At 64.8% G+C, this 46,771-nt stretch carries 43 protein-coding genes and 2 tRNA genes; 10 read left to right on the top strand and 35 right to left on the bottom strand.

Translation table 11 applies throughout. The annotated features are described in order from the left end of the window. The 3 genes from D580_RS0110890 to D580_RS0110880 form a co-directional block, all read right to left on the bottom strand. The coding region (locus D580_RS0110890) for an aminotransferase class V-fold PLP-dependent enzyme (RefSeq protein WP_018954417.1) at positions 1-644 on the bottom strand (644 nt) is incomplete at its 3' end. Between the two features lie 13 nt (positions 645-657). Then, positions 658-1,134, bottom strand: a complete 477-nt coding sequence (gene iscR / locus D580_RS0110885) for a Fe-S cluster assembly transcriptional regulator IscR (protein WP_018954416.1) — start codon at positions 1,132-1,134, stop codon at positions 658-660. 165 nt (positions 1,135-1,299) lie between these two features. Then, complete coding sequence (locus D580_RS0110880) at positions 1,300-1,800, bottom strand: DUF1249 domain-containing protein (protein ID WP_018954415.1); 501 nt, start codon at positions 1,798-1,800, stop codon at positions 1,300-1,302. A gap of 83 nt (positions 1,801-1,883) precedes the next feature. On the opposite strand from D580_RS0110880, the gene D580_RS0110875 reads away from it, so the two are divergent. Next, complete coding sequence (locus D580_RS0110875) at positions 1,884-3,518, top strand: alpha-D-glucose phosphate-specific phosphoglucomutase (protein ID WP_018954414.1); 1,635 nt, start codon at positions 1,884-1,886, stop codon at positions 3,516-3,518. Between the two features lie 117 nt (positions 3,519-3,635). Here the strand turns inward: D580_RS0110875 and D580_RS0110870 are convergent, their stop codons facing one another. Genes D580_RS0110870 through D580_RS0110860 form a run of 3 tightly spaced genes read right to left on the bottom strand, consistent with a single transcriptional unit; the run spans position 3,636 to position 5,489 of the window. After that, on the bottom strand, positions 3,636-4,553 hold the full coding sequence (locus D580_RS0110870; protein ID WP_331270971.1) for a NifU family protein: 918 nt from the start codon (positions 4,551-4,553) through the stop codon (positions 3,636-3,638). Then, positions 4,510-4,791 (bottom strand): succinate dehydrogenase assembly factor 2, encoded by a 282-nt coding sequence (locus tag D580_RS0110865; protein ID WP_018954412.1) that lies wholly within the window; start codon positions 4,789-4,791, stop codon positions 4,510-4,512. Before D580_RS0110865 ends, D580_RS0110870 begins: the two co-directional genes overlap by 44 nt. Continuing rightward, the gene (locus tag D580_RS0110860) at positions 4,788-5,489 is read right to left on the bottom strand and encodes a succinate dehydrogenase iron-sulfur subunit (RefSeq protein WP_018954411.1); all 702 of its coding nucleotides are present in this window, start codon (positions 5,487-5,489) and stop codon (positions 4,788-4,790) included. The genes D580_RS0110865 and D580_RS0110860 overlap by 4 nt, the downstream gene beginning before the upstream one ends. A gap of 337 nt (positions 5,490-5,826) precedes the next feature. On the opposite strand from D580_RS0110860, the gene D580_RS0110855 reads away from it, so the two are divergent. The 4 genes from D580_RS0110855 to D580_RS0110840 all read left to right on the top strand — a co-directional run bounded on the left by D580_RS0110855 (position 5,827) and on the right by D580_RS0110840 (position 10,885). Then, positions 5,827-6,441: a YhcB family protein gene (locus D580_RS0110855; RefSeq protein WP_018954410.1), complete on the top strand. Its 615-nt coding sequence runs from the start codon at positions 5,827-5,829 to the stop codon at positions 6,439-6,441. A 26-nt stretch (positions 6,442-6,467) separates the two neighbouring features. After that, a complete protein-coding gene (locus D580_RS0110850; protein WP_018954409.1) occupies positions 6,468-7,190 on the top strand; it encodes an ABC transporter ATP-binding protein in 723 nt (240 codons plus the stop codon). Beyond that, positions 7,187-9,550, top strand: coding sequence for an ABC transporter permease (locus D580_RS0110845; RefSeq protein WP_018954408.1), 2,364 nt, complete (start codon positions 7,187-7,189; stop codon positions 9,548-9,550). Before D580_RS0110850 ends, D580_RS0110845 begins: the two co-directional genes overlap by 4 nt. Before the next feature lie 144 nt (positions 9,551-9,694). Then, complete coding sequence (locus D580_RS0110840) at positions 9,695-10,885, top strand: efflux RND transporter periplasmic adaptor subunit (protein WP_026289915.1); 1,191 nt, start codon at positions 9,695-9,697, stop codon at positions 10,883-10,885. Positions 10,886-11,047: 162 nt separating this feature from the next. On the opposite strand, the gene D580_RS0110830 is transcribed toward D580_RS0110840, so the two are convergent. The 11 genes from D580_RS0110830 to sdhC form a co-directional block, all read right to left on the bottom strand. Next, positions 11,048-11,950, bottom strand: coding sequence for an Hpt domain-containing protein (locus D580_RS0110830; RefSeq protein ID WP_018954405.1), 903 nt, complete (start codon positions 11,948-11,950; stop codon positions 11,048-11,050). Positions 11,951-12,026: 76 nt separating this feature from the next. Continuing rightward, positions 12,027-12,422, bottom strand: a complete 396-nt coding sequence (locus tag D580_RS0110825; protein WP_231363542.1) for a VOC family protein — start codon at positions 12,420-12,422, stop codon at positions 12,027-12,029. A gap of 5 nt (positions 12,423-12,427) precedes the next feature. Then, positions 12,428-12,841, bottom strand: a complete 414-nt coding sequence (locus D580_RS15455) for a carboxymuconolactone decarboxylase family protein (RefSeq protein ID WP_018954403.1) — start codon at positions 12,839-12,841, stop codon at positions 12,428-12,430. 25 nt (positions 12,842-12,866) lie between these two features. Then, positions 12,867-13,829, bottom strand: a complete 963-nt coding sequence (locus D580_RS0110815; RefSeq protein ID WP_018954402.1) for a D-2-hydroxyacid dehydrogenase family protein — start codon at positions 13,827-13,829, stop codon at positions 12,867-12,869. Positions 13,830-13,832: 3 nt separating this feature from the next. Then, positions 13,833-16,142: a TRAP transporter permease gene (locus tag D580_RS0110810; protein WP_026289913.1), complete on the bottom strand. Its 2,310-nt coding sequence runs from the start codon at positions 16,140-16,142 to the stop codon at positions 13,833-13,835. An 87-nt stretch (positions 16,143-16,229) separates the two neighbouring features. Continuing rightward, positions 16,230-17,270 carry a TAXI family TRAP transporter solute-binding subunit gene (locus D580_RS0110805; RefSeq protein WP_018954400.1) on the bottom strand — a complete coding sequence of 347 codons (1,041 nt, stop codon included), beginning with the start codon at positions 17,268-17,270 and terminating at the stop codon, positions 16,230-16,232. A gap of 217 nt (positions 17,271-17,487) precedes the next feature. After that, positions 17,488-18,621, bottom strand: coding sequence for an MFS transporter (locus D580_RS0110800; RefSeq protein ID WP_026289912.1), 1,134 nt, complete (start codon positions 18,619-18,621; stop codon positions 17,488-17,490). A gap of 288 nt (positions 18,622-18,909) precedes the next feature. Then, on the bottom strand, positions 18,910-19,593 hold the full coding sequence (locus D580_RS0110795; RefSeq protein ID WP_018954397.1) for an OmpA family protein: 684 nt from the start codon (positions 19,591-19,593) through the stop codon (positions 18,910-18,912). A gap of 281 nt (positions 19,594-19,874) precedes the next feature. Continuing rightward, entirely contained in the window at positions 19,875-21,638 is a 1,764-nt protein-coding gene (gene sdhA / locus D580_RS0110790) for a succinate dehydrogenase flavoprotein subunit (protein ID WP_012638034.1), read from the bottom strand. Then, positions 21,629-21,964: a succinate dehydrogenase, hydrophobic membrane anchor protein gene (gene sdhD, locus D580_RS0110785; protein ID WP_231363540.1), complete on the bottom strand. Its 336-nt coding sequence runs from the start codon at positions 21,962-21,964 to the stop codon at positions 21,629-21,631. Before sdhD ends, sdhA begins: the two co-directional genes overlap by 10 nt. A gap of 8 nt (positions 21,965-21,972) precedes the next feature. Continuing rightward, the gene (sdhC, locus tag D580_RS0110780; RefSeq protein ID WP_018954395.1) at positions 21,973-22,353 is read right to left on the bottom strand and encodes a succinate dehydrogenase, cytochrome b556 subunit; all 381 of its coding nucleotides are present in this window, start codon (positions 22,351-22,353) and stop codon (positions 21,973-21,975) included. Between the two features lie 189 nt (positions 22,354-22,542). Between sdhC and D580_RS0110775 the strand changes: the two genes are divergently transcribed. After that, positions 22,543-23,607: a YgfZ/GcvT domain-containing protein gene (locus D580_RS0110775; protein ID WP_018954394.1), complete on the top strand. Its 1,065-nt coding sequence runs from the start codon at positions 22,543-22,545 to the stop codon at positions 23,605-23,607. Then, positions 23,607-23,762, top strand: coding sequence for a hypothetical protein (locus tag D580_RS16715; RefSeq protein WP_012638030.1), 156 nt, complete (start codon positions 23,607-23,609; stop codon positions 23,760-23,762). The genes D580_RS0110775 and D580_RS16715 overlap by 1 nt, the downstream gene beginning before the upstream one ends. Before the next feature lie 210 nt (positions 23,763-23,972). On the opposite strand, the gene lysS is transcribed toward D580_RS16715, so the two are convergent. The 16 genes from lysS to D580_RS0110690 all read right to left on the bottom strand — a co-directional run bounded on the left by lysS (position 23,973) and on the right by D580_RS0110690 (position 39,270). After that, complete coding sequence (gene lysS, locus D580_RS0110765; RefSeq protein ID WP_018954393.1) at positions 23,973-25,472, bottom strand: lysine--tRNA ligase; 1,500 nt, start codon at positions 25,470-25,472, stop codon at positions 23,973-23,975. 58 nt (positions 25,473-25,530) lie between these two features. Next, a protein-coding gene (gene prfB / locus D580_RS0110760; protein WP_155999820.1) for a peptide chain release factor 2 occupies positions 25,531-26,626 on the bottom strand; the annotation gives its coding sequence in 2 pieces (ribosomal slippage) (positions 25,531-26,553 and positions 26,555-26,626; 1,095 coding nt in all). 155 nt (positions 26,627-26,781) lie between these two features. Next, positions 26,782-28,506 carry a single-stranded-DNA-specific exonuclease RecJ gene (gene recJ / locus D580_RS0110755; protein ID WP_018954391.1) on the bottom strand — a complete coding sequence of 575 codons (1,725 nt, stop codon included), beginning with the start codon at positions 28,504-28,506 and terminating at the stop codon, positions 26,782-26,784. Positions 28,507-28,730: 224 nt separating this feature from the next. Then, a complete protein-coding gene (locus tag D580_RS0110750; protein WP_018954390.1) occupies positions 28,731-29,786 on the bottom strand; it encodes a hypothetical protein in 1,056 nt (351 codons plus the stop codon). A 17-nt stretch (positions 29,787-29,803) separates the two neighbouring features. After that, positions 29,804-30,244 carry a phosphate-starvation-inducible protein PsiE gene (locus tag D580_RS0110745; protein ID WP_231363541.1) on the bottom strand — a complete coding sequence of 147 codons (441 nt, stop codon included), beginning with the start codon at positions 30,242-30,244 and terminating at the stop codon, positions 29,804-29,806. 150 nt (positions 30,245-30,394) lie between these two features. Next, positions 30,395-30,471 (bottom strand) — tRNA-Pro (locus D580_RS0110740). Between the two features lie 116 nt (positions 30,472-30,587). After that, positions 30,588-30,944 (bottom strand): MerR family transcriptional regulator, encoded by a 357-nt coding sequence (locus D580_RS0110735; RefSeq protein ID WP_012638024.1) that lies wholly within the window; start codon positions 30,942-30,944, stop codon positions 30,588-30,590. Continuing rightward, positions 30,925-31,224: an integration host factor subunit alpha gene (ihfA, locus tag D580_RS0110730; RefSeq protein ID WP_012638023.1), complete on the bottom strand. Its 300-nt coding sequence runs from the start codon at positions 31,222-31,224 to the stop codon at positions 30,925-30,927. Before ihfA ends, D580_RS0110735 begins: the two co-directional genes overlap by 20 nt. Before the next feature lie 4 nt (positions 31,225-31,228). Further along, the gene (gene pheT / locus D580_RS0110725) at positions 31,229-33,598 is read right to left on the bottom strand and encodes a phenylalanine--tRNA ligase subunit beta (RefSeq protein WP_018954387.1); all 2,370 of its coding nucleotides are present in this window, start codon (positions 33,596-33,598) and stop codon (positions 31,229-31,231) included. Between the two features lie 140 nt (positions 33,599-33,738). Further along, entirely contained in the window at positions 33,739-34,758 is a 1,020-nt protein-coding gene (gene pheS, locus D580_RS0110720) for a phenylalanine--tRNA ligase subunit alpha (RefSeq protein WP_018954386.1), read from the bottom strand. Positions 34,759-34,869: 111 nt separating this feature from the next. Beyond that, the gene (gene rplT, locus D580_RS0110715) at positions 34,870-35,229 is read right to left on the bottom strand and encodes a 50S ribosomal protein L20 (protein ID WP_018954385.1); all 360 of its coding nucleotides are present in this window, start codon (positions 35,227-35,229) and stop codon (positions 34,870-34,872) included. Positions 35,230-35,241: 12 nt separating this feature from the next. Further along, entirely contained in the window at positions 35,242-35,439 is a 198-nt protein-coding gene (rpmI, locus tag D580_RS0110710; RefSeq protein WP_018954384.1) for a 50S ribosomal protein L35, read from the bottom strand. Positions 35,440-35,551: 112 nt separating this feature from the next. Further along, a complete protein-coding gene (gene infC / locus D580_RS0110705; protein ID WP_081434259.1) occupies positions 35,552-36,067 on the bottom strand; it encodes a translation initiation factor IF-3 in 516 nt (171 codons plus the stop codon). 3 nt (positions 36,068-36,070) lie between these two features. After that, positions 36,071-38,002 (bottom strand): threonine--tRNA ligase, encoded by a 1,932-nt coding sequence (gene thrS, locus D580_RS0110700; RefSeq protein WP_018954382.1) that lies wholly within the window; start codon positions 38,000-38,002, stop codon positions 36,071-36,073. 121 nt (positions 38,003-38,123) lie between these two features. Then, positions 38,124-38,200, bottom strand: a tRNA-Val gene (locus D580_RS0110695). Positions 38,201-38,358: 158 nt separating this feature from the next. Next, positions 38,359-39,270 (bottom strand): alpha/beta hydrolase, encoded by a 912-nt coding sequence (locus tag D580_RS0110690; protein ID WP_018954381.1) that lies wholly within the window; start codon positions 39,268-39,270, stop codon positions 38,359-38,361. A gap of 148 nt (positions 39,271-39,418) precedes the next feature. Here D580_RS0110690 and ettA point away from each other — a divergent pair, with 148 nt between their 5' ends. Both ettA and D580_RS0110680 read left to right on the top strand, forming a co-directional pair. Then, complete coding sequence (ettA, locus tag D580_RS0110685) at positions 39,419-41,086, top strand: energy-dependent translational throttle protein EttA (RefSeq protein WP_026289907.1); 1,668 nt, start codon at positions 39,419-39,421, stop codon at positions 41,084-41,086. A 40-nt stretch (positions 41,087-41,126) separates the two neighbouring features. After that, positions 41,127-41,558 (top strand): Rrf2 family transcriptional regulator, encoded by a 432-nt coding sequence (locus D580_RS0110680; protein WP_018954379.1) that lies wholly within the window; start codon positions 41,127-41,129, stop codon positions 41,556-41,558. Positions 41,559-41,660: 102 nt separating this feature from the next. Here the strand turns inward: D580_RS0110680 and D580_RS0110675 are convergent, their stop codons facing one another. Continuing rightward, positions 41,661-42,119, bottom strand: coding sequence for a bacteriohemerythrin (locus tag D580_RS0110675; protein WP_231363539.1), 459 nt, complete (start codon positions 42,117-42,119; stop codon positions 41,661-41,663). A gap of 170 nt (positions 42,120-42,289) precedes the next feature. Between D580_RS0110675 and D580_RS0110670 the strand changes: the two genes are divergently transcribed. Continuing rightward, positions 42,290-43,399 (top strand): sensor domain-containing diguanylate cyclase, encoded by a 1,110-nt coding sequence (locus D580_RS0110670; protein ID WP_018954377.1) that lies wholly within the window; start codon positions 42,290-42,292, stop codon positions 43,397-43,399. Positions 43,400-43,430: 31 nt separating this feature from the next. Here the strand turns inward: D580_RS0110670 and D580_RS15450 are convergent, their stop codons facing one another. Further along, the gene (locus D580_RS15450; RefSeq protein WP_018954376.1) at positions 43,431-46,316 is read right to left on the bottom strand and encodes a hypothetical protein; all 2,886 of its coding nucleotides are present in this window, start codon (positions 46,314-46,316) and stop codon (positions 43,431-43,433) included. Positions 46,317-46,771 lie beyond the last annotated feature (455 nt).

The following is a 46,771-nucleotide window of genomic DNA, read 5'->3' as shown; positions in this document are numbered from 1 at the left end:
ATGCCCTTGGGACCATAGGTCTTGTGGGCCGAGAAGCTCATCAGGTCCACCGGCAGCCTCGACAGGTCGATGGCCACCTTGCCGGTGGACTGCGCCGCGTCCACGTGCAGCAGCACACCCCGCTCCCGGGTCAGGTTGCCGATCGCCTCGATGTCCTGGATCACGCCGATCTCGTTGTTCACGTGCATCACCGACACCAGCACCGTGTCCTCGCGCAGGGCCGCTTTCAGCACCTCCAGGTCCACCAGGCCATTGGCCTGCACGTCCAGGTAGGTGACCTCGAAACCCTCGCGCTCCAGCTGCCGGCAGGTGTCCAGCACCGCCTTGTGCTCGGTCTTGACGGTGATCAGGTGCCGGCCCTTCTTCTGGTAGAAGTGCGCCGCGCCCTTGATGGCCAGGTTGTTGGCCTCGGTGGCGCCGCTGGTCCAGACGATCTCCCGGGGGTCGGCGCCCACCAGCTCGGCCACCTGCTCACGGGCTCGCTCCACCGCCTTCTCCGCGTCCCAGCCGAATACGTGGGAACGCGACGCCGGGTTGCCGAAGATACCGCCGCGGGTCAGGTACTTGGCCATCTCCTCGGCCACGCGCTCGTCCACCGGCGTGGTCGCGGAATAGTCCAGGTAGATGGGGGTCTTGTTAGCCATCACAGCGACCTCCTTATGCGGCGGTGCGACTGAAGATGAAGTGGTGACGGTTGATCTCGCGGTCCTGACGGCGGGCCACGGCCTGGACTTCGGGACGGTTGGCGAACTGGGCCAGGGTGATGCCGTCCAGGAAGCTGTAGAGCTGCTGGCTCAGATCCTTCCACAGCTCGTGGGTCAGGCAGCGATCCCCCTGCTGGCAGTCTTCATTGCCCTGGCAGCGGGTCACGTCCACGTTCTCGTCCACGGCGGTGATGATATTGGCCACGGTGATGCGGTCTGCGGGCTTGGCGAGGCGGTAACCACCACCGGGGCCACGCACGCCTTCCACCAGGCCGTGCTTGCGCAGCTTGGCGAACAGCTGCTCCAGGTAGGACAGGGAGATGCCCTGGCACTGGGAGATGTCGGCGAGGGTCACCGGACCGATCCTGTCGTGGATGGCCAGATCCATCATGGCGGTGACGGCGTAGCGACCTTTGGTTGAGAGCTTCATAGATCCACCCCTTTCAGGTTGGGTTGGCAGAATGTGAATTTCCGACCTGGATGGTCAGGAATTGGTGTATTGATACAATAGTTGACCGACACAGTCAACAATACGACCACAAAAAATCCGAGTGGTTCTGTCGGTAATAGGGGATTTCAGGCGGGAGAGGCCCCCTCAGGGGGCGATTTCCAAAGGCAGACCGGTGGCGGGGGTATCGGTCTCGGGCAGATGGAAGCGGTGGCCCTGGCGCAGGCTGTAGCCCAGCCACTTGAACAGGAAGCGGTTTAGGCGCCACTTGCAGGCCAGGGAGCGCTGCCGGGGCAGGTCTTCCACGGTGATGTTCACATCCAGGGGCCGGCAGTGGCGACCGAGCACCTCCACCTGGCGGGCATCGTGGAACATGCGCACCAGCAGATCGGGGCTGCGGCGGGTGCCCTCCGGCTCCGCGAACAGATAGGTCAGGCGGGCGGTGCTGGTGTAGGGGGTGTGTTCCAGGACCTCCAGATGCAGGTCCATGGCCCCGGCGACCCGGGACACGTACTCACCCTGCAGATCACCCAGTTCCGGACACAGTTGGCGCAGCCTGATGTAGTTGGCCTCATAGAGATCCATCAGCGCCGCGAAGCTCTGCGGCACCGGTTCGAGATAAGCGGGTTTGATGTCCTGGATCAACATGAGAGGCATGGTAGCACAGCGACATCGGGCGCCGTCTTTGCTAACGTTTGCCTATTCACCCTGCTCAGGAAAACCGCATCCCCATGAAGATCGCCATTGTCGAGACCCGTCCCTTCAAGGATCAGAAACCGGGTACCTCGGGCCTGCGCAAGCGGGTCCGGGTATTCCGTCAGCCCCACTACCTGGAAAACTTCGTCCAGGCCATCTTCGACACCCAGAAAGACCTGCACGGCGGCACCCTGGTGCTGGGCGGCGACGGTCGCTACCACAACCGCGAGGCCATCCAGGTGATCCTGCGCATGGCCGCCGCCAATGGCATTGCCCGGGTCATGGTGGGCGCAGGCGGGATCCTCTCTACCCCCGCCGCCTCCTGCGTGATCCGCAAGCACCGGGCCCAGGGGGGCATCGTGCTCTCGGCGAGCCACAACCCCGGCGGCCCGGACGCGGACTTCGGCATCAAGTACAACATCGCCAACGGCGGCCCGGCCCCGGAATCGGTCACCGGCGCCATCCACCAGGCCACCCTGAGCCTTTCGCGCTACCACATCGCCGAGGCCCCCCACGTGGACATCGACCACCTGGGCGAGACAAGGCTCGGCGAGATGACCGTCGAAGTGATCGACCCGGTGGCCGACTACGAGACCCTGATGGAGTCCCTGTTCGACTTCGACCGCATCCACGCCCTGTTCAACTCGGGGCATTTCCACATGCGCTTCGATGCCATGCACGCGGTCACCGGACCCTATGCCGTGCGCATCCTGGAAAACCGGCTGGGCGCGGAACCCGGCACGGTGATGCGCGCCGAACCCCTGGCCGACTTCGGCGGCGGACACCCGGATCCGAACCTGGCCCATGCCCACGACCTGGTGCAGCAGCTCTTCGGCCGTGAGGCGCCGGATTTCGGCGCGGCCTCCGACGGCGACGGCGACCGCAACATGATCCTGGGGCGGCGCTTTTTCGTCACCCCCAGCGACAGCCTGGCGGTGCTCGCCGCCAATGCCCACCACGTGCCCGGCTACCGCCAGGGGATCCGCGGCATCGCCCGCTCCATGCCCACCAGCCAGGCCGCCGACCGGGTGGCGGCGCGTCTCGGGGTGGAATGCTTCGAGACCCCCACCGGCTGGAAGTTCTTCGGCAACCTCCTGGATGCAGGCCGGGTGACCCTGTGCGGCGAGGAAAGCTTCGGCACCAGTTCAGACCACGTGCGCGAGAAGGACGGCCTGTGGGCGGTGCTGTTCTGGCTGAACCTGCTGGCGGTCAAGCGCCAGTCCGTGGAGCAGATCGTGCGCGAACACTGGCGCCTCTACGGGCGCAACTACTACACCCGCCACGATTACGAGGCGGTGGACTCGGAACGGGCCGAGGCGCTCATGAAGGGTCTTGGAGACAAACTGGCAGCGCTCAAGGGCCAGCGCTTCGGCGAGTACCTGGTGGAGCAGGCCGACGACTTCGCCTACACCGACCCGGTGGACGGCTCGCGCAGTGAGCATCAGGGACTGCGGGTGCTGTTCGAGGGCGGATCCCGCGTGGTGTTCCGGCTCTCCGGCACCGGCACGGAAGGTGCCACCCTGCGACTCTACGTAGAGCGTTTCGAACCCGACCCCGAGCGCCACGATCTGGACACCCAGGAGGCCCTGGCCGAACTCATCGCCATCGCCGAGCAGATCGCCGGCATCCGGGAACACACGGGACGGGACAAGCCGGACGTGGTCACATAATGGTGAATTCAAAATTTAAGATTCAAGATTCAAAGGGGAAATGCTCCCGTCAAATCAAGATGCATCAGATCGAGGCATGCACCTTTGAATCTTGAATCTTGAATTTTGAATTGCACCTTAAAATTCATTCACCACCCTAGCCACCCCCGGCGCCCTGGATCGCACCAGGCGCTCCACCACGTTTCGGAGATCGAGGGTGGAACGGGGGCAGCCCACGCAGGCGCCCTTGAGGCGCACGCGCACGGTGCGGTCCTCGATGGCGACGAACTCGATGTCGCCGCCGTCCTGCATGAGGATCTTGCGCGCCTCTTCTACCGCCTCCCGTACCACGGCCTCGTCGATGGGACCCTCGGCCACCACGTTTCCGCCCTGGCGACGGGCCTGGGTCTGCACGCGGTCGATGCGCAGGGCCATCTCGGGATCGATGGCCTCGATGGCGTCCAGTTCCTCGTCGCTGTAGACGTGGTCCGGATCGTCACTGAGCAGGGCTTCCAGCCGCTCCTGATCGGTGGGCATGGGCAGTGTCTCCACAGGGTGTTTGCCGCGCAGTATACCAAGGCGCACCAGGCCGGCCCGAATACCCCGGGCGTGCTCAGGCGAATTCGCGCGCAGGGCCAGCAGGCCCATACGCAGCCGCCGCAGCTGATCCGCTGGTAGGCTGTCCGGCGCCAGGCTGAGGCTCTGCCAGCGCCCCTCCACCCGCAGCTGCAGCACGCACAGCCACGGGGCGCAGAAACTGCCGGGCAGGATGACCGCCGGGCGCCAGCGCCCGTCGGCGGTTTGCACGCGACACCGGCCATCCACCTCCAGGCGCAGGCCCTGGATCACGGGACGCCCGGCGAGGAATCCCAGGCGCATCAGATGAAGCCTCAAGGAAAACAGCAGAACACCGACGCCGACGGCAGCGACCAGGGGCATCGCGGCAGCGATCAGCCCTGCCCCGGCCAGGCCGTGCACGAGCACCAGCCATGCGGCCAGGTAGCGGGATGGCTCAGGATGGATGACGAGCGGTCTGGCGGATGAATTCGACCACATGGGCGACGTCCCTGTCGCTGGACTGCATCTGCCCCATGAGCAGTTGCAGCAGGGTGGTATCGGGATAGTCCAGCAGACGCTCGAAGGTCTCGCGACCCCGGGCGTCCAGTTTCACAAAACCGTGCTTGAGGAAGGCCTCCAGCAGCAGGTCCAGTTCCAGCATGCCGCGCCGGCAACTCCAGCGCAGGCGGCGCAGGGCCTCCACGTCGCTGCTGGCGAGTTGTTCGTCCGTGGTCACAGGGAGCGCTTGAGCATCTGCTTCTTGATCTCGCCGATGGCCTTGGTGGGGTTGAGGCCCTTCGGGCAGACCTGCACGCAGTTCATGATGGTGTGGCAACGGTAGAGCTTGTAGGCATCGTCCAGCTGCTCCAGTCGTTCGCTGGTGGCCTGGTCCCGGGAATCCAGGATGAACCGGGCCGACTGCAGCAACGCGGCCGGACCCAGGAACTTGTCCGGGTTCCACCAGTAGGAGGGACAGGAGGCGGAACAGCAGCCGCACAGGATGCATTCGTACAGGCCGTCCAGCTTCTCGCGATCCTGCGGAGACTGCTTGCGCTCCACCTCCGGCACCGGATCATTGATCACCAGGTAGGGCTTGGCCTTTCGGTACTGGTTGTAAAAGTTACCCATGTCCACGATCAGGTCGCGGATCACCGGCATGCCCGGGAAGGGTCGCAGGGTGATGGGTTGCTTGAGGCTTGCCAAGGGGGTGACGCAGGCCAGTCCGTTGGTGCCGTTGATGTTCATGCCATCGGAGCCGCACACCCCCTCGCCGCAGGAGCGTCGGAAACTCAGGGTCTCGTCCTGGCGTTTGAGCCGAAGCAGCGCCTCCAGCAGCATCATGCCCGGTTCCACCTGGGAGTCCGGAAGTTCGAAATCCTGCATGTAGGGTTCGGTGTCGGTTTCCGGGTTGAAGCGGTAGATGGAGAAACGCATCGGACGACTCCTCGGCGCTGGTGGGGTTATTGTTCTTGACCCGCAGTCTCTCAGGTCATCTATATGACTGGCATTATGCACCTTAGAGCAAACAGAATACAGTCAGGTTCACTGCACCTGACTCCGACCCGTGACACGAACGCACCGTGGTCCATAAGCATGCCACCTCGGTCCGGCCACGGCCCCCGCACCCAGCCAGCATGATCAGCCTCGGCCGTCTGCATGGGATTTGATATCTGTCAGTTTAGTCGCACGCCGCGCAACATATGCGCTTGAGTCGGGTCGAAGGGGTGGTTCAAACTGATTAAACGATCTAATGAAATCATCCGGAGCCCCCATGACTGCCACCACCACCTGGATCCTCATCCTCCTGGGCCTGATCGCAGCCGCTGTCGCGGGCTTCCTCCTCGGCCGTCAGACCTCCCATGGACGCCAGGAAGCGCAGGCCCTCAAGGCCGAGCTGGAAAAACAGCGCCAGGAGATGGCCGACTACCGTCAGTCGGTGAACCAGCACTTCGAGAAGACCGCCAGCCTGTTCACTTCCATGGCCGGTTCCTACCGGGATCTCTACGACCACCTCTCCGAGAGCTACAGCCGCCTGGCCGATGCCCCGGCGCAACGCCTTCTGCCGGATCACCCCGGCGCCCTGCTGGAAGGACGCTCCCGCCCGGTGCCCCCGGAAGCCGCCAGCGGCGCCTCCGAGGAGAAGGATAAGCAGCAGGAAACCACCGCAGGCACCAAGCGCGTGCTCGACGACGACGAGCACATGATGGGCGATGCCCCCCACATCCCCGAGCATGTGGAGCTGGAGGAGACACCTGAGCGTCCGGTGACCGCCCGGCGCGACGAGCACGGCGCCACCGCAACCGAAGACGCCGACCGGCCCACCGAGGGGAGATCTGAACCCGATACCGGCGAGTCCAAAGAGGACAAGGTTCAGGCACGTGGCTGAAGCACCGGGACCATGATCACGGGGCCATGAAGGAAGACTCGGACAAGGAGGTGGTATTCCGCGCCCGGGGCCTGACCAAGGTCTACCGCATGGGCGAGGTCGAGGTCCATGCCCTGCGAGGGGTGGACCTGGATCTCTACAAAGGAGAATTCGTCGTCCTCCTCGGCCCTTCGGGCAGCGGCAAGTCGACCCTGCTCAACATCCTCGGCGGCCTGGACAGCCCGAGCGGCGGCGAGGTCATCTGCCAGGGGCGGAACCTGGTCAAGGCCGGCGACCGGGAGCTGACCGAGTTCCGGCGCCACTTCGTGGGTTTCGTGTTCCAGTTCTACAACCTCATCCCCAGCCTCACGGCCCGTGAAAACGTGGCCATCGTCACCGAGATCGCCCGAAACCCCATGTCACCGGAAGAGGCCCTGGAGATGGTGGGCCTCGGTGAACGCATGGACCATTTTCCCGCGCAACTCTCCGGCGGCGAGCAGCAGCGGGTGGCCATCGCCCGGGCGGTGGCCAAGCGCCCGGCGGTGCTGCTCTGCGACGAGCCCACCGGCGCCCTGGACTCCAAGACCGGCATCGTGGTGCTCGAGGTCCTCGAGCGCATCAATCGGGAACTGGGCACCACCACCGCGGTGATCACCCACAATGCCGGCATCGCCGACATGGCCGACCGGGTGATCCATTTCATGGACGGCCACATCGAGCGCATCGACAGGCCCGCACAGCGCAAGGCACCCCGGGATCTGAGCTGGTGAGCGCCCTGTATCGCAAGCTGCTGCGGGAGCTCTGGCACATGCGCGGCCAGGTGCTCGCCATTGCCGTGGTGATCGCTGGCGGCATGGCCACCCTGGTCATGTCGCTCACCTCCCTGGATGCCCTGTCCCTCACCCGGGACGCCTACTACCGGGACTACCGATTCGCGGACATCTTCGTCACGGTGAAACGAGCCCCCGAATCCCTGCGTGAGGCGGTGGAGAACATCCCCGGGGTTCAGCAGGTGGAGACGCGGGTGGTCTCCGGAGCGAACCTGGACATCCCCGGTTTCGTCGATCCTGCCACCGGCATCCTCATCTCCCTGCCCGACGGCCGCAACTCGGAACTCAATCGCCTGTTCCTGCGCACGGGCCGGCTGCCGGAGGCAGGACGCTCGGGCGAGGCGGTGGTCAACGAGGCCTTTGCCCAGGCCCATGGCTTCGTGCCCGGTGACCGCATCGGCGCGATCATCAACGGCCGCCTGCAGCACATCGAGATCGTGGGCATCGTGCTCTCGCCGGAATACATCTACCACGTGGCCCCCGGCGAACTGTTCCCGGATTTCGCCCGTTTAGGCATCCTGTGGATGAACCGCAGCCAGCTGGCCGCCGCCTTCGACATGGACGGCGCCTTCAACGACCTGGTGCTCACCCTGACCCGGGACGCACGCAGCGGCGATGTGATCGACCGACTGGATGCCCTGCTCGCCCCCTACGGCGGCCAGGGTGCCGTGGGCCGCGAGGATCAGCTCTCCCACCGCTATCTGGACGTGGAGCTGGGGCAGCTGCGAACCATGGCCACGGTGTTCCCCGCCATCTTCCTGGCGGTGGCGGCCTTTCTGCTCAACGTGGTGCTGACGCGGCTGATCAATACCCAGCGTGACCAGCTGGGCATCCTCAAGGCCTTCGGCTACAGCAATCTCCACGTGGGCCTGCACTACGCCCAGATGGTGCTGGTGATCCTGGTCATCGGCCTGATGCTGGGCACGGCGGTGGGGCTGTGGCTCGGCTCGATGATGGCGGCCCTGTACCAGGACTTCTTCCGCTTCCCCTACCTGGAACTGCAGCTGCAGGCCCGCAGCGTGGCCCTGGGCACCCTGGTCACCCTGGCCGCGGGCCTGCTGGGCACCGCGATGGCCCTGGTGCGGGCGGTGCGCATCCCGCCGGCCGAGGCCATGCGCCCGGAACCCGCGCCTGTGTTTCGCGCAACGCTCGTGGAACGCCTGGGCCTGCAGCGCCTGTTCTCCCAGCCCAGCCGCATGATCCTGCGCAACATCGAGCGCCGCCCGTTCAAGGCCCTGCTGTCCGTCACCGGCATCGCCTTCGCCTGCGGCATCCTGGTGCTGGGCGGCTACCAGGAAGGCGCCATCACCTATCTCATCAAGGTCCAGTACGGGCAGGCCCAGCGGGACGACCTGACCGTGGTGTTCACGGAACCCACCTCCCGGCGCGCCATGTACGAACTCGCCGCCCTGTCCGGCGTGGATCACGTGGAACCGTTTCGAAGCGCCGCCGTGCGCTTGAGCAAGGGACAGGCCATCTACCGCACCGCCATCCACGGGGTAGAGCCGGACAGCCGCCTGCACCGCATTCTGGATGACCGGCTTCAGGTGGTCACTCTTCCCCCGGAAGGCTTGGTGCTGAACGATTTCCTGGCCGATCACCTGGATGCCCGGCCAGGAGACACGGTGTGGGTAGAATTCCTGGAGGGGCGTCGTGAACAGCTGCCGGTACCGGTCACCGGCGTGATCCGGGAATTCACCGGCGCCTCCGCCTACATGGACCTGGACGCCCTGAACCGGATCATGCGCGAAGGCACGGCCATCTCCGGGGTCTGGCTCGCGGTGGATCATGAGCACCGCGATGTGATTATCGACGTCCTCAAGGATGTTCCCCGGGTGGCCGGTGTCACCGACCGGCTCAAGGCCATCCAGAACTTTATGGACTCCATGGCCGAGATCGTGCTGACCTTCGCGTTCTTCAGCACCCTGCTGGCCGGCAGCATCGCCTTCGGCGTCGTCTACAACAGCGCGCGCATCGCGCTCACGGAACGTGCCCGCGAACTGGCCAGCCTGCGGGTGCTGGGACTCACCCGGGGCGAGATCAGCTATATCCTGCTGGGCGAACTGTTTCTCATCGCCCTCGCGGCCATCCTGCCGGGTTTCCTGATCGGCAAGGCCCTGGTCTACCTGCTGGTGGGCACCATGGATTCCGATCTCTACCGGGTACCCCTGATCATCACCCCCGATGCCTACGCCTTCGCCGCCGCAGTGATCCTGGTCGCCACTGTGCTGTCGGCACTGGTGGTGCTGCGCCGCCTGAACCGGCTGGATCTGGTGGAAGTGCTCAAGAGCAGGGAGTAGAAGTGGCAAGTGGCAAGTGGCAAGTGGCAAGTGGCAAGTGGCAAGTGGCAAGTGGCAAGTGGCAAGTCAGTGTGAATTGCTGATAGGGATGCGCAAGGGGCTTTTCTTGTATCGTTGCGTTTTGAACTGGACCTGGATCGTTGGATGATCAAGAAGATTCTCATCGTTGTTGTGGCGCTGATCATTGCCGGGCTCATCGTGCTGGGCTTCAGGCCGACGCCGGTGCTGGTGGACGTGGAGCCCGTGACCCGGGGGCATCTCGCCATCACCGTCGAGGAGGAAGGCCGCACCCGGGTGATCGACCGCTACGAGGTCTCGGCCCCGCTGACTGCCCAGGCCCGGCGCATCCACCTGCAGGTGGGTGACGCGGTGCGACTGGACGATGTACTGGTCACCCTGGACGCCCCGGCCTCGCCCGCGCTCGATGCACGCAGCCTGCAGGAGGCCCGTGCGCGCCTGGCCGCGGCAGAGGCCGCCCTGGAAACCGCCCGAGCGGAAGTGCGCGCCCTGGCGGCCCAGGCCCTGTTCGCCCGGGAGGAATATGAACGGCTCAAGGGCCTGGCCGAACAGCAGCTCATCTCCCGCAGCACCCTGGACCGGGCCGCCACAGAACTGGACCAGGCCGAGGCCCTGACCCGCTCCGCGCGCTTTCGCGTGCAGACCGCCATCGCCCAGCGGGACGCCGCACAGGCTGCCCTCGCCCATACCGATGGTCAGGACCCCGATGCCTTCGCCGTCCTGGAACTGAGATCCCCGGTGAGCGGACTCGTGCTGCGCCGACATTTCGAGAGCGCCCGGGTGGTGCAACCCGGCGAGCCAATCCTGGAGATCGGTGACCCCGGTCGCCTTGAGGTGGCCGTGGACGTGCTCTCCGCTGATGCGGTGCGCATCGAGCCGGGCATGCGGGTGATCTTCGAGCGCTGGGGCGAGACCCGGGAACTGGAGGGCCGCGTGCGTCGTGTCGAGCCCACCGGGTTTACCAAGATCTCCGCCCTGGGGGTGGAGGAACAACGGGTCTGGGTCATCGCCGACATCACCTCGGCGCACGAGGACTGGGCGCGGCTGGGCGACGGCTACCGGGTCAATGCCCGCTTCGTGCTCTGGGAGTCTGACGATGTCCTGCGCGTGCCCACCAGCGCGCTGTTCCGCCATCAGGGAGACTGGGCCGTGTTCGTCCTGGAGGATGGCCGGGCCAGACTGCGCACGGTCGGTATCGGGCGCCGTGGCGCCCTCCACAGCGAGGCCAGCACCGGTCTCGAGGCGGGCGAACGGGTGGTGGTGCACCCGGACCGCGACATCAGCGACGGCGTACGGCTGCGCCTGAGGGTTGAATGATGCGCTGGAAGACTTTCCGGACTTCGTGCAGGTGGCGGAATCCGCCCCGGCACGCATCAACGATTTCCGCGCCCTGGGTTGCTAGCCCGCATATCTCACCACCCTTCTACTGCGTCCGCCGGGTGCCGGGCGCGAACAGGAGCTGGATCCTCTGGAGTTCGATCAGCCGGCACCAGAGACCCGCTGAGCGCGGGCATCCTCGATGATCTGCTGCAGGACCGTCTGGGTGTCTTCCCAGGCCCTGCGGATGCGCGCAAGATGTTCCAGGCACAGACCTGCCTGCAGGGCCTGCTGGCACAGGGCTTCACCCTCGATGCACAGCTTCGTAAGCGCCGCGGCACCGGCACTGAGCGCCGCCCCCTTCAGGGCGTGCAGACCACTGCGCCAGAGGGCGTAGTCCTGGCGTTTCAGGGCACGGTCCATGACCCAGAGGTGTTCTCGCACGTCATCGCGCAGATCCCTGAAGACTTCCTTCAGGAAACCGCCGCCCTCGTCCATGGACAGCAGGCGCTCCACGGTGGCGTCATCCAGTAAGGATGGGGCTGGCTCGCTGCTCTGCGGCAGGCGGTATCCCATGGGCAGGCGCGAATGGGCAATGAAATCCACGGCACGACTCAGCAGGCCATCGCGCAGGCCGTCCGTGAGGTAGAAGTCGGCGCCGGCATCCCGGCAGGCGGCACGCGCGTCGGGGCTCGGATTATTACCCAGCACGATCAGCGGCGGGCAGGCCTCACCCATCCGGGCCTTGCAGGCGCGCAGCTCATCGAGCTCGCCCGCCAGGGGGTCACGCAGGTCGAGGATGGCCATGACGAAGCGCCCGGGATGACGCTGGATCATCTCGAAGGCCTGATGAGGCCCCATGCTCAGGCAGGGATCATAACCACGGCGGGAAAGCAGGCTGACCAGCAGGCGCTGACTGATGCGGTTGTGCTGGGCAACCAGCACCACCGGCTGCGTGGATGCAGGCACCGCACGCAGACGCGGCCTGGCCGCATCTGCCGGGCGGGAAGATCCCAGCGCAGGGACCTGCTCCGGGTTCACGAAGGGGTGGGATGGGACTTCCATGACGTCTTCCTTGTGTCCTGATGACACGCATCGCTTGACTGTGCCGCCGGGCGCATGCCCGCAACGGTTTTTTATCTTACTCCCTGGGGAGATCGCGCTCCAGTGGGTTCGAGATCTCGATCAGGTTGCTGTCCGGGTCACGGAAATACACCGACAGGATGGGACCCGTGGCGCCGGTGCGCTGCACCGGGCCCTCGAGGACGTTCACGCCACAGCGTTCCAGATGACGGATGGCTGACTCCAGCGGGGTGTCGATGAGCAGGCACAGATCGGCGGACCCCGGCGTGGGCCGATGCGCCTTGGGCTCGAACTCCTGCCCCGCCTGGTGAAGGTTGATCTTCTGAGTGCCGAAACTCAATGCCTTGCGACCTTCGCCGAAGCTCACCACTTCCATGCCCAGGACCCGCCGGTAGAAATCACAGGTGGTCTCGATGTCCGCCACCGTCAGCACCAGATGATCCAGGGAACACACGCGGATCAAGCGTCGCCCTCCCCTGCGTCGGGAATCAGCCCCGAGGCACGCGCCTCCGCCAGGGCCTCCCGGGCCACACGGAAGGCATCCACGCCCGCCGGCACCCCGCAGTAGACGGCCCCCTGGAGCAGCACCTCGCGGATCTCCTCCTGGGTGCAGCCGTTGCGCAGGGCACCGATGATGTGGGCCTTGAGCTCATGGGGCTTGTTCAGGGCCATGAGCATGGACAGGTTGATCAGACTGCGGGTCTTGCGCGGCAGGCCCGGGCGATTCCAGATCGCATCCCAGCAGAACCCTGTGACCAGTTCCTGCAGGGGCCAGGAAAAGGCATCGGCATTCTCCAGTGCCCGGTCCACGTAGGCATCACCCAGCACTTCACGGCGCGTGGCGAGGCCCTTCTCGTTCAGTGGTTTCTTCATGTGTGACTCGACAGGGATGCAGGTCTCAGGCCTGCATCACTTCCGGATTGGACAGATTGCGCGGTGAACCCTCGGCGAAGGCCAGCACGTTGTCGAAGGCTGCCCCGAAGTAGAGTTCATAGCCGTCCCGCTCCACGTAGCCCAGGTGGGGGGTGCAGAGGGCGTTGTCCAGATGCAGCAGCGGGTGATCGCGCACTGGTTCGTCCTCGTAGACATCCACGGCGGCCATGCCGGGTCGTCCCGCCCTGAGCGCGTTCACCAGGGCATCGGGCTCGATCAACTCGGCGCGCGCGGTATTCACCAGCAGCGCCGTGGGTTTCATGAGGGCCAGATGCTTTGCCCTGACGATGCCCCGGGTGCCCGGATTGAGCCCCAGGTGTAGACACAGCACATCGGCGCGGGCGAACAGGTCCTCCTGGCTCTCGGCGGTGTCGATACCCGCCGCCGCCGCCCGTTCCAGGCTGCCTTCCCGGCCCCAGACCAGCAGGTGCATACCAAAGGCGCGCCCGTAGCTGGCCACCAGGCTGCCGACCTTGCCGTAGCCGAAGACACCCAGGGTGCGACCGCGCAGGCCAGTGCCGAGCCGGGTCTGCCAGCGGCCCGACCGCATGGCGGCCACCTGGTCGGGGATGTGACGCATGGCGGCGAGCACCAGGCCCCAAGTCAGTTCGGCCGCCGCGTACGGGGCACCGATGCCGGTGGCCACGGCCACGCCGCGTCGGGTACAGGCGTCCAGGTCCACGTGCGCGATGCCCTTGCCGGTCTGGCTGATGAGCCGAAGCTTTGGTAGACGCTCCAGCAGGGCCTCGGTGATGGGCGTACGCTCCCGGATCAGCACCAGGGCCTCGGCGTCACTGAAGCGCTCCACCAGGGTGTCCAGGTCGCGCACCGTGTCGTTGTACACGGTGACCCGGTGGCCCTTGAGCCGCTGGAAGCAGGCAAGCTCGCGCACGCAGTCCTGGTAATCGTCAGGGATCACGATATGCATGGGCTATTTCCCCGTGGCGGTGCTGGCGGCAGGAACCTCCGGCGGCGCCGCCAGCGTGCGGTGCCGAATCACACCAAGGATGATCAGCGGCACCACGATGACGGCGGCCACGGTGGCCACACCATCATGCGGGTAGAACACCACCACCAGGGACAGGGCCAGCATGAAAATGCGCATGCCCCAGTTGTTGAGTCGACCGACGAAGAAGCGGCCGAAGGTGGCAAAGGTCACGCCCGCCGTACCCGCCGCCACCAGCAGGGTATCCGTGATCTGGGCCCAGCCCGGGTTCACGACCATGTCGGAGCGCACGAAGATGGCGAAGGACATGATGGTGATGGGCAGACAGATCTTGAGCGCCTCCCACATGGTCTTCATGAACGAGGCCTCGGCGATCTTGGCCGCCACCGCTGCAGTCAGTGACGTGGGCGGCGAGAGCTCGCCCCAGATGGCCAGCAGGAAGGCGAAGAAATGTGCCACCCAGGGATCGACGCCCATCTGGCGCAGGGGCGGCACGATGATCACCGCGACGATGATGTAGGTGGCCGTGGGCGGCAGACCGGTGCCCACCAGCCAGCCGAAGATCCAGGCCATCAGGATCATGGCGACGATGTGGAAGTCACCCAGCTGCAGCAGCAGGGAGCCCATGCGGGTGATGAAACCGGTGACCGTGAACAGCCCGATCATGATGCCGAGGGTGGCCATGAGCAGGGTCAGGTAGGCGGTCATCTCCGCGTGGGTCTCGATCACCGTGCGCAGGTTGCCGAGCAGCGTCTCTTCCTGGAGCTTGGGGTCCTTGAGCACGTACTTGAAGTACAGCCAGGTGAGCAGCAGCATCGCCAGGATCGCACCCGCCGTGTACAGCGCGGCGCGCAGGGCGCCATAGCCAAAGGTGCTCATCAGCAGGATCAGGAAGATGATCCCCGAGAAGAAGATGGTGGTGCGCATCCAGTCATACAGCGGCACCGTCGGTACCTGGATCGGCGTGCTGGGCAGAAGCCTCACACTGAGCAGGTAGACCGCCAGGATCAGGGACACGAAGTACACGAAGGCCACGGCGAAGCCGCGCACCACCACGTCCCAGTAGGGCACGCCCAGGAACTCGGCCATGAGGAAGCCGGCCACCGCCATCAACGGCGGCATGATGAGACCGCCCATGGAGGCGGCCGTCTCTACCGCCCCGGCGAAGGTGCCGGGTACGCCATAACGTTTCATCAGCGGGATGGTGAAACTGCCGGTCACCGCCGTGTTGGCGGAGCCGGAACCGCTCACCATGCCCACGGACACCGAGGCCAGCACCGCGGTCTGGGGAATGGTATGGCGCGAGCGACCGGCGAGCCTTCGCATCACGTCCACCAGGGCGCGCTGTGCGCCGAACCCGCTGGCCACCGCCGCCAGCAGCAGGAACGCGGCGATCAGGGTGAGCGACAGCTGCGAATAGCGCCCGTAGACGCCGGTGGAGAATTCCACCGTGCTGGAGGTGATGATGCGATCCAGGTTGACGCTGGGATGCCAGAAGAAATCGATGGGGCTGAGATGGCCCCAGAGGGCGTAGAACACCAGCACCACGTTCACCCAGAACAGCACCGGGTGGATGATGCGCGAGAGCTCCATCACCACCAGGAAGATCAGCACACCGACCACGAAGTCATGGGTGGTGTAGGCCGCCTGGCGCCAGATGGCGATGTCTTCGAAATTGGCCGTCAGGTAGTAGGTCGTATACAGGCAGATGCCGATATAGACGATCACCGCCGTGTGATTGATCACTGCGGGCAGACGGGAGTAGAGGTACTGATTCTGATACAGGTACAGAATCTGGATGATCATCGCCAGGGGCACCAGGCGCACCGCGAGGTAGCGCTGCCCGCCGGCACCGGTCAGGAAATAATGCATCAGCGAGACGAACAGCACGGCGCCCAGGATGAAGGTGACGTTGCGCAGTGTGAGCACGCCGCCCTGGCGCAGCATCTCCGCAGCCAGCAAAAGCATCGCCAGGCCGACATACAAGGTCACATCGGTGTGGGCGATCTGGCGCCAGGTGCCGATGTCATGCATGCCCGGCCATAGGTAATAGAGGGCGTAAATACAGAGGCCCAGGTAGACCAGCGCGAGTACCTGCCGCGCGGCGGCTGAAAACCCGGGATAGAAGCGCCCCTGCAGTTGCAGATGCAGGATCTGCAGCGCGAGTGCCGGCGCTACCAGCCAGAGGTAGGCCGTCTCACCGCTGAACAGGTATTGATACAGGGCGACGAGAAAAGCCGCGCCCATGAGGACATACGCCACTTCCGAGGTGAGCGTCTTCTTGAGTAAGGACACAGTCTGCCCCCGCTTTCCAGTGTCACAACAAAACAGGGCGGGAACGTTGCTTGCGTTACCCGCCCTGTGGTTTGGTTAGCTGAGAGCTTACTGGCCCGCGATGGTCCAGCTGTCATTCCAGGCGCCGTGTTCCTTCAGGAACGCGGCCAGGCCGGGATGCACCGGGATATCGGGGTTGGCGGCCACGCCGGCGGCCTGGGTACCCACGAAGTCGTCAGCCAGAGGACCGAAGCCTGCGTCACCTTCCACCAGCTTGTCCTTGTTCTTGTACAGGATGTCCAGGATGTTCTTGATCAGGTCAGCATCCATGTCCGCGCGCACGTTGTAGGCGAAGTAGATGGGCACTGCGTAGATCGTGTCCACACCCAGTTCCTGGCTGAAGGCCTTGGAGGGATCCACCTGCACCGGGTTCAGGCCGGCAGCACGCAGCTTCGCCATCTCCTCTTCGGAGGGATTCACCGCGGCCAGGTTGGCGCGCAGCTCGGCCTCGCGCCAGTAGGTGGGCAGGGAGACACCGGCGGTGGTATAGCCCGCGGAACCGGCGATGGTGTTGGCCTCGAAGGCATCCGCCACGGTGGTGTTGTCGATCTCCACGTGGTTGAACTCATAGCCCAGGGCGGCGAACACGCGGCGCATGTTGAGCCAGTTCATGAAGCCGGCGGGGGTGTAGTAGCCGGGCTTGCCGTCGAAGTCCTTGTAGGAGTTGAACTCACCCTTGCGGCGGTCGGCCACCAGCATGAAGGTCTCCATGGGATACACGTACAGGGTGTGCACCAGCATGCCGCGGCGGGGGGTGTAGTTGTCGTAGGGGCGCTCGCCGTCGTACAGGCTGCGCATGCCCACGTCGGCGGTATAGCCGAACTCGCCGTCGCCATCCATAACCGAGCGCATGGCGCCGGAGGTGGAGGGATAGGGTTGCACCACCACGGCATAACCGCGGCCCAGGTTCTGCTGCAGGATCTCGGAGATCACGTTACCCACGGCATAGCCGTAGGAGCCGACGTTGGATGTGGCGAAACGGATGGTCTGACGCTGGGCCTCGGCGGGCTGGATGGCCGCCAGTGACAGGGCAAAGGTGGCACCGATGGCCACCAGGGTACTGAGGAAACGGGTCTTGGAGAAAATCATGATACCCCTCCGCTATCTTATTTTATGGATCAGTTTGAATAATCACCGATCCGGACCGGGGCACCCTGCGAGGCATCTTGGTCCGGCTGGCGGCGTGAACGACTTGCGTCCCTTACTTGTGCAACTCCCTGACCAGAATGAATGACACGACTGCTGGCCGATGGTTCGGCGTCACAGATATGTCATCTAGATAAGTATACACAGGAAATCGGGATTGTTACCGCCTGAGCCCCCAAAGCAGGCTACCCGCCAGGCCCACCACCAGGGCCAGGGACCCCAGATACACATACCAGCCGAAACCGTGGTACAGGAAACCCGGCAGGAAGGAGCCGATTGCGCCACCGGCGTAGTAGAAGGCGATGTACAGGCCGTTCACCACCCCCCGGTGTTCTCCGGACTGCTGGTTCAGCACCCCGGGGGCCAGGGAATGGATCATGAACATGCCTGAACACAGCACGAACATGCCCAGGAACATCACCCACACCGGGCTCGCAGCGAAGAACAGCAGGGCCGTGACCAGGATCAGGGTGCCCACCAGCATGGCATTCACCGTGCCCCCGATCCTTGAGGCCAGGCGCAGGGAAACGAGCGAGACCACCACCCCCATGAGGTAGCCGGAGTACATCAGGCCGATGCCGCTCTCGCTCATGCCCGTGCCCAGCTCCACCAGGCGGAAAGGCAGGAAGTTGAGCAGGGACGCGAAGGCCCCGAAGGCGCAGAACACAACCCCATAGATCCTGAGGAAACTGGGTTGACGCAGGATCTCGATCACGGCGGACAGGCGCAGTCGCTGGAAGCTCACCGGCGGATCGGACTTCAGGCGGGTGAGCAACAGGGCTGCGAGCACCGTGGCCAGGCCCAGCAGCAGGAAGGACCAGCGCCAGCCGAAGTTGGCCGCGATCACCCCCGACAGGGCGCGCCCCAGAAAACCACCCATCACGGTGGATGCCACGTAGACAGCCATCACCTGGGCGATGCGACCGGGTCCGGCGCTGGCACCCAGGTAAGTCATGAGGCCGGTGAGCATGGCCGGGATCACCATACCCTGCAGCAGGCGCAGGCCCAGCAGCACATCGAAGCGATCCACGAAATAAACGACCACCTGGGAGGCGGCCAGCAACCAGATGGAGACCCGCAGCAGACGACGGGCCGCCATCTTCTGTAACAGGAAGCCGTAGGCGATGGGCGCCACAGCCAGGGGCAGCAGGGTCACGGTGATCAGCAGCGAGGCCCGCGCCTCGCCCACACCGAAATGCGCCGCCAGTACAGGCAGCAGGGGCTGAGGGGTGTACAGGGCTGAAAAGACCAGGAGGGTGCAGTACTGGATGATCAGCAATTGTCCGAGGGGCAAGTCGCTCTCCGGGGTAAGGGCCCGAGGCTTGTGGGCATTGAGGTCACACCGAGCCACTCGGAGGTGGTCAGATCTGAATTGACGCGGCGTAACGACACAGTGGCTGGCATCTTACTGAGCCTCGGGTCGCTGATGCCAGACCTGGGCACGGCACGTGGGACCGTAATCCTGTGGCAGATGTCACAAGGCCCCGATGAATCTAGCAGCCAGAAATGAAGAAGGCCGCTGCCGGAGGATGATTTCTCCGGCAGCGGCCCTCAGGCTCAGCCAAGTAGCCTGACTGATCCCTCAGCGTGGCACGGTGACGGTCTCGGTGCCGCGGATGGTGATCTCCACGCGACGGTTCTGGGCACGACCTTCCGTGGTGGCGTTGCTGGCCACCGGCTGGGTGATACCCCGGCCCTCGGTGGTGATCAGGTCGGCACGGATGCCCTTCTCCACCAGGTAGGCCTTCACACTCTCGGCACGGCGCTTGGACAGATCCATGTTGTAGTCGGCAGCGCCGGTGTTGTCGGTGTGGCCCACCACGTGGATGTTCTGGACGTTATCCAGGCGCGAGAGGTCACTCACCAGCCGGTCCAGTTCTGCCCTGCCCTGGGGACTGATGGCCGCACTGTTGATGGCGAACAGGGCGGCTGCACCCAGGGTGCGGGTCTCTTGCACCTGGCGGGGCGGCGGGGGCGGCGGAGCCGGTGCCGGGGCCGGTGCGGCGGGCGGGGGCGGAGGCGGCGCTTCGGCGCGCTCGGGGAACAGGTGCGGATCGCAGCCCTTGACGGCCAGTTCCTTGGTCCAGTGGATGGTGCGCCAGCAATCACCGGTGGCGTTGCGCACCACGTTTCCGCGGGCGTCGAGCACGTAGGCGGCCGTGCCCTTGATTTCTTCGCGATCGGAATGCGCGTGGCCCTGGACCAGCAGACCGGCTGCAAGCATGCAGCCCAGACCTGCAGTCACTTGGATGAGTTTCTTCTTCATTGTTGTCTCCTTGCGGGATGGGTGTTCATTGCGGGTGTGAGATAACGGGGGAATCGAGTCTTTCCGTGCACATCATCTGCCCTGCCTGTGACACGACAGAGTCAAAGATGTTCAATGCTTGCACGATGAATTAAAGCATAGATCAATGACTCAACGATGCCATTGAGTCAGATCAAAAATGCGTAGGCAATTCAAGGAGAAGAAACGACGGAATTTTTTACAGAATCGCCAGGAACAGACCGGGTCCCTGTTCGAACAGAAACCCGGTCACCAATGATGAATCAGTACACCCGAACCTTGGGTGGGAAGCTCTCGACCGTCATGGGCTTGGTGCGCACCGGTTTGTAATCCAGGCTGTCGCTGTGCTTGAAGTACAGGGTGTGCTTGAGCCAGTGGGTGTCGTCGCGATCGGGATAGTCGATGCGCGAGTGGGCGCCGCGGCTTTCCTTGCGACCGAGGGCCGACTGCACCGTGGCCAGCGCGCAGTCCACCAGGTTTTCCAACTCCATGGCCTCCACGCGCGCAGTGTTGAAGACCTTGCTGTGATCCCGAAGCACTGCGTCCTTGACCCGCTCGGCGATGGCCTTGACCTTGGCCACGCCCTCGGCCATGACCTCCTCGGTCCGGAACACGCCGCAGTGGGCCTCCATGACCTTACGCAGTTCCTGGCGCAGCTGATCCACGTGCTCGCCGTCGCCCTTGCGATCCCAGCGGTGGAAGCGCTCCAGGGCCGCATCCACGGCCGGCTGATGCAGGGGACGGTGGTATCGGTTGTGCTCGAGCACATCGATGATGTGATTGGCCGCGGCGCGGCCGAACACCAGGATATCCAGCAGGGAGTTGCCGCCCAGGCGATTGGCACCGTGCACCGAGACACAGGCCGCCTCGCCCGCCGCATACAGACCCGGCACCGGATCCTCCGGCGTGTCCTTGACCGGCACCACCACCTGTCCGAAGCGGTTGGTGGGAATGCCGCCCATGGTGTAGTGGGCGGTCGGATAGATCGGAATGGGGTGATCGATGGGATCGAGTCCCAGGAAGGTGATGCAGGTCTCCCGGATGCCCGGGAGACGCTGCATGATCTTGTCCCGGCCCAGGTGGGTCAGCTGCAGCAGCACGTAATCCTTCTCCGGTCCGCAGCCCCTGCCCTCCTTCACCTCCGTGTAGATGGCGCGGCTCACCACGTCGCGGCTGGCCAGGTCCTTGGCGTTGGGCGCATAGCGCTCCATGAAGCGCTCGCCATCGGCGTTGAGCAGATAGCCGCCCTCGCCACGGGCACCCTCGGTGATGAGCATGCCGCGCCCGGCGATGCCCGTGGGGTGGAACTGGAAGAACTCCATGTCTTGTAGCGGGATGCCCGCGCGCAGGGCCATGCTCATGCCGTCGCCGGTGTTGATCAGGGCGTTGGTGCAGGTGCGGAACAGCTGGCCCACGCCGCCGGTGGCCAGCAGCGTGGTCTTGGCCTCGATGACGATGGGTTCGCCGGTGAGGATCTCGAAGGCCAGCGCGCCGAGCACATAGCCCTCCTCGTCCTTGAGCAGGTCCACGGCGAAGTATTCGTCGAAGAAGTGGGTCTTGGCGCGGATGTTCTGCTGGTAGAGGCTGTGCAGGATGGCGTGGCCGGTGCGGTCCGCCGCCGCGCAGGTGCGCGCCGCCTGCTCCTTGCCGAAGTGCTGGCTCTGGCCGCCGAAAGCCCGCTGGTAGATATTGCCGTTGTCCAGGCGCGAGAACGGCACGCCGAAGTGTTCCAGCTCGTAGACCACCTTGGGTGCCGCCCGGCACATGTACTCGATGGCGTCCTGGTCGCCCAGCCAGTCGCTGCCCTTGACCGTGTCGTACATGTGCCAGTGCCAGCTGTCCGGCAGCACGTTGGCCAGTGCGGCATTCACGCCACCCTGGGCCGCCACGGTGTGGGAGCGGGTGGGAAAGACCTTGGAGACCACCGCCACGCTGGCCTCCGCGTTGGCCAGCTGCAGTGCCGCGCGCAGGCCGGCGCCGCCAGCGCCGATGATGAGTGCGTCGAACTTGCGAACCGTTACGCCCATGAGGATGCCGCCTGAATGAGTATGTAGGTGCCCCAGATGCCGCAGGTCAGTAGGAAGAGTGCCACTGCCGCCAGGACCGTGACCCGGGCGCCGAAGGGATGCACGTAATCGACCACCACGTCACGCAGCCCGATCCAGGCGTGCATGAGCCAGGCGCCCAGGAACAGGGCCGAGGCCAGCAGCACCCCGGGATGGGTCATCCAGCCCTGCCATGCCCCGGCGGAAGGTCCGCCGCTGAACACCAGTGCCAGCAGCAGCACCAGGATGTAGGCCCCCAGGTACAGGGCCGTCAGGCGCTGCCACAACCATGCCCCCATGCCACTCATGCCGCCCCTCATAGCCAGAGCACTCCCAGGATGATGACCGTGAGCACCGGTGCCAGCACCAGCACCGTCCAGGCGCTCTTGCGAGCCGCAGTGCGTTCCACACCCACGTCCACGTCGATCAGCAGGTAACGGATTCCGGCCAGCCAGTGGTGCAGCAGGCTCCACAGCAGCACCAGGCTGATCAGCATCACCAGCGGGTGTCTGAGCAGTGCCAGGGCCTCGGCATAGCCCGCCTCGCCCTGCAGGGATCGCTGGAAGATGAACAGGAACAGGGGGATGGCTAGGAACAGCAGCACACCGCTGATACGGTGGGCGATGGAGGCCACACCCGGGACAGGGAGCCGAATCTTGAAGAGATTCAGGAACACAGGCCGACCTTCACGGCGCATGCGGAGACTCCTCTGGACGATGAATTTTATTCTTGTCTGGTGGTCAACCCAATCGGCGTGTCTGGACACGATTGTGCAACGCACCAGTCATCTAGATTAGCTGTATTTTTGCACGCTGTCAGCCTGCTGACAGCATTTTTGGGTTTGGTCTAATATGGCCGAGCTTAGTTCAATCACCCTGGAGAAACCATGAAACCCGAGTGGAAAGACTTCCTCGTGGATGCGGGCGCCGAATTCGACAACGGCTCGGTGGCGGACTTCGGCAACGCCGAACGTGAGCGCCGTGTGGTGGTGAGCGGGGATGTCATCTGCGACCTCTCCCACCAGGGCCTGATCGTCGCCTACGGCGAAGAAGCGGGCAGTTTCCTCCAGGGGCAGTTCAGCAACGACGTGCTGGGTCTGGACTCCGCCCACAGCCATCTGAACAGTTACTGCACCCCCAAGGGCCGCATGCTGGCGAATTTCCGGGTCTTCCGGCGGGGCGAGAGCTACTACCTGCGCATGCCGCGGGCCATGGTGGAGTCGGTCCTGAAGCGCCTGCGCATGTTCGTGCTCCGATCCAAGGTGACCCTGGAGGATGCGGATGACGCCCTGGTGCGCATCGGCCTGTCCGGCCCCCGGGCCGTGGAGGAACTCCAGACGGCCCTGGGCGGTGCGCCCTCGGCCGTCAACGACGTGCTCCATCACAACGACATCACCGCCATCCGGGTGCCCGGCCCCCACCCGCGTTTCGAACTCTATGGGGAGCTGGAGGCCATGAAGCAGCTCTGGAACAAGCTCAACGTGCGCTGCGCCCCGGTGGGTGCCGGACCTTGGGCCTTGCTGGATATCCTGGCGGGCATTCCCAACATCACGCCGGCCACCAGCGAGGCCTTCGTGCCCCAGATGGCCAACATGCAGCTGATCGGCGGAGTGAGCTTCAAGAAAGGCTGCTACCCGGGTCAGGAGGTGGTGGCACGCATGCACTACCTGGGCAAGCTCAAACGGCGCATGTATCGGGTCAGCATCGACACCGACCAGCCCCCGGCGCCGGGCACCGAGATCCTGGGCGCCGGCGGCGGCGAGGCCGAGGAGGATCAGGCCGCGGGCCGGATCGTGGACGCCCAGCTGCACCCGGACGGCAAGGTCATGGCCCTCGCGGTCCTGCAGATCGCCGCCGCCGAGGCCGGAGGTCTGCACCTGGCTGGTGAGAAACATCCGGCCGTGAGTCTGGAAACCCTGCCCTACTCCTTCGAAATGGCTGCGGCCTCCTGATGCGCTTCCTGTTCTTCCTGGTCGTCCTGATCCTGCTGGCCTTCTGGGCGGCGTTTTTCAGCCGCCCCAACAACAAGCGCCTGTCTAACATCCTCTACATCGTCGGCGCGGTAATGACGGTGCTGGTGATCGCGGGGTACCTGCGGCTGGTCTGATCCGGCGTATCGGCGGATAGAAAGTCAACCGCGACGCAGAGGCGCAAAGACGCAGAGGGTTCGGAAGTGAAACAAAAAGGCCCGGTGATCAGTGCTGATCATCGGGCCTTTTGCGTTATTGCTGAAAATATTTCTTTGCGTTCCTCTGCGCCTTCGCGCCTCTGCGTCGCGGTTGCCTTTGACTTCCAGAACCAGCAACCAGCAGACCGCTCAACTCTCCGGTCGCATGTGCGGAAACAGCAGCACATCGCGGATGGACGGGCTATTGGTGAGCAGCATGACCAGCCTGTCGATGCCGATGCCCTCGCCGGCGGTGGGGGGCATGCCGTGTTCCAGGGCGCGCAGGTAGTCCGCGTCGAAGTGCATGGCCTCGTCGTCGCCCGCCTCCTTCTCCTGCACCTGCTTGCGGAAACGCTCGGCCTGGTCCTCGTAGTCGTTCAACTCCGAGAAGCCGTTGGCGATCTCGCGCCCGCCGACGAAGAACTCGAAGCGGTCGGTGACGAAGGGATCGTCGTCGTTGCGCCGGGCCAGCGGCGAGACCTCGGTGGGATAGGCGGTGATGAAGGTGGGGTCCTTCAGATTGCCCTCCACGGTCTTCTCGAATATCTCGATCCACACCTTGCCGAGGCCATAGCTGTCCTTGAGCGGAATACCCAGCCTCTGGGCCACGGTCCGGGCCCGTTCCAGGTCCGCCAGATCCGCCTCGCTCACGTCCGGGTTGTGGTGCAGGATGGATTCCTTCACGGTCATGCGCGTGAACGGGCGCTCGAAGTCGTAGGTCTCGCCCTGGTAGTGGACCTGGGTGCTGCCAAGGATTTCCAGGGTCAGATCCCGCAGCAGGTCCTCGGTCAGATCCATCAGGTCGTGGTAGGTGGCGTAGGCCTCGTAGAACTCCACCATGGTGAACTCGGGGTTGTGCCGGGTGGAGAGGCCCTCGTTCCGGAAATTGCGGTTGATCTCGTAGACCCGCTCGAAGCCGCCGACCACCAGGCGCTTGAGATAGAGCTCCGGGGCGATGCGCAGAAACAGCTGCATATCCAGGGCGTGATGATGGGTGGTGAAGGGGCGTGCGGTGGCGCCGCCGGGGATCGCCTGCATCATGGGGGTCTCCACCTCCAGGAAGCCACGCTGATCCAGGAACTGGCGGATGAACTGGATCACCCGGGTACGGGTGCGGAAGGTCTCGCGCACCGGCTCGTTCATGATCAGGTCCACGTAACGCTGCCGGTAGCGGGTCTCGGTATCTGAGAGACCGTGGAACTTCTCAGGCAGCGGGCGCAGGGACTTGGTGAGCAGGCGCAGGCTGTCCACGTTGACGGTGAGTTCGCCGGTCTTGGTCTTGAACAGCGTCCCCTCGGCGCCCAGAATGTCGCCCACGTCCCAGGTCTTGAAGTCGGAGTAGGCGCCTTCCGGCAGGCTGTCCCGCTGGATGAAGAGCTGGATGCGGCCGGACATGTCCAGGATCTGGGTGAAGCTCGCCTTGCCCATGATGCGCTTGGCCATCATGCGCCCGGCCACCGACACCCGAATGGTGTTCTGCTCGAAGAACTCGGCGGGCTTGGCGTCGTACTCCGCGTGCAGCTCGCCGGCCATCACGTTGCGGCGGAAGTCGTTGGGAAACGCCACGCCCCGCTCGCGCAGTTTGGTCAGCTTCTCCCGGCGCTGCGCGATCAGCTTGTGTTCTTCCTGGCCCTGTTCTTGATCAGTCATCGATGTTCCGCCTTTCGCCCTTCATTACCCACTTCTCAATTCACCCTTCCCAATTCACTCAAAGTCCGCTCTTCAACGAGGCCTCGATGAACTGATCCAGGTCGCCATCCAGCACCGCCTGTGTATTACCCACTTCCACACCGGTACGCAGGTCCTTGATACGCGACTGGTCCAGCACGTAGGAGCGGATCTGGCTGCCCCAGCCGATGTCGGACTTGGTGTCCTCCAGGGCCTGCTTGGCGGCATTCTGCTTCTGCAACTCCAGCTCGTAGAGCTTGGCCTTGAGCTGCTTCATGGCCGTGTCCCGGTTCTTGTGCTGGGAACGGTCCGCCTGGCAGGCCACCACCACGCCGCTGGGAATATGGGTGATGCGGATGGCGGACTCGGTCCGGTTCACGTGCTGACCGCCCGCGCCGCTGGCCCGGTAGGTGTCCACTCGCAGGTCCGCCGGGTTGATGTCGATCTCGATGCTGTCGTCCACTTCGGGGGAGACGAACACGGCGGCGAATGAGGTGTGCCGGCGGTTGCCGGAATCGAAGGGGGACTTGCGCACCAGGCGGTGCACGCCGGTCTCGGTGCGCAGCCAGCCATACGCATAAGGGCCCTCGAACTTGATGGTGGCGCTCTTGATGCCGGCCACCTCGCCCTCGGAGACCTCCATCAGTTCGGTCTTGAACCCACGCCGCTCGCCCCAGCGCAGGTACATGCGCAACAGCATGTTGGCCCAATCCTGCGCCTCGGTGCCGCCGGAGCCGGCCTGGATGTCCATGTAGGCGTTTTTCTCGTCCATCTCGCCGGAGAACATGCGCCGGAATTCCAGCTGCGCTACGTCGTTCTCGTATTTCGCGAGATCCGCCTCCACCGCGCTCACGGTCTCGGCGTCATTCTCCTCCGCGGCCATGTCCAGCAGGTCCCGGGCATCGCCCAGGGCCTTGTCCATGCGGGTGATGAGCAGCACCACCTCCTCCAGGCGGGAGCGCTCGCGGCCCAGTTCCTGAGCCCTCTCGGGGTTGTTCCAGACGTTGGGGTCTTCCAGTTCCCGACTCACTTCCTCCAGGCGTTCACGCTTGGCATCGTAGTCAAAGATACCCCCTCAAGGCGTCCACGCGGCCTTGCAGATCGTCGATCTGGGTGTAAAGCGGATTGAGTTCCATGGATGGTCTGTCCGGGTCGGAAAAGCGCGCAATTGTACACGAAAGTGCCTCCCGCGATTAAGGGCGGGAGGCAATTCAAGATTCAAAGTTCAACATTCAAAAAGAATGCTTCGCATGGCCTCTACAGTTTGAATTTTGAATTTTGAATATTGAATTCAGCACCTCTCCACGTGCTCGATCATGAGCTGGGGACTGACCAGGCCCTGGTATTCGTTGACCTCCAGCCGGTAGGCCAGGCGAACCCGGCACAGACCCTCGGGCCAGTCATCCCAGTCCACGTTGAAGGCGATGCCGGTGATGGGCGGCGCACCCGGGGCGGCGCGCAACTGCAGGCGCAGGTGGCGTTCCTTGAGCACCCGTCGATCCAGGATCTCAAATTCCCCGTCGAACACCGGGGGCGGGAAGCCCTGCCCCCAGGGGCCGGCATCCCGCAGGCGCACGGCGGTGTCCAGGCTGATCTCGCCCGGTGAGAGTTCGCCGTCGCTGTGCACGACCCCTTCCAGGTCCTCGGGTGAGACGCGCGCGGCGACGGTTTGATCGAAGGCCTCGCTGAACGCCTGGAGATGCGCCAGCGGCAGACTCAGTCCCGCGGCCATGGCATGGCCGCCGAACTTGCTGATCAGGCCGGGATGGCGCGCGGCCACGTCATCCAGCGCATCGCGGATATGGAGCCCCGGGATGGAGCGTGCGGAACCCTTGATCTGGCCATCACCGGCATCGGCGAAGGCGATCACCGGGCGGTGGATGCGCTCGCGGATGCGCGCGGCCAGGATGCCGATGACCCCCTGGTGCCACTGGGGTTCGTAGAGACACACCCCGTAGCGATCCCCCCAGGAGTCCACCGGCAGGGCCTCGAGGCCTGCCAGGGCCTCCGCCTGCATCTGCGCCTCGATGTCGCGACGATCCGCATTGAGATCGTCCAGGGCGGCGGCCAGGGCACGGGCCTCGACCGGGTCATCGGTGAGCAGACAGCGAATGCCCAGGGCCATGTCGTCCAGGCGGCCGGCGGCATTGAGACGGGGGCCGACGGCAAAGCCCAGGTCCGTGGCCACGCTGCGCTCCGGGGTCCGCCTGGCCACCTCCAGGATGGCGCCGATGCCGGGGATCGCTGCACCGGCGCGGATACGTCGCAGGCCCTGCTCCACCAGAATGCGGTTGTTCTGGTCCAGCGGCACCACATCGGCCACGGTCCCCAGGGCCACCAGGTCCAGCAATTCCGCCAGGTTCGGTTCATCGATGCCGCGGGTGTCGAACCAGCCGCTGTCCCGCAGGCGCGCGCGCAGGGCGAGCATGACGTAGAAGATCACGCCCACACCGGCCAGGTGCTTGCTGGGGAAGGGGTCGTCGGGAAGATTCGGGTTCACCAGGGCATCGGCTGCGGGCAGCGATGCTCCGGGCAGGTGATGATCGGTCACCAGCACCGACATGCCCGCATGGCGCGCGGCAGCCACACCGTCAAGGCTAGAGACGCCGTTGTCCACGGTGATGAGCAGACCGGCGTCCAGCGGGCGCAGCACCGACACGATCTCGGGCGTCAGCCCGTAGCCGTATTCAAAGCGGTTGGGCACCCGAAAGTGCACATCCCGCGCACCCAGGGCGGAGAGCGCCCGCAGGGCCACGGCGGTGCTGGTGGCGCCGTCCGCATCGAAGTCCCCGACCACCACGATGCGCTCACCACTGCGCAGGGCACGTTCGAGTCGCTCCACGGCCGACTCGATGCCGGAGAGCAGATGCGGGGCGGCAAGCCCCTTAAGACCATAATCGCACTGGGCCGGATCGAGCACGCCCCGCAGGGCCAGCACGCGGGCCAGGACATCGCCTTGGGGCAGGGCCACGCCCGCAGGCGGCTGCCGGCGTCTGATGGTGCGCAGGGCCTTCATGAGACGACTCTCCCTAGCCCGCATATCTCACCGGGATCGCGGGAGCAGGCGAAGGATTCGTGCCCGTAGGCGCCGCTCTGGAGCGAAACCCATAGCTGTAGCTATGGGTTGAGTGAAGAGCAAGCTGACGTCCGCGAAGACGAGCCTGAACCGCGATAGGACACCGGCGGGAACAGACCTGTCTGCTGAGTTCACCGATCATTTCAGTATATTCCACCTGCGTTTCAGTCTGTTACGCGTCCGCCGGTGTCCGACCGGCGAGATATGCGGGCTAGCGGCTCGCTGCGTCGCCACAGCCGCCAGCGGGCACTGGCTGGCACCTCGAACACGTCGCCACAGGTGCTGTGGATCACGAGCCGCTTCAGGGACGCCGAGCCGAGCGCCTTGCGCAGTGGTCCGAACCAGGCCCGTTCCAGCCCCCCCATGCCCGCCTGCCAGGCCTCCAGGTCATCCAGGGCGGCATCGGCCTGGAGCGTGTCGAGCAGCACGCATCGCGCACCACCTGCCGCGAGCACCGGCTCGGCGGTCTCGGGCAGCGGCTCAATAGGCACCTGTGCACACCGAGCGAGCCCCGCGAGCAGCAGATCGTCACCCCACAGGCGGGAGACCGGTGATACCAGGCTTGAAGGCAGGACGCCGCCGCCCCAGGGCCAGACGCTGTTGACCGACGGCAGGCCGCGGGTCTCCCGGGCACGATTCTCGGCGGCATCGAACAGGACCATCTGCAACTCGTTGATGAGGCGGTGCCAGTAGGCCGCCTCCGGACCGGCGGGAAGACGGCCGTTGATGGGGCGTCCCAGCACCTCGCCCAGGCTGCGGGTCTCGGGCACGGCCCTGTTGGCGGGCAGGCGCAGGTGCCAATGTCCCGGCGCGTTGACCTCGATGTGCAGGCCGTCTTCGGCCAGATGCGCGTTGATGCGCGCGGCCAGTGCCCGGGCCTCGTCCAGGCCGAGACGCAGCTGATCCGGGCCGGTGAGCACCAGGTCAGTGATGCCGGCCTCCAGGTGCACCGGATCCATGCACAGCCAGGCCTGTTCATCCCGCTCGCCGGTCAATGCCAGGCGCGTCAGGGCACCGGCGGGCATGGGACCGGCGATGGCGAACAGCCCGGCGAGAACATCCCCGAGACTCGCATGCGGGACTGAATGGCGCGTGGAACGGGCGAGCAACCATTCCAGTGCCGGGAAACGGCCCACGCCACCGTAACTCGCCTGCCACTCCCCTATCCGGTCCAGCAGGCCGGGCACCAGGAGATGCAGGACCGACGCATCACGAGTCATGCAAGCGGCAGCGGGATTCAGGAGCCGGGAGGCTTCGTGGACTTGGACGGCGAAGCGGCCGGCTGGTCACCACTGTAGCTCTCGTAGGGGAAACGCACATGGCCGTAGCGGATGACCAGCACCGCAGCGGCCAGCAGCAGCACGCCCAGTGTGACACCCATGATCTGCCAGAAGTCCATCTCCTTCATGTCCAGTATCAGGTAGCGGGCCAGGGCCACGATGGCGATGTAGATGGGCATGCGTACCGGCAACTGACCGGACTTGATGTAGATGCCCACCATCGCGAGCACCTCCAGGTAGATGAACAGCAACAACAGATCCGCCAGACGCACTTCGCGCTGCTCGATCATCACCATCACCTCCTGGAAGATGGCGATGGTGGTGGCCACGGTGATGATCACCAGGGCCAGGTTCTCCAGCAGTTTGAGAGAACTGAGACCAGCACGTCTCGGATTCATGGGCATGGATCGTGTCTCCGTTGTCGGGCGCCGGCCGGCAGTGAGAGGCTCAGCGGTGAGAGGCATTGTACCGCCCGATTCCTGCCCGCACACAAACGAAAAGGGGCTCCGCAACGCGGAGCCCCTTGCTCGGTACTGGTCAGATCAATTTGGTCGGGGCGAGAGGATTTGAACCTCCGACCACCTGCACCCCATGCAGGTGCGCTACCAGGCTGCGCTACGCCCCGAGGGTTGCGAAGAATAGCCGATCCCTTCGCAGAAGGAAAGCGTGTTTCCGGATTATGAATGTGCGAACACGGACGAGTATCCCTGAGCGGCATATCCAGGCGCCGCTCGGGCGCTCTCAGCGCTTGAGAAGCTTGAGGATCTCTTCCAGCTCCAGGCGCATCTGGCGAATGATCTGCTGGCTCTGGGAGGTGTCTTCCTGGGCATCCTGACCGGCCAGCTTCTGGCGGGCACCGCCGATGGTGTAACCCTGCTCATAGAGCAGGCTGCGGATCTGACGGATCAGGATGACGTCATGGCGCTGGTAATAGCGGCGATTCCCGCGGCGCTTGACGGGGCGCAGTGAAGGAAACTCCTGCTCCCAATAGCGAAGCACGTGGGGCTTGACCCCGCACAGCTCGCTGACCTCCCCGATGGTGAAATAGCGCTTACCTGGAATGACCGGTAATTCGCTGTTATTCCCCGCTTCCAACATATGCTTCAACCCGCGCCTTGAGTTTTTGTCCCGGACGGAAGGTCACCACTCGGCGTGCCGAGATGGGGATTTCCTCACCGGTCTTCGGATTGCGGCCAGGCCGCTGATTTTTATCGCGCAGGGTGAAGTTGCCGAAACCCGACAGCTTCACCTGTTCCCCACGTTCAAGCGCCATCCTGACTTCTTCGAAAAACATCTCCACCAGTTCCTTGGCCTCACGCTTGTTGAGGCCGAGTTCCTCAAAGAGACGTTCCGACATATCCGCTTTGGTCAGCGCCATGTGCTTAAGCCCTTAGTGTAGCTCCGACATCCTGTTCGAGTTTTTTCACGATGCCCTGCATCACGGCATCCACTTCCTGATCGGTAAGAGTGCGCGATAACTCCTGTAGAATCAATCCCAAAGCGAGACTTTTTCGACCATCGGGTACGCCTTTGCCCGTATATACGTCAAATACAACCACTTCCCTGAGCGATGAAATGGCCAGATCCCGGATCGCCGCCTCGATACGGGACACCGGACAGCCCTGATCAACCACCACGGCAAGATCGCGCCGGATCGCCGGAAATTTGGACTGTTCGGTGAATTTAGGCACAGAACCCTGCCTGATCGCATCCAGGCTGAGCTCCATGACATAGACATCCTGGTCCAGATCGAGGCGGGAAACCAGGGACGGATGCAGGGCACCCAGCCAGCCACAGGGTTCGCCGCCCACCCACACCCGGGCAGACTGGCCCGGGTGCAGGGCGGGATGACGGGCCGATTCAAAGCTCACGTCCCCGCCCGCCAGGCTCAACAGACTCTCCACGTCACCCTTGAGATCGAAGAAATCCATGGCCCTGGAAGGCTCGGCCCACTGCAGCGGCCAGCGGGCCCCGGTGGCCACGGCGGCAATCATGGGATGCTGTTTGAGATCATCACCCTGGGAGACAAAGCTCAGGCCGGTCTCGAACAGGCGTACCCGCTCCTGTTGGCGATTGAGGTTGTACTTGAGGGCCTTCACCAGGCCGGGCCATAGGGTGGAACGCATCACTGCCAGTTCCGAGGAGATCGGGTTGGCCAGGGCCAGGGGGCGGGAATCAGGGGAGAACAGGGCCTCCAGCTGCGGATCCACAAAGCTGTAGGTAATGGCCTCCTGATAGCCCAGGTCCGCCATGAGGTGGCGAATCCGGGACAGGGGCAGGCGCGCCTCATCGACTCCACCTAGCTCCGGGCTCAGCGGCGGCACCTCTGCGGGCAACCGGTCATAGCCATGCACCCGGGCCACCTCCTCGATCAGGTCCACCTCGATGGACAGGTCGAAGCGAAAACTGGGGGGCGTGACCCGCCAGACTCCGGCCATGGGCTCCACCTGACAACCCAGGGCAGTAAGCAGACGGGTCACCTCTGAGTCCTCGATCCGGGCGCCCAGCACCCGGCCGATGCGCGAGGCACGCAGCATGATGGGTGCGGTCTCCTCGACAGGAGCGCCCCGCGCTTCCACCACCGGACCCGGCTGTCCGCCGGCGATCTGGCACAGCAGGGCCGTGGCCCGCTGCAGGGCACGGCTCGGCAGGGCCGGATCCACGCCGCGCTCGAAGCGGTGGGAAGAATCGGTGTGCAGGCCATGGTGCCGTGCCCGGCCGGCGATGGCCATGGGGGCGAAATGGGCACTTTCCAGGAACACGTCACGGGTCTCATCCCCCACGCCGCTGGCCTCCCCGCCCATGATGCCGGCCAGGGCCAGCACCTTGGCCTGATCGGCGATCACCAGGTCCGCCTCCGAGAGCCTGATCTCCTGGCCGTCCAGCAGGGTCAGCTGCTCACCCTTATGCGCCCGGCGCACCACGATGCCGCCCTCCAGGCGTGCCAGGTCAAAGGCATGCATGGGCTGACCCAGTTCCAGCATCACGTAGTTGGTCACATCCACCAGCGGGCCGAGGCTGCGGATACCCGCCCTTCGCAGCTTCTCGCGCATCCACAGCGGCGTTTCAGCGCCCGGATTCACGCCACGCACCACGCGGCCGTGATACAGGGGGCAATCAGCGGCGGCCTCGATGCTCACCGGGAAGCGCTCATCCACGTCGGCGCCCACCGGCGAAATTTCGGGCATGCACAGAGGCTTGCCGGTCAACGCCGCCACTTCCCGGGCGATACCGGCCATGCACAGGCAGTCCGCCCGGTTGGGGGTCAGATCCACTTCCAGAATCGTGTCATTCAGTCCCAGGGCCTCGCGCACATCGGTCCCGGCGGCCAGGTCCGCGGGCAGCGGCATGAGCCCCTCGCTGGTCTCCGCGAGACCCAGTTCCCTGGCGGAGCAGAGCATGCCGAAGGACTCCACGCCGCGCAGCTTGGCCTTCTTGATCTTGAACTCACCTGGCAGAACGGCGCCGACCCGGGCAAAGGGCACCTTCATGCCCTCGACCACGTTGGGGGCACCACAGACCACCTGGACCGGAGAGCCGGAGCCGTCCTCCACTTGGCAGACCCGCAGCTTGTCCGCGTCCGGATGGGGTTCAACCTTGAGCACATGGCCCACCACCACACCGGAAAACTCGCCCGCCGCCGCTTCCAGGGCGTCCAGTTCCAGACCGGCCATGGTGAGCCGGTGACCCAGCTCCTCGGGGCTCAGCCCATGATCCACCCACTCCAGAAGCCACTGATTGCTGATTCTCATGCCTTATCGCTCATTCCGGGAAATCAAAATCGACAGGATTAACATGATTTACAAGATTAATTATGAAAAACAATCAATTGAAAAGTGTTTTTAATAATCCTGTTAATCATGTTAATCCTGTCAAAAAGGTCTTTATGCCCTCACGCAAATTGCCGCAGGAAGCGCACGTCGTTCTCGAAGAACAGCCGCAGGTCATTCACGCCATAGCGCAGCATGGCCATGCGCTCCACGCCTAGGCCGAAGGCAAAGCCGGTGTAGCGCTCGCTGTCGATGCCCACGTGGGCGAAGACATTGGGGTGCACCATGCCGCAGCCCATCACCTCCAGCCAGCCCGTGTGGCTGCACACGCGACACCCATCGCCGCCGCAGTGCACGCACTGGATGTCCACCTCGGCGGAGGGCTCGGTGAAGGGAAAATAGGAGGGCCGGAAGCGGGTCTTGAGTTCCGACTGCTCGAAAAAGGCCTGCAGGAAGGCGTCCAGCACGCCGCGCAGATGGGCGAAGGTGACCCCCTCGTCCACCAGCAGCCCCTCCACCTGGTGAAACATGGGGCTGTGGGTCAGGTCGGAATCGCAGCGATAGACGCGCCCCGGCGCGATCACGCGGAACGGCGGCCTGCCCTGCTCCATGACCCGCACCTGCACCGGCGAGGTATGGGTGCGCAGCAGTCGGTTGGCGTCGAAGTAGAAGGTATCGTGCATGGCCCGCGCCGGGTGATGGGCCGGGATATTGAGGGCCTCGAAGTTGTGGTAGTCGTCCTCCACCTCTGGACCTTCCGCCACCTGAAATCCCAGCTGGCCCAGCAGGTCGGTGATGCGTTCGATGGTCCGGGTCACGGGATGCAGGCCGCCCACGGCCTGGCGCCGTCCCGGCAGGGTCACATCCACCGATTCGGAGGCCAGCCGGGCCTCCTGCTCGGAGGCCCTCAGGGCCTCGAGACGCGCGGCAAGCGCCTCGTTGACCGTCTCCTTGGCCCGGTTGATGGCCTGGCCCGCTGCCGGGCGTTCCTCCGGCGGCAACTTGCCGAGCGCCTTGAGCTGCTCGGTGAGCACACCCTTTTTGCCCAGGTACTGCACCCGCAGGGCGTCCAGGGCCTGGGTGTCGGTGGCGCCTTCGATGGCCTTGAGGGCATCGCGGATCAGATTCTGGAGTTGCTCCACGGCGAGTCTCCGTCGGGTTGAAAACAAAAAGGGGGAAAGGCCAGGCCTTTCCCCCTTTCGAGCATTCACCGGCGCCCGTGATCGGGCGCCGGTCAATCGCGCGTGCGGTGCTTACGCCGCCAGGGCAGCCTTGGCCTTTTCGGCAATCTGCCCAAAAGCGGTGATGTCGTGCACGGCCAGATCGGCCAGCACCTTGCGGTCGATCTCCACGTTGGCCTTGTGCAGACCGTCCATCATGCGGCTGTAGGACAGACCGAACTGACGGGCCGCGGCATTGATACGCACGATCCACAGGGCGCGGAACTGACGCTTGCGCTGACGGCGGTCACGGTAGGCATACTGGCCGGCCTTGGTGACGGCCTGGACCGCAACGCGGTAGACATTCTTGCGCGCGCCGTAATAACCCTTGGCCTTCTTCAGGACCTTCTTGTGGCGGGCGTGGGCGGTAACGCCTCTCTTGACTCGTGGCATGGTGGCGTCTCCTTAAACGTGGGGAAGCATCTGGCGTACGGATGCCACATCACACTCGGCAACCATGCCGGTGGAGCGAAGATGGCGCTTACGCTTGGTGCTCTTCTTGGTCAGGATGTGACGCCGGTGGGACTGGGCTCGCTTGAACCCGCCCGAACCGGTGGGCTTGAACCGCTTGGCGGCGCCCCGGTTGGTCTTGATCTTGGGCATGTTTGCTCTCCTAAAAATACAGGCCTGGGGTCGTGCCCCGCCTGGGTCGCTGAAATCCCCCGTCGGCCGCCCTGGCGCCGATCGCGGGCTGTGTAATTCTGACTGACGCGCCCTACTTCTTGGGCGTAAACACCATCACCATCTGACGGCCTTCCATCTTGGGCCGCTGCTCGACGGTGGCGATTTCGCTCAGGTCCGCCTCGATGCGGTCCAGGAGCTTGCCGCCCAGTTCCTGGTGACGCATTTCGCGACCCCGGAAACGGATGGTGACCTTGGCCTTGTCTCCGTCGTTGATGAATCGGGTCAGGTTGCGGAGCTTGACCTGATAATCACCCTCGTCGGTTCCGGGCCGGAACTTCACTTCCTTGATTTGTATCTGCTTCTGGTTCTTCTTCGCCTGCTGGGCCTTCTTGCTCAGCTCGAACTTGAACTTGCCGTAGTCCATGACACGGCAGACCGGTGGCTCCGCATTGGGCGAGATTTCCACCAGGTCGAGTTCGGCCTCTTCGGCAATCCGCAGTGCCTCGTCGATGGACACGATCCCCACGTTTTCCCCGTCCTTGTCGATCAGACGGACTTTGGGGACGGCGATCTGTTCGTTGAGGCGAGTCTCTTTTCCAGCGCTGATACTTTAATCCTCCAAATGAGAGCGGCCGCGGCTCGCGATCTCACCGGCGAGGCGTTCGGACAGCTGGTTTAGATCCATGCTGCCGAGGTCCTCGCCGCTGCGCGTGCGCACGGCCACGGTATTCGTCTCCATCTCCCGGTCACCCAGGACCAGCAGATAAGGGACGCGTTGAAGCGTATGCTCGCGGATTTTAAAGCCGATTTTCTCGTTTCTCAAGTCCGCGTCGGCCCGGATGCCCCGGTTTCGCAGCCTGTCGGCCACTTCCCGGGCATAATCGTCCTGCCGATCGGTGATGGTGAGCACCTGGACCTGGACCGGCGCCAGCCAGAGGGGGAAGGACCCGGCGTAGTGCTCGATGAGCACCCCGAAGAAACGCTCCACGGAGCCCAGCAGGGCCCGGTGGATCATGATCGGTCGGCGCCGGCTGTTGTCCTCCGCCACGTACTCCATCTCGAAGCGCTCGGGCAGGTTGAAGTCCAGTTGCACCGTGGAGCACTGCCATTCCCGGCCGATGGCGTCGCGGATCTTGATGTCGATCTTGGGGCCGTAGAAGGCGCCGCCGCCCTCGTCCACCGAGTAGGCCAGACCCTTCTTCTCCAGGGCCGCCTTCAGGGCCGCCGTGGCGTGCTCCCAGATCTGGTCGGAGCCCACCGCCTTGTCCGGGCGGGTGGAGAGATTGACCTCGAAGTCGTCGAAGCCGAAGGCCTGCAACACCTCCAGGGTGAGATCGAGAATACGCAGGATCTCCGCCTCGATCTGATCCTCGCGGCAGAAGATGTGGGCGTCGTCCTGGGTGAAACCGCGCACCCGCATCAGGCCATGCAGGGCGCCGGACATCTCCCGGCGGTACACGGTGCCCATCTCCGCCCAGCGCAGCGGCAGGTCCCGGTAGGAATGCAGCCGGTCCTTGTACACCAGCACATGGAACGGGCAGTTCATGGGCTTGAGCTGGAAGGCCTGGTGGTCGTCCTCCATGGGCTCGTACATGGATTCCGAGTAGAAATCCGCGTGCCCCGAGGTCTTCCACAGGTCCAGGTTGGCGATGTGCGGGGTGTACAGGAACTGGTAGCCGGCCCGCTCGTGCATATCGAACCAGAACTGCTCGATGGCGCGGCGGATGCGGGCGCCCTTGGGGTGCCAGAACACCAGGCCGCCGCCGGCATCCTCCTGGATGGAGAACAGGTTCAGCTCGGTGCCGATGCGCCGGTGATCCCTCCGCTCAGCCTCGGCCAGGCGGTGCAGATAGTCGTCCAGCTGCTGCTTGTTAGCCCAGGCCGTGCCGTAGATGCGCTGCAGCATCTCATTGCTGGAGTCGCCCCGCCAGTAGGCGCCGGCCACCTTGGTGAGCTTGAAGGCCTTGAGCTTGCCGGTGCTGGGCACGTGGGGACCGCGGCACAGGTCGATGAATTCGCCCTGTTTGTACAGGGAGATGGTCTCGCCGGCCGGGATGTCGGCGATGATCTGCGCCTTGTACTCCTCGCCCTGATTCCGGAAGAAATCCACCGCCTCGTCCCGGTCCATGACCGAGCGGAACACGGGCAGGTCCGCCTTGGCCAGCTCCTTCATGCGGGCCTCGATCTTCTCCAGGTCGTCCGGATGAAAGGGGCGCTCGAAGGCGAAGTCATAATAGAACCCGTTGTCGATCACCGGGCCGATGGTCACCTGGGCGGAGGGGAACAGGTCCTTGACCGCCTGGGCCAGCAGGTGGGCGGTGGAATGGCGGATGACCTCCAGGCCTTCCGGGTCACGGTCGGTGATGATGGCGAGGTTCGCGTCGTCCTCGATCAGGTGGCTGGTGTCCACCAGCCTGCCGTTGACCCGGCCCGCCAGGGCGGCCTTGGCGAGACCGGCGCCGATGTCGGCGGCCACGTCGCGCACGGTGACAGGGGCATCGAAACGGCGTTCGCTGCCATCGGGGAGGGTAATGAGGGGCATGGTCTTCTCCTGCGCCGGCCGGTACGAAGGGTCGTGCGCTGTTGGTGGTCAAGAAAGGCTGCAAGTGGATCAGCCGTGCCGGGGATCCCGGAGAACTGTCACTTGCAGCCTGCACTGCATCTGGTAGGCGCGATTGGACTCGAACCAACGACCCCCACCATGTCAAGGTGGTGCTCTAACCAGCTGAGCTACGCGCCTGCGTTGGAAGGGCGCATCATACCACCGCCCGCCGTTCCCGACAACGCATCAAACGAAACGGCCGGGGTCCGCAAATGAACGCGAATCAACGCAAATCAAGACCTGATCAACAGGAATCATTTGCGTTCTTTGCGTTCATTCGCGGACCAGGCCTTTCCTCACCAGCCGATGAACTCGGCCGCCTTGTCGGCCACGTCGTCAGCGAAGAAATCCCGGAAGAAGTGGTCGGCGCCGTCCACCATGCCGAAGTGGATGTTCGCCTGGCCTTCCAGGGCCGCCATGCGCTCGGGCAGGTCGGGCACGGCGGTGTCCTCGCTGCCGGCGATCACCAGCACCTGCTGACTCAGCCTCGGCAGCAGGGTCGGGGTGTCGAAGTTGGGATTGTCGGCATAGTAGGAGGCCACGGTGGCGGCGCTGGCGCTGGCGTCGGCGCAGTACAGAAAGCCGATGCCCTCGATCAGGGTCTCAGGCTGGCCCATGCGCTGCAGTTCCACCGCCTGCTCGTAGACCTGGGCCAGGGGCACGCCGTAGCGGGACTCGTATTCACGGGCGGTCTTGGCATGATCGGAGGTGGCCGGCGCCACCAGCACGATCTTCTCCACACCTTCCGGATTGTGCTCGGCCGCATACCAGGCCATCTGTGCCGCACCCCGGGAATGGGCCATCAGGGCCACCTGGCCTGCGCCCTGCGCCTTCAGCCAGCCCATCCAGGCATCCAGCTCGGCCAGGGCATCCTCGTGACGATGCTTGTGGGGGGCGGCGCAGTCCATCATGCCCTCCCTCGCGTCCATCCCCAGACTCAGGTTGATGGACAGGCTGTTGTAGCCCCGCTCGGCCATCTGGTTCTGCAGGGCCTCCATGATCTCCATGCGGCCATGGGCCATGGTGCCGTGAAGCATCAGGATCACCCCGTCTTCCAGGGACTTGCCCGGGGCCATCTCCAGGTGGGCGATGTGGGTGAGCCCGCCCATCTCCAGTTCCACCCGCTCCGCGGCCTGCAGGGGACCCGCGGCCAGCAGGGCCAGGCCCGCCAGGGTCATGAGGGATTTGTGCATCATCTGGGTGTTCACGGTGAATCTCCTTTGGTATTGCGGTTTTTATTGTGCGCCGGCCCCTTGAAAAGGCGCCGACTGGAAAGCATCGTGGGCTTTGCCGGATAATGCCCGCCCATTACGAGTCCGTAAATTCACAAACGTTCCCGATTTCCTCAAGGTATCCATGGCTCAATACATTTTCACCATGAGCGGTGTGGGCAAGGTCGTCCCGCCGAAAAAGGAGATTCTCAAGAACATCTCCCTGAACTTCTTCCCCGGCGCCAAGATCGGCGTGCTGGGCTACAACGGCGCCGGCAAGTCCACCCTGCTGCGCATCATGGCCGGGGTGGACAAGGACTACGTGGGCGAGGCACGCCCCCAGCCCGGCATCCGGATCGGCTACCTGCCCCAGGAGCCGCAGCTGGACCCCAGCAAGGATGTGCGCGGCAACGTGGAGGACGGCGTGGGCGAGACCAAGGCCCTGGTGGACCGCTTCAACGCCATTGCCGAGGAATTCGCCAACCCGGACGCGGATTTCGACGCCCTGCTGGCCGAACAGGCCGAGCTGCAGGACAAGATCGACGCGGCCGGCGCCTGGGACCTGGACCGCAAGCTGGAGGTGGCCGCCGACGCCCTGCGCCTGCCCCCCTGGGAGGCGGACGTCACCAAGCTCTCCGGCGGTGAGCGCCGCCGGGTGGCCCTGTGCAAGCTGCTGCTGTCCAACCCTGACATGCTGATCCTGGACGAACCCACTAACCACCTGGACGCCGAGTCCGTGGCCTGGCTGGAGCGCTTCCTGCAGGAATTCCCCGGCACCGTGGTGGCCGTGACCCACGACCGTTACTTCCTGGACAACGTGGCCGGCTGGATCCTGGAGCTGGACCGCGGCCACGGCATCCCCTGGGAAGGCAACTACTCCTCCTGGCTGGAGCAGAAGGAGAAGCGCCTGGAGATGGAGGAGAAGCAGGAAAGCGCACGGCGCAAGACCATGGAGGCGGAGCTGGAATGGGTGCGCTCCAATCCCAAGGGCCGGGGCACCAAGAGCAAGGCGCGACTCAAGCGCTTCGAGGAACTCTCCTCCGCCGACTACCAGAAGCGCAGCGAGACCAAGGAGATCTACATCCCGCCGGGTCCCCGCCTGGGCGACGTGGTGGTGGAGGTGGACGGGATCTCCAAGTCCTACGGCGACCGCCTGCTGTACGAAAACCTGTCCTTCGCCATTCCCCGGGGCGGCATCCTCGGGGTGATCGGCCCCAACGGCGTGGGCAAATCCACCCTGTTCCGCATGATCGTGGGCCAGGAGAAACCCGACAACGGCAACATCCGCATCGGCGACACCGTGCAGGTGGCCTACGTGGACCAGAGCCGCGATCACCTGGCGGACGAGAAGTCCGTGTGGGAGGAGATCTCCAATGGCCAGGACATCATCCAGGTGGGCAGCTACCAGATGCCGTCCCGGGCCTACGTGGGGCGCTTCAACTTCAAGGGCTCCGACCAGCAGAAGCTCATGAAGGAGCTCTCCGGCGGTGAACGCAACCGGGTGCACCTGGCCAAGCTGCTGCAGAGCGGCGGCAACCTGCTGCTGCTCGACGAGCCCACCAACGACCTGGACGTGGAGACCCTGCGCGCCCTGGAAGAGGCCCTGCTGGACTTCCCCGGCTCGGCGGTGGTCATCTCCCATGACCGCTGGTTCCTGGACCGCATCGCCACCCACATCCTCGCCTTCGAGGACGACGGCAACGTGGTGTTCTTCGACGGCAACTACACCGAGTACGAGACCGACCGCCACAAGCGCCTGGGCAGCGACGCGGACACCCCGCACCGGATCAAGTACCGGCGCCTGGAGCACTAGCCCGCAGCGGACCGAGGCCATCGCCTGAGCAGGCAATGTCATGCAACTGACCCGTCACACCGACTACGCGCTGCGCGTGCTCATTTATCTTGCGGTCAATCCCGACCGCCTGAGCCGCATCACGGATATCGCCGATGCCTACGACATCTCACGCCATCACCTGGTGAAGGTGGTCCACGAACTGGCCGGACACGGCCACATCCTGACCTACCGGGGCAAGCACGGCGGTATGCGCCTGGCCCGTCCGCCTGCGGAGATCCGCATCGGTGACGTGGTCAGGGACATGGAGGAAAACCTCGAGATCATCAACTGCAGCACGCCCATGTGCGTGATCCTGCCGGACTGCAGACTCAAAGGGGCGCTCAACGATGCGCGGGATGCCTTCATGGCCACCCTTGACCGGGTGACACTCGCGGAACTGGTGGTGAAAAAGGAAAAGGCGCTGGCGATGAAGCTGCTTCGTGAGGCGTGAGGCAAGTGGCAAGTGGCAAGTGGCAAGTGGCAAGGATGCAGTTTTTATGTAATGAGAGTCGACCGGATTTACGCCTTACCCCTATCGCCTCACGCGCAGCACCTACTCCTTGGCTTTCTGATGTGCCTCGGCGAAGTTGGCCGTGGCCTGGTCCATGGTGGCGCAGTGGCGGCGGTACCAGGGCAGGAAGCGGCCCATGAACAGTTCCCGGACGTCATCGAGGCCGACGGCGCCGGCGTCCAGGTCATCCAGACAGCTGACCAGTTCTTCCAGGCGCAGGTCGTGTTCCTGCTTGTGCACGGGGAACGGCGGGAAGTCGATCTCTTTCATGAGCGACTCTTCCCGGTTGAAGTGGGCACGGGTGTGCTCGATGAAATTCCTCAGATCCTTGCGCAGGCCCGGGCTTTCATTGCCGGTGCTGGCCGCCAGGCTCTCGACGATGCGATCCAGCAGGCGATGAGCCTCCTCGTGATCGTCCTGCATGAAGTCGACCGCCATTTCCGGCGTCTTGTCGTGCTCGGCCTCATGGCTCATGGCGTGTCCCCGTTGATCCTGGTTCATGGGGCAGAACCATAGCACGACAGGGCCCGCCAGACGATCCCCGGTGGATTGTCCGGGCGGGTGTTTAGAGGTAGTGTTGAGCGTTGGCCGGACAAGGGCTACGGAAACAGGGCTTGCACAGGACGTTATCCAGGGTGGGGAAGGGTTCAAAATCGGCGGGGAACAGTGACTTGCGCGCGGCGGATCGCCGGCGCGGGGACCGCCGTGTCCAGCCCATCACGCCACCCCGTGGCAACCCCAGCTGGGCCGAACAGAAGGTCCAGTTTATTACCCGCTACCTGTTCTGGTTCCTCGGGCTGGCCTTCTTCAACCTGGTGGAGGATATCGAGCCCGCCTGGATGAGCCTGGCGCAGCTCAACGCGGCCTTTGCCCTCTATTTCATCCTCCACGCCGGCGTCGTCATCCATGCCTGGCGCCAGCACCATTGCCCGGCGCGCTATCGCATCGCCATGTGGATGGACATCACCATCGTCTCCGTGGCCGTGCTCAACGATCCCTACACCCTGCCCCCCTCCATGCTGGTCTACATCATGGTGGTGCTGGGCAACGGCATGCGCTACGGCATGCACATGTTCGCCGAGGCCCTGGCGGTCAGCTTCGGAGCACTCATGCTGGTGTTCACCCTGCGCTACATGGGCAGCGTGCAGGAATTCACACCCGGCCTGCTGTTCCTGAACCTGTTCGGCGCCAGCATCCTGGTCTACAGCTACCTGCTCATGAACCGCATCGAGCAGGGCCGCGCCCAGCTGGAGGAACGCAGCCGCCTGGACACGCTGACCGGGCTGATGAACCGGCGTGCACTGCACGAGTGTTCCGATTACCTGTTCGAGCTGATCGAGCGCCAGGGCGGCTCCGTGGTGGTCATGCTTGCCGACCTGGACCGCTTCAAGTCCATCAACGACAGCCTCGGCCATGCCCGTGGCGATGAAGTCCTGCAGGATTTCGCCAATATCCTCCGCGAGTCCCTGCGATCGACGGACGTAGCGGCGCGTCTGGGCGGGGATGAATTCGTGATGCTGCTGCCGGACACCACCCTGGACGAGGCGCATGCGGTGGCGGAGCGCATCCAGGTACGGGTGCGCGCCTACGCCAGCGACAACGGGCTGGATTTCGGCACCACCCTTGCCATGGGCGAGGCCCCGCTCCATGGCCACAATCTGGACGAGATCCTGCCCCGGGTGGATGCGGCCCTCTACCAGTCCAAGGGCCGGGATGACTGCCCGGGCATTCGCCGGGTCGACCTGGCGCCGGAGCAGGGCATGCTCCCGCTGGAGACCTGAAGGTCGCCCGGCCAGCGCTCACCAGCCTGCGTCACACCCCGCTACGACCCTCCAGAAACGCTCCCAGCATACGCCCGGTATGTGATTTGCGGCGCGCCATGCTCTCCGGCGTGCCCTGCCCCGCCACGCGCCCGCCGCCGTCGCCCCCCTCGGGCCCCATGTCGATGATCCAGTCGGCCTCGGCGATCACGTCCAGGTTGTGCTCGATGACGATCACCGAGTGCCCCGCCTCCACCAGCCGGTGCAGCACGCGGATGAGCTTCTCCACGTCGGCCATGTGCAGGCCCACGGTGGGCTCGTCCAGGATGTAGAGACTGCCGCGTGAGCGTGCCTGGCCCGAAGGTCGTGCCGTAGGTCGGGCTTCAGCCCGACTTGCGATGCCTGAACAAGCCTCGGGCTGTCGGGCTGAAGCCCGACCTACGGTGTTGGCGAAGGTCTTACCGCTTCTTGAAAGCTCCGTCACAAGCTTCATGCGCTGGGCCTCGCCACCGGAGAGGGTCGGGCTGGGCTGCCCCAGCCGCAGGTAACCCAGGCCCACGTCCTGGAGCAATTGCAGGGCGTGGTGGATCGCCGGGTGGGCGGTGAAAAACGGCACGGCCTCGTCCACGCTCATGTTCAGCACATCGGCGATGGAGCGGTCCTTGAAGCGCGCCTCCAGGGTCTCCCGGCCGTAGCGCCCGCCGCCGCAGGCCTCGCAGGGCACCACCACATCGGGCAGGAAGCTCATCTCGATGCGCCGCACCCCCTGGCCCTCGCACACGGCACAGCGTCCGCCGGGTGTGTTGAAGGAAAAGCGCGAGGCGTTCCAGCCCCTGAGGCGCGCCTCGGGTGTCTCGGCGTACAGCTTGCGGATGCGGTCGAACACGCCCACGTAGGTCGCGGGACAGGAACGCGGCGTGCGCCCGATGGGGGTCTGATCCACCTCCAGCACCCGCTCCAGGTCCTGCCAGCCCTCCAGGGCGGCGCAGCCTTCGAGCGCCGGTTTGCGCCCCCGTCTGCCCACCCGCTCCGCCAGGTTCCGGTACAGCACCTCCCGCACCAGGGTGGACTTGCCGGAGCCGGACACCCCGGTGACACACACCAGGCGATTGAGGGGAATGGAGACATCCACACCGCGCAGGTTATTGAGCCGTGCCCCTTCGATGTGCAGGGCCGGTTCCTGGCCCGCTTTTGTGGGCCGACGCGCCATGAGCGGGTGCTTCAGGGGATGGGCCAGGAAGCGGCCGGTCAGGGACTCGGCCGCCTTCATCACCTGCTTCACGCTGCCCTGGGCCACCAGCCGTCCGCCCCGTTCCCCGGCGCCGGGGCCCAGATCGATGACGTGTTCCGCGCTGCGGATGGTGTCCTCGTCGTGCTCCACCACCACCACGGTGTTGCCCTTCGCCTGCAGGCGATGCAGGGTGTCCAGCAGCATGCGGTTGTCCCGGGGGTGCAGGCCGATGGTGGGCTCGTCCAGGATGTAGCAGACCCCCTGCAGGTTGGTGCCGAGCTGCGCCGCCAGGCGGATGCGCTGGGCCTCGCCGCCGGAGAGCGTGGGTGCGCCCCGGTCCAGGCTCAGGTAGCCAAGACCCACCTGTTCCAGGAAGGCCAGCCGGCCGCGGATCTCGGGCAGGATGTCCCGGGCGATGGCGGATTCCCGCGCCTTCGGTTTGAGTTTCTCGAACCAGGCGCGTGCCGCCTTCACCGGCAGGGCCGACAGCTCGCCGATGGAGCGTTCCCGGAAACGCACCGCCAGGGCCTCGGGCCGCAGGCGCTGGCCGTGGCAGGCGGGACAGGTCTGGCGCGACTCGCCTTCTTCCAGCCACTCCCCTTCCTCGCCGCTGTGGGCCTCGTCGAAGCCCTTCAGCACCACGCCGGTGCCGAAACAGGTGCGGCACCAGCCATGGCGGGCGTTGTAGGAGAACAGGCGCGGGTCCGGCACGTCGAAGGACCGGGCGCAGGACGGGCAGGCCCGTTCCGTGGAGTAAAGTTTCTCGGCGCGGCCCGAGATCGGTGCGACGCGGATCATGCCCTTGCCCAGATCCAAGCCCCGGGCGATGGCCTCGCGCAGTGCACCCTCCGCTTTGGGCATCACCTTGAGACTCGCCACCGGCAGTTCGATGTCGTGTTCCCGGTAGCGGTCCAGGCGCGGCCAGGGGTCCGTGGGGATCAGCTCGCCGTCCACGCGCAGATGGCTGAAACCCCGGTTGCGGGCCCAGCGGGCCAGGTCCGTGTAATAGCCCTTGCGCGCGGAGACCAGGGGCGCCAGCAAGTGCACCTCCCGGCCCTTCCACTGCTTGAGCAACGCGGCCAGGATCGCCTCCGGGGTCTGGGGCTCGATGGGCACGTCGCAGTCCGGGCAATACTGGGTGCCCAGTTTCACGTACAGCAGGCGCAGGAAGTGGTGCACCTCGGTCAGGGTGCCCACGGTGCTCTTGTGTCCTCCGCGGCTGGTGCGCTGCTCGATGGCGACCGTGGGCGGGATGCCGGTGACCGCGTCCACCTCGGGGCGCGAGGCCGGCTGCACCAGGGAGCGGGCGTAGGCGTTCAGGGATTCCAGGTAGCGACGCTGGCCCTCGTTGAACAGGATGTCGAAGGCCACGGTGCTCTTGCCCGAGCCGGACACGCCGGTGATCACCGTGAAGCGGTCCCGGGGCACTTGGATGTCCACGCCCTTGAGGTTGTGCTCCCGGGCATTGCTGATGCGGATCTCGGCGGGGACCCTCTTCGCTGCTCTGCGATGAGACGCTGCCGAGGACTCTGCGATGCGACCGGCCGCCTTGGCACGCAGGGCCGCGCCGGTATGGGAACCGGGGTGCTTCATCACCTGCGCCGGCGTGCCCTCGCAGACGATCTCACCGCCACCGTCGCCGCCCTCGGGGCCGAGGTCGATGAGCCAGTCCGCGGCGCGGATCACGTCCAGGTTGTGCTCGATCACGATCAGGGAATGACCCTCCGCCTGCAGGCGCCGCAGGGCCTTGAGCAGCCGGGCGATGTCCTCGAAGTGCAGGCCGGTGGTGGGTTCGTCCAGCAGGAACAGGGTTCCACCGCTCTCACCCGTAGGTCGGGCTTCAGCCCGAGGCCCATTTGGCTCCGGGACACTCTGCTGTCGGGCTAAAGCCCGACCTTGTATGTTGAGCAGGTCTGGTTTGATAGGTTATCAGCCGGACACCGGGTAAGCCGTCCCGACCTGGAGGCAGCGTTTGTCTGACCTCGTACGTAGAGCGGCTCCCCGCCTCATTGCTGACTTCGTGGAGTATCCAAAAGCCAGCCAAGCTGGACTTTGCATTACAAGGTCGAAGCCGCAAAAAGCGCGAGGTCGGGGAACCGGTGCTTATTGTGACTCAACCACCCCCCGAATGGGAAAGGACCGATGATGACTGTGATAGGTAT

The sequence above is a fragment of the Thioalkalivibrio sulfidiphilus genome, from assembly GCF_000377945.1.
Classification (GTDB): Bacteria; Pseudomonadota; Gammaproteobacteria; order Ectothiorhodospirales; family Ectothiorhodospiraceae; genus Thioalkalivibrio_A; species Thioalkalivibrio_A sulfidiphilus_A.
Note: the sequence above shows the minus strand (reverse complement) of the source record. Positions and strands in the feature narration are given on the sequence as shown.

Coding starts and splice junctions, on each gene's coding strand:
- iscR (WP_018954416.1), bottom strand. CDS start 1,134: ATGAAGCTCTCAACCAAAGGTCGCTACGCCGTCACCGCCATGATGGAT.
- D580_RS0110880 (WP_018954415.1), bottom strand. CDS start 1,800: ATGTTGATCCAGGACATCAAACCCGCTTATCTCGAACCGGTGCCGCAG.
- D580_RS0110875 (WP_018954414.1), top strand. CDS start 1,884: ATGAAGATCGCCATTGTCGAGACCCGTCCCTTCAAGGATCAGAAACCG.
- D580_RS0110870 (WP_331270971.1), bottom strand. CDS start 4,553: ATGTGGTCGAATTCATCCGCCAGACCGCTCGTCATCCATCCTGAGCCA.
- D580_RS0110860 (WP_018954411.1), bottom strand. CDS start 5,489: ATGCGTTTCTCCATCTACCGCTTCAACCCGGAAACCGACACCGAACCC.
- D580_RS0110855 (WP_018954410.1), top strand. CDS start 5,827: ATGACTGCCACCACCACCTGGATCCTCATCCTCCTGGGCCTGATCGCA.
- D580_RS0110850 (WP_018954409.1), top strand. CDS start 6,468: ATGAAGGAAGACTCGGACAAGGAGGTGGTATTCCGCGCCCGGGGCCTG.
- D580_RS0110840 (WP_026289915.1), top strand. CDS start 9,695: ATGATCAAGAAGATTCTCATCGTTGTTGTGGCGCTGATCATTGCCGGG.
- D580_RS0110830 (WP_018954405.1), bottom strand. CDS start 11,950: ATGGAAGTCCCATCCCACCCCTTCGTGAACCCGGAGCAGGTCCCTGCG.
- D580_RS15455 (WP_018954403.1), bottom strand. CDS start 12,841: ATGAAGAAACCACTGAACGAGAAGGGCCTCGCCACGCGCCGTGAAGTG.
- D580_RS0110815 (WP_018954402.1), bottom strand. CDS start 13,829: ATGCATATCGTGATCCCTGACGATTACCAGGACTGCGTGCGCGAGCTT.
- D580_RS0110805 (WP_018954400.1), bottom strand. CDS start 17,270: ATGATTTTCTCCAAGACCCGTTTCCTCAGTACCCTGGTGGCCATCGGT.
- D580_RS0110795 (WP_018954397.1), bottom strand. CDS start 19,593: ATGAAGAAGAAACTCATCCAAGTGACTGCAGGTCTGGGCTGCATGCTT.
- sdhA (WP_012638034.1), bottom strand. CDS start 21,638: ATGGGCGTAACGGTTCGCAAGTTCGACGCACTCATCATCGGCGCTGGC.
- sdhD (WP_231363540.1), bottom strand. CDS start 21,964: ATGAGTGGCATGGGGGCATGGTTGTGGCAGCGCCTGACGGCCCTGTAC.
- sdhC (WP_018954395.1), bottom strand. CDS start 22,353: ATGCGCCGTGAAGGTCGGCCTGTGTTCCTGAATCTCTTCAAGATTCGG.
- D580_RS0110775 (WP_018954394.1), top strand. CDS start 22,543: ATGAAACCCGAGTGGAAAGACTTCCTCGTGGATGCGGGCGCCGAATTC.
- D580_RS16715 (WP_012638030.1), top strand. CDS start 23,607: ATGCGCTTCCTGTTCTTCCTGGTCGTCCTGATCCTGCTGGCCTTCTGG.
- lysS (WP_018954393.1), bottom strand. CDS start 25,472: ATGACTGATCAAGAACAGGGCCAGGAAGAACACAAGCTGATCGCGCAG.
- recJ (WP_018954391.1), bottom strand. CDS start 28,506: ATGAAGGCCCTGCGCACCATCAGACGCCGGCAGCCGCCTGCGGGCGTG.
- D580_RS0110750 (WP_018954390.1), bottom strand. CDS start 29,786: ATGACTCGTGATGCGTCGGTCCTGCATCTCCTGGTGCCCGGCCTGCTG.
- D580_RS0110745 (WP_231363541.1), bottom strand. CDS start 30,244: ATGAATCCGAGACGTGCTGGTCTCAGTTCTCTCAAACTGCTGGAGAAC.
- D580_RS0110735 (WP_012638024.1), bottom strand. CDS start 30,944: ATGTTGGAAGCGGGGAATAACAGCGAATTACCGGTCATTCCAGGTAAG.
- ihfA (WP_012638023.1), bottom strand. CDS start 31,224: ATGGCGCTGACCAAAGCGGATATGTCGGAACGTCTCTTTGAGGAACTC.
- pheT (WP_018954387.1), bottom strand. CDS start 33,598: ATGAGAATCAGCAATCAGTGGCTTCTGGAGTGGGTGGATCATGGGCTG.
- rplT (WP_018954385.1), bottom strand. CDS start 35,229: ATGCCACGAGTCAAGAGAGGCGTTACCGCCCACGCCCGCCACAAGAAG.
- rpmI (WP_018954384.1), bottom strand. CDS start 35,439: ATGCCCAAGATCAAGACCAACCGGGGCGCCGCCAAGCGGTTCAAGCCC.
- thrS (WP_018954382.1), bottom strand. CDS start 38,002: ATGCCCCTCATTACCCTCCCCGATGGCAGCGAACGCCGTTTCGATGCC.
- ettA (WP_026289907.1), top strand. CDS start 39,419: ATGGCTCAATACATTTTCACCATGAGCGGTGTGGGCAAGGTCGTCCCG.
- D580_RS0110680 (WP_018954379.1), top strand. CDS start 41,127: ATGCAACTGACCCGTCACACCGACTACGCGCTGCGCGTGCTCATTTAT.
- D580_RS0110675 (WP_231363539.1), bottom strand. CDS start 42,119: ATGAACCAGGATCAACGGGGACACGCCATGAGCCATGAGGCCGAGCAC.